Here is a 55,615-nt window from a genome sequence, read left to right on the forward strand (position 1 = left end):
CGTCGTCGATGTCTTTGGTGCGGCTCGGATAGGATTGCGCACCGCCAAAGCCGCGGAAATTCTGCAGCTTCTCTCTGGTCTGGTTGCCCATGACATACTGGATGCCATGGAAGACCGGCGAGGCATGCGGCTTTACCGCCACGCGGTCTTCCGGCCGCAGCACATGAAAATAGAGCGCCGTTAGGATCGAGGCGAGCGAAGCCGATGAGGCCTGATGCCCGCCAACCTTCACCTCGCCCTTCTCGCGCAGGTGATTGGCGTTGTGGATCATCCAGCAGGCGTGCCACAAGACCTGTCGCTCCAGGCTTTTGAGATGCGCCAAGCGTTCGGGCGTCAAAGCCGGTTCCGTCATGAATATCCTCCCTCATGCTCCCACCGACAGGCTAACTCGGAGATATCGGCAAATCTGACCTAAGTTGACGGATTTTTCGCGAGATGCGAAAGATCTAACCTCAAGGGTGGAATTCTTAGGTCAATCATGTCTCAGTCGAAGCCTTCACTGGATTCCGCCACTATCCGCATCCTCGATCTCCTTCAGCAGAACGCCGAACGGAGCATTTCGGAGCTGGCGGAAGCGACCGGCCTATCGGCCTCGCCCTGTTGGCGACGCGTCAATGATCTCAAGGAAAGCGGCGTCATCAAGGGGACGGTGGCGCTGGTCGACGCGCCTTCGCTTGGCCTGGCGGTCAACGTCTTCGTTCAGGTCTCGCTGAAGCAGCAGGATCGGCAGTCCCTCGACATCTTCAACGCGGCGATCCGCACCAAACCGGAAATCGTCGAGTGCTATCTGATGACCGGCGAGGCGGATTACATGTTGCGCGTCGTCGTCGAGGATCTTGCAAAATTCCAGGCGCTGGTAGTCGATTTTCTGACGCTCATTCCCGGTGTCGCCAATATCCGGTCCAGCTTTGCACTGAGCCAGATCAAGTACACGACGGCGCTACCAACCGAGCATCTCAAGGGCAAAGGCGCTTGATATCCACAACCTTTGACCGCGTTGCTGAGATATGCTCGGAGGCTCGTGGCCACATGAACCGTGGCTCGAAGGTCGTTTCGGCCCGAAGGAAGCCGTTCTTCACGAGCCCCGAGCACGGCTTGTTGCGAGCATGTTCACGCTCTGGGCCAAAAAGAACGCATGATGTATTGGGTGGAACCAAGGCGCACGCACCGCATGCCAGCGTCTTCCGACACTAGCGGAGCGGGTGTTGAATTAACGGCCAACTTCCCCCTCTGGCCAAAACAGCGAGCGACAAACGGGGTTGGCCTTTAAACCCCAAGCCTGGCCATGGCGATACGGCGAGACCGTTGCCCCACGGGCCGCGGCTCTGGGTGCCAGTTCGGGTGCAGGTGACGACGTGCTGGCCGCGGTCGGCCTGGATGATTGCCGACAGATTATGCACGTGTGATTTTGCTTTATTTTTGGGCAACTGTGCATTATACGACAGTTATGCGATGCCGTTCCTCCCAAGCGCATCGCCGGGTATCGCGTCCCGATATAGCCTGTCGCTGATGCATCGGCGTCAGGCTTTCTTTTCCAACAGAGGGCGCATTTCGAGGAAGCGCATCCGCGGAACGTTGCTCGCGCTTTCTATTGCAAAAACCGATCAACATAAGCAAAGTTCCGCTCGAATCGCAGACCTCAGCCTTGAATCTAGATCCTCGATCAGCCGCCCTGACATTCGTTCGGACATCGGAAGATCCGATGCTTGCAGGTCGATCACGGCATCCACTCGCGCCCATGATCCGCCGAGCACTGCTTGTGGAAGTCCACGACGATACCTGCGCCAAACGACCGCACCGTCTCGATGTCGGCGGCACCAGCTGTGGCATAACCTTCAGCGCGCCTTGCGGACAGCGCGGTTGATCAATACGCCATCGCTTTCACAGGCGGTCGACGTCGATGATCGCCTGCGCGAAGTCTTCCGGCGCTTCCTGCGGCAGGTTGTGGCCGATGCCACCAGTGATGTTGCGATGCTGATACTTGCCGGAAAACATGCCAGCATAAGCTTCAGGCTCGGGATGCGGCGCGGCATTCTGGTCGCCTTCGAGCGTAATCGTCGGGATCGTGATCAACGGGCTCTTGGCTAGTATTTCCTCGAATGCGTCGAAGCGGGATTCGCCTTCGACCAGCCCCAGCCGCCAGCGATAATTATGGACGGTGATAGCGACATGGTCCGGATTTTCGAACACCGTGGCCGAACGCGCGAAGATCGCGTCGTCGAATTGCCAGGTCGGCGAGGCGGTCTCCCAGATCAGACGAACGAAATCGCGCGTATTGGCCTGGTAGCCGAGCCGGCCGCGCTCAGTGGCGAAGTAGAATTGATACCACCAGGCCATCTCGGCCTTGGGCGGAAGAGGCTTCTTGTTCATCTCTTGGCTGCCGACGAGATAGCCAGCCCGTGATGCGGATTGTCGGCAGGGCGATCAACGGCATAGTTACAAAATCGGCCCTGAACACCTAGCCGCGAGCGGCGAGCATCTCAGTCGGGACGTCGATCGACGCGACAAGCCCCGTCTCTCGCCAATCACGGTCGATCGTCGCGTTCAGTGCGCTTGCCAACCCCCTTTCCAGGCGGCTGCCGAACCCCATGTGCTGTTCGCGCGCCGGCTTTGGCCCTCCCAGTTCGCGCCAGACAAGGTGCGTCCAGTCGTTCTCTTCCCGGATGCTCAAATCGAGATGACCGTTTGTCACCGAGAGCGCCCCATACTTTGCGGCATTGGTCGCAAGTTCGTGCAGCAACAACGCTATATGCGTCATCGCCTGGCCTCCCACAACACGATCTTGACCGCTGATCGTTATCCTCTCTTCTGCCGCATACGGTTCGAGGATCGTTCTGATCAGTGCGTGCAGCGAAATCGTCTGCGTGTTTCCGGTTCCGTTTTGCCAATCCGACATGGTGAGTTCATGGGCGCGGGAGAGCATCGATAGCCGCGCCTGGATCGTCGCAAGGAGGCTGTCGATATCGCTGGCCGACCGGCCGCTGATCGAGACGATCGCGGAAGCGAGTGCAAAGAGGTTTTTCACGCGATGCCGCATTTCGCCCATCAAGAGCTGCTGCTGCTCCTCGGCGACGCGTCTTTCAGTAATGTCTCTCGCGATTTTCGAGGCGCCGACGATCACGCCGTCCGCATTCCGAATCGGCGAGATGGTCAGCGAGATATCGACCAATGATCCGTCTTTGCGTCGCCGCAGTGTCTCGAAGTGTTCGACGCGCATGCCGCGTTGGATTTCGGCGATGATCGCCGGCTCCTCATCCAGTCGGTCCTGCGGAATCAAGATGGTGATCGACTTTCCGATGACCTCTTCGGCCCGATAGCCGAACAAGCGTGTCGCGCCGGGATTCCAGCTCTGGATAATGCCTCGCAGATCCTTGCTGACAATCGCATCGTCGGAGCCTTCGATTATTGCGGCCAGCCAATCGCGGAGATCGGGTCCATCCGCGACCGATGTGTCAGCAAAGTTGGAGGCATGGTTGTGAGACGTCGAGCGCACGCTGAACGGCCGGATCTGCGCGGCCCGTTCGCCTCCAGATTGTTCGTCGTCGCCCGGAATTTCCATGGCGCGTCCTCCTCAAGTACTCGATGCGGGACGCCGGCTGATGAAGGGAGCTTGCGTGCATCGTCCTCTCTATAGCAGTCGGCTAGGCTATTCTGCCAACAGGCGCCGAAACTTAACGCCGATTCACAGACCCAGACGCGGACAATTGCGACCGCGCCAACTTCCGGTCAGTTTTTCAGCCCTGCTTCATAGCGGCTCCAATGGGCGATGATGTCTTCGGCGAGCGCATTGCCGACGAGGAAGGCGTTCTGGGTTGCCGGGCCGAAGCCGCCGGACTTCGCCGCCAGCGACTCCGCCGTGCTCTGGCCGTCATGCGGACGGTCGAAGTTGGATGCCGTGCGCAATACGGCGATCCGGCCGAAATCCAGTCGCCCGGCATCCGCGGCGCGGCTGAGAGCGGTCAGGGTGGCGTTGTCCTCCATCTGGCTCGTGCAGTAATCCGCCTTTCCATCGGTGAGGACCTTTGCGTGCGCGGCGAGTTCCGTAGCAACGCCCGCGCCATGCCAATAGGTATCGGCCGAAATGGTCGTGCAGCTCGTTACGCCCGGCTTGGCCTTGGCGGCCGGCTGCGAATAGAGTGCGCGATAGGCGGTTGCGGTCTCGCCGTCGGCCAGCGTGACATTCCGGCTCGCCGCAAGCGCCGCCTCGAGCAGCGGCTTGTTCATTTCAAACACCTCGGTTCCGGCGCCCCAGGCCTGCTTTTCTCCAGGCACGCCTGCACCAAGCTCGACGACGGTCGACTTCCATTCTGCCGGCGCCTCGGACGTGGCCATGCGATGGAAAAGGCCGCCATCGATGACATAATCGGCCCAGGCAGCCGAGCCGAGCGTGCCCTTCGAAGGGTCGATTCCGGCTATTCCTGCGATGATGAAATAGGTCTTCGACAGATCTAATTTGTCCGAAAGCGCGACCGCTGCTGTGGACGCGGCCGCATTTGCAAAACCCATCGTGGTCGTCATGACGCAGAGATCCTCGTTGCAGACGACGTCGGGAGCGCTTTTCGGCAGCCCTGTCACCGCGATGCGCTTGCGCAATTGCAGATTTTCCAGCCAGGGCTTGGTTTCTTCCCCGAACATGGTGATCACCAAAACTTTGGGGGTGACGATTTCGGCATGCGCGACCATCGGGAATGCGAGTGTCAACGAAATCAGCGCAATTTTTCTCATCTGCCTTACCTTCTTCATGGCCGTTGCGATATCCCGGTACAGGACGCCCTGCCACCATAACGTAAACTCCGCAAGGCGGTGCATCTTCTTACAAAATTCGCCGCTACGGCAGATTCACGCAGGAAAGGATGGTCGGTTACGAAAGGGCGTCCCTGCCTTTCTCGAATATGAAAAACGTCCCCGAACTGCTCTGGTCCTGCGTCAGGACGCATTTCGAGCGGAGCCCCTTCGATAGAAGGCCTGAATTCCTCCATCGGCAGGGCCTTGGCGTAGATGTCGTTTGGCAGTGATCCGTTAGATTGCCTTCGTTGCGGCAGCTTTTGGCGGTTAATTTGAGATCGCATGCCCACGCATCATTGGACATTTGAGGGTTTAAGCATCTGTAAACATGCGGGTTTAGCGGGGGGTCATCTCCGAAGATATGACGCTGCTGCCATTGTGGAAAATCTCAAATTAGGTGCCAGCTCACGAGCCAAAATCTCAAATTAACTGCTTAATCTCAAATAAGGTGGCGCGCTATGTTGTTGAAAATATTAGAGGCACAGTCTCGCGATTAAATAGTGTCCTGCTTGGCAACGAGGTGTATTTGCTCGAGGCCAAGTGGCAAGGGTCGCCCATGTAAGGGCGGAATTCTGCCTATGTTGATGTTTTGGACTTTGAAGATCGCATAATGTATCGACTGGACCTTATTACCACGGGGCATCCGGCCATAGGACCGATGTCTTCAAGCGTGGCCCTCTTCAATCCTCGGAAGGAACCACGCGAGAAGCCCCGCAAGCGGGAGGAAGGAGCAGACGTAGTAAACCGTTCCGACACCATAGCTGTCGGCCAATATTCCGAGAAGCGCTGCGGCTATACCGCCAAGGCCGAAATTCAGACCGTAGAACAGCCCACCAATGAGTCCTATCCGGTGCGGCAGCAACTCGATTGCGTAGATCAGGATGGAGGCGAAGGCGCTCGCCATGATCAGGTTGATCATCGCCGTCAGCACGCCGGTCCAGAGGAGGTCGACGTGTGGCAGGATCAGCGTCAGCGGAAGCGGCCCCAGAACCGAAATCCAGATGATACGATAACGCCCGATGCGATCACCGACGATGCCGCCGATCAGCGCGCCCGCGGCCGAAGCCAGTAGGAAGATGAACAGCATCATCTGTGCGGAGGGGATCGAGAGGCCGAACTTCTCAATGAGATAGAAGGTGTAGAATGAGCGGAAGCTCTCGCCATAGGCGTTCTTAGTAAACATCAGCAGCGTCAGGACCCCCAGGGCTACCCCGATCGTCGCTGGCGCGTGACGAACGGCGCCGCCCGCCTTCTTGCCGTCTGCCCGCAACGCCATGAATGCGGCGCCGATCTCCCGCTGCTTGCTACCGATCCATACAAGAAGTGCCATGGCCATCAATGCGAGAACGGCAAACCAGGCGAGGCTCGGCTGTCCCCAGGGAACGATGATCAGCGCAGCGAAGACCGGGCCGAGCGCGCCGCCCGCCTGACCGCCGACCTGAAACAGTCCCTGCGCCAACCCCTGGCGCCCGCCGGCGGCATAGCGCGCCATGCGCGTCGCTTCCGGGTGAAAGATGGACGATCCAATGCCGATCAGCGCAACTGAAACTAGAATCACCGCGTAGCTATGGGCGAAGGCAAGGCTAACCAAGCCAGAGAGTGTAAACATCATCCCCACGACCGGTGAATAGGGCGCGGGATGTTTGTCCGTCACCATGCCGATTACCGGTTGCAGCAGCGACCCGGCAATCTGGAAGGTCATGGTGATCAAGCCGATCTGCACGAAATCCAGCGCATAGGCGTCCTTCAGGATCGGATAGGCCGCCGGAATCAGTGACTGCATCAGGTCATTGAGGAGATGGGTGAGACCCAGAATGACCAGCACAGCGAGATGCGTCTTGGGACGCGTCATGGTGGGAATGGCGACAGTCATGATTGTTGTTCTTGGCCCTTGGGAAATTTGGGGAGGCGGCTTGCAGCGGCATCCGACCGTCATCGGTAGAACGCGGCGCGCCGCGATGGGAGCTTATGCATCGCCCGAGGGGCGGGCAACCGTTTATTCGCGCTACGAGGGCAATAGGAGGCAATCCTATCCCGATGGATGTCGCGCGCCAATGTCGTGAGGAAGCGGGAGCCGACATCGGCGGTCTCGTCGATCACGCGCTGGATTACATCGGAAGACCAGGTGACCTCGACATCGAGATGCAGCGTCGGGTGGCGCCGCGAGAGCTCCACGATCAGCGAAGGCAGGAAGGAGAGCCCGACGCTCTCGACGGTCCCCGTCTTCAAGCCCCTGAGAATGTCGAGCTCGGACACCGCCGCTTCGAGAGGTGATGCGACGCGACGGACTGCCGGTGAAGAATTTCGCCGGCGGACGTCAGTTTGAGGCGATGACCCTCGCGTTGAAGCAGCGCCATGCCCAAGCGATCCCCGATCTGCCGCGATACGCACGACGACGCGACATTGAGCCTGCGGGCGCATTGGCCGCGGTTCGAATCCCTTCAAAGCGAGGGATAGGAGACGTCCGTGCTGCCGGCTTCCGGTCGTCGAGTGATCTGAACGACCGAGCAGCGGCCCTTTGCGGACATGATTGGTCCATGGTAGGCCCCTTTCGTCGCCTCACGGGCCTGAGAGGATTGGAAATTGGAACAAGCGCTTGTAATTATCGACATGCAGATGCTGATGCAGCATCGTCTCGATGCAGGGCGCGATCACGTCCACGGTGATGCTCCGGCCAAGATCGCCGCCTTAGCTGCTGAATTCCGCAGGGCTGGACAAAGGGTGATCCACGTTCGCCACAGCGACCCTGATCCAACATCCCCGATGCACCTTGGTTCACCCGCTCAACAGGTGATGCCCTGCGCAGAAGCGCTCGACGACGAACCGATTTTCGTCAAGACGACTTCTTCGCCATTTGCTTCCACCGGGATGGAAAAATATCTCCGCGACAATGGCATCGGCACCCTCGTCGTGACGGGCGCAGTTGCAGGTTTTTGCATCAATACCACAGTTCGAGTTGGATCGGACCTCGGCTTTAGGATGATCGTCGTCCGTGATGCCGTCATGGGCTTTGATATGCCGGACGAGCAGCTATCCGCGCGTGCGATTTTCGATGTAACGATAGCCCATCTCAAATCCGACTTTGCGGAAATCATCGATAGCGATGCGATCGTGGCGGCCAGCTAGTCTTACAACCAGCACTTTAAAAGGCTGCGACGCCCTCGATGCAAGTTGTAACGTCGCCACCGACCCAAATCTGATCTTCGACCAACTCCACATGAACACGTCCTTCCCGTCCAAGGACGGTACCTTGGCTGGCAATGTATGATGAGGAAGCGATGCCGTTACCAATCAACCATTGAGCAATGCCTGCATTTAAGCTGCCGGTTACCGGGTCTTCAAAACCGGCCGCGGTAAAGGCACGCACCTCGAAATCCGCTTCCCGCCCATCCTTTGTTGGATCCCAGGGGGCAACGACACCGACCCGCAATCCGGAAAGGATGGCGAAATCCGGACGAAGCGCGAGGACGTCAGCCCTGGAGCGCAGTTGGACAGCGAGCCAGCCAGGGCCATTGTCCACCCAGTTGGCGTCGACGATGTCATCGGATGTCAACCGCAAGCCTTTGAGTACTAGCTTCAGTGTGTCGATTTCCACCGGGCCTGATCGGCGCAGTTCGGGGGCTTCGAAGGAAAGTCGTCCATTGTTGCGCCGAATGTGGACTAGTCCCACCTCGCACTCCTGGACAATCTCGCTACTCTTTGGCTTTCCACCAGAAGACAGCCATGTGTGGCAGCTCCCCAAAGTGGGGTGGCCCGCGAAGGGCAACTCAGCAACAGGTGTAAAGATGCGAACGCGGTAGTCGGCATCTGCCGAGTTCGGCTGTAGAAGGAAAGTCGTTTCGCTAAGGTTCGTCCACCGCGCGAAAGCAGCCATCTCCGATGCGGTTAAAGAATCTGCTCCAATGACAACCGCCAGCGCATTGCCTAGCAAAACTTTGGAGGAAAAGACATCAACCTGCTGGAATGAAAATTTTGTGTGTCTCATTGTGATGTCCTGATGCTCTCAATGTATGCGCCGCAGCGTTTCGGTGCAAATTGGTTCACCGCCCGGTTTGGACCGCATTTGTCCCTATACCAAAGCTTGAGTAATCTGGAGAGCAGGCCAGATTGAGGTGCCATTATGTTAGGCATGAAATTGCCCTGTACGTGGCCCGTGTCAAGCTCGACGCGAACGCCAACCACTACGCGTGAAACATACCAAACACATCTTGTGGCAGATTGTCTCGGCTGTAGGATTGTAGGACTTGCCTCGGCGACCACTATTGGCGCGCAGGAGACATGACGCCGCCGCGGAGCTATGTCCGCTTTCGGGCGCGCGCGATGACGACCTCTACGACCGACATGAGGGCGCGCTAAGCAGACGCCGTTCGCATTCCGCGGTACGCGTAGAGGATTGAAAGGTTACTCAGGCGCGACCTCAAGGCGCTGTTTCAGAAGCCAATCCCAAAGCTCGGGATCATTTAAGGCGGCCCGTTCGACGCCCGAGTGGTCCACGCCCTCCAGAACACTCAAACGAGCATTACGCTTTAGACCCACGAGGCGCTCGTACAGCACGACCGAATCCGACAAAGGGATGACTTCATCGTTCGTGCCGTGGAACACCCAGAAAGCTGCCTTTTCATTTGTCCTGCTAAGGTAGTGGCGATTACCGCCACCAGCGATCGGAACGACAGCGGCGAATGTTTCGGGAAACTGTTCTGCCATGGCCCAAGTACCGAACCCCCCGCGGCTGAACCCCATGACATAGACACGCGTGCGATCTACGCGATACTTCGAGATAACCTCATCGAGTGCCGCCTCCACTTTCTCGATCGGATAAAGCAGTTCTTCACTCGGATTCTGAGGCGAAAACACTAGGAAGGGGAATGTCTTTCCATCCTCAATCAGTTTCGGAATGCCACTCGATTTGACTTTCTCGATATCGGTCCCGCCCTGATCGCCGCCGTGTAGCCACACAACAAGCGGATACGCGTTGCTGGACGAAGCATAGTCGTCGGGCGTGTACATCAGATAGTTGAGATCATTCTGTATGCTGGCGCTCGATCTGGCTGCCAACTGCTCGGCATGCGCCACGCCTGCACTACACATTCCGATTACGGCCGTGAAAGCCAGTGCCATGATGTTCCGCGTCATTCGACCACCTCCTTCATGATGTTGAGCCTGTCGGCAATCAAATGGAACCGACGAACCAGAACTCAAGCCTTCCCACTCGGAGGATGGAAGTCGGTTCTGGGAAGCGTTCTCGCGGAAAGCCCCGGCAAACTCAGAAGCGCAACGGTAGGAGTGTGTCCGATGCCGAAATTCGTAACGATTGGATATGGAGGCGAAGCCGAATTCGAGCGCCTTGGTAAAAGCCCCGCGAAAATCCAGTCTGCCAAGCGTCCTCCAACGTGTTCTCGTCAGGCGCCTTCCGGACGCGACCAGATCGCATAATGTATCGACCGGAACTGGTCACCGGTCCTGCGGAGCGCCTAGCCTTGGACTTTCCCATCACGAGGACCGCCCGTTGCAGGTCGGCGGCGATGACACGCTGATCGGCGGACCGGGTAGCGACCTCTATGCTTTCAGAATCAGGGGCGGTCACGACAACAATTTGGAATCCCGACCTAGCACAGACGAAAACACACTCAAGTTCGGGGCGCGCGCGGACGAAACAACCATTGCAGACACTTTGACGCATTCACTTTGTGCTGCTCCGCCGCTCGATATCAGCGGTCACTGCGGCCGCCTCCCTACTGATCTCCCTGAGCAGGCCGGTGACCGGATTGTGGAAACCCACGAGATAAAGGCCGAGCTCGGCGGCTTGGCGAGTGACGCCGCTCTTGCCGGGCCGCAATGCCGCCGGCAGGAACTTCTCGAAACCCGGCCGGAAGCCGGTGGCGAGGATGACGCTGTCGAACTCCGCGTGCCTGCCGGAAACGAAAATGGCACCGCGCTCGGTGAAACGCTTGATGTCTGGTGCCACCTTGATGTCGCCGGATTTGATCGCTCTCACCGTGCCGACATCGATGACCGGGATGCGTCCGGCGTTGACCTGCTCAAAAATGCCCTGCTTCGGCCTGGCGATGCCGTATTTTTCGAGCTTACCCAGCGCGAGGTCGAGGATGATGGGGAACAACCTGTCGTTCACCGCTTGCGGCAGCGGTTGGGTTGCGATGGCGATGATCTGGATCGGCACGCCGAACAGCTGGCGCGGCACGATGTGGATGCCGTTTCGTACCGACAGCGTCGGGCGGGCGCCGTACTCGGCAAGGTCGAGCGCAATCTCGGCGCCGGTGTTACCCATGCCGACAACCAGAACCGACTGGCCGGCGAAGGGCGCGGCCTCGGTGTAATCAGCGCTGTGCAGCCGCCTGCCCTTGAAAGCCTCGATCTCGGGCAGGCTGGGAACGAAGGGCTCAGCATTGCTGCCGCTCGCGATCACAACGTGGCGCGCGGAGAAGGTGTCCCTTTCGGTCTCGACCAGGTAGCCGCCGTCCTCGCGGCGGATGGAGTTGACTTTTTCGCCGAAGCGCGGTCGGAGCTCGAAACGCTCGGCATAGTCGTCGAGATAGGCGACCAGCTTTTCGCGCGGCAGGTAGCGCGGATAGTCTTTCGGGAATGGCACGTGCGGCAGCGAGGAGGACGCCTTCACCGTATGCAGGTGCAGCCGCCGGTAATGGCGCCGCCAGGCAGGCGCGATCTCATGCGCCTTTTCAAGGATTAAGAAATCGAGCCCCGCCCGTCTTAGGCAGGCGCCGACCGCGAGGCCAGCCGGCCCGGCGCCGACAATGACGACATTGGTATCCACTCGATGCTCGCTCCCAGGATGGAGGCTATTTCGACATGGGCTCGATGACAAGTGGACGGGCGCGCCACCTTAACTCGACCGGTCTGCGCCGCCCGGCCAGCGGGTTTCCATGCTTTCGCCGAAGTTTTTTTCAGCGCGGCGACGGCCGCCTCGTAAATTGCCGCCGCTTTTAAGCGGCACTGATTTCCTGCGCGGCATAGCGGAGGACTATGACCGACGGCTCCTTGAGAGGTGGCGTCGCGACCAGCATCGTTATGCCGCTTGGGTACAGCATCGACAAAGCCTATGTGAATGCGCGCAAGCACTTCGAGATCACCGACGAACGGCTTGGTTGGCTTGTCGAGCGGACGGGACATCTTCTTCGTCCCGTCGAGACGATCGGTCGGGATACAATGACCGGGCTGGCTCGAGCAGCGGGCGCCACCTGAGCCCTCGCCTTGTTCGGGGATAGATGGGAGGGTCGCTGGTTCGAATGCGCTACACCGTCATTACTTGAAGTGGCAGAGGAGTCTTCTGCTCGAAGCTCACCCTGGATCGAGCAGGCTCGCGAATTCCTTATCGCGATAATAGGCGAGTTTGCCAGTTCCCGAGCTGCAGAACGAGCAACAGCTGCGGCGCGCCGGTTCGATTCCCTGCAAGGCGGTGGGACGAGCAATCACCGGACGTGCATCTGGGCTATTGCGGAGAGCCACTCGGAAGGCCGGCGCGCGCAAGGTCAGCCGCGGCCTCATCGAGAATGGAAGGATCGCGGAAGTTCCAGGTCTGCCGCCAGGACTCGATCGTCGCAGTCGGCGCCGACTTGAGCATCTTCGCGACGGCAGCTCTGGCGTCTGCGTCGCGCCCAAGACGCATATAAGCGATGGCCAGTTGCAACGGAGCGTCGGCAAATTCCGTAGCCTTCAGCGCTTCTACGGCTTCTTCGTTTTTGCCCAGCACGATGTAAATGAAACCTCGCACATAGTTAAAGAACCAAGACAAGCCAGGGTCCCGCGCGGCCGCAGCGTCGGTCAGCTCCAGCGCTTTTTCGGTTTGACCGGCTTGTAGGAAGATGCTTCCGGCGTCGGTTAGGGTGAAGGCGTTATAGGGTGCCGCCGCGAGGGCCCTATTCATTGCGGCAACAGCTCCATCGTGATCCCGTTTGAGCGTCAGGAGCCAAGCGTTGAGCCAGTTTGCCAGTCTCGTTACCTGCGGGCTAAGGTTTTTGTCTGCGAGGACCTGGTTGACCAATCGCCCGGCCTCTTGAAGGTCAGCCTGCGGGTCCGGACTGTAGAGCAGCGCAACTTTTAACCAGTGAGACCATCCTAGCTCCACAGTCAGTAAGGGGGAGCCGGGGAACGCCTGCAGCCCCTGTCGACAGATCTCACCTGATCGCTCGATCCCTTCCTTCGTATAAAGGTTCAATTGGCTTTCCGCGCGCAGATAGTAGTCGTATTCAGCGAGGTTGGTACTGTCCTTGCCCCAAGCCTGACTGTAATCAGCTTTGCGAATGGCTCCGAATTCACCCGTCATCGCCCCCACGATCTTTCCGGTTAACTCGTCCTGAAGCGCCCACGGGTCGGTTCCGGCCTTGTCGAAGCGATCTGCCCAGACATGGTCCCCCGTGTTGGCGTTGACCAATTGGGCAACAATGCGAACCCTATTGCCTTCCTTGCGCACGCTGCCCTCGACGACATAGCCAACGCCCAGCTCTTTGCCGATCTGGCGGATATCGCCTTCCTTGCCTTGGTAAGCAAATGACGAGGTTCGCGATATGACCGCAATGTCAGAAAAGCGCGAAAGGATGGCGATGACGTCGTTCGCCAGGCCTTCTCCCAAGTACCCTAGACTCTTGTCGGCGCTCAGATCTTTGAAGGGGAGTACGGCAACAGACGGGATTGTGGAGGATCCACCACGAGAGGACATCGATAGCGGATTATACAAAACCACCCATATGGCCACCACGGCCGCCCCGATGGCTGCCGGAACTCCAAGTGCCCACTGTCGCCGGCCGAGCCTGCGCTTGTATAAAATGCGTCGGCGTGGTGGGGCGTCGAGGCGCACGTGATAGACGTCGATGGGCTCTTCGATGTTCTTAACCTTCTGCCGCCCCGCGGAGTCGAAGCCAAACGCGAGCTTTTTCTCGACCTCCTTCGCCACTTTGCCTGAAACACAGATTCCGCCGGCAAGCGCGAGTTGCTCCAGCCTGGCCGCGACGTTCACGCCTTCGCCGTACCGGTCCTCGCCGTCAACGATTACTTCTCCGATATTAATGCCGATCCGGACTTCAAACCTCTCCTCCTCGGCGACGGCAGCATTTCGCTCTGCCATTCCGCGCTGGAGAGACACTGCACACTCGACAGCGTCGACAACGCTACCAAACTCCGCGAGTAGGCCATCGCCCATGAGTTTGAAGACCCGCCCATGATGCCTCGCAATCTCTGGCTCAAAGAGCTCAGTACGTCGCGTTCGAAGGCGCTCAAAGGTCGCCGCTTCGTCTTGCTCCATGAGTGCGGAATATCCGACCACGTCGGCGGCCAGGATTGCAGATAACCTGCGCTCCATGTCTTACCCCCCAACATGAATTCTCCGCCAAAGATTGTACATGACTCTGCGGTATATTTCACGGTCTACTAACAAAAGATCTCGGGCACCTTCGCGAGCCATACGGTGACTCTCGGCAGGGAGTTGTTACGTGCGCAAAGGATCGCATAATATATCGACCGGAACCATGACCCGGAGACTAAGTGCCCCGTTCGCTCGACTTGGATTAAATTCGCGCTAACGAACGCCAATGGCAAGTGTGCTGTGCTTGCGGAGCTGTCAAGGTTGCAATCAGTGCTTCGGTTTGCGACCTGAGCGCATAGCCGGGGGACGCGACGAGTTAGGGTCCACCTCAGCGAATAGATCGGAAACCTTGACCTCAAGGACATTCGCCAGAGCTTCCAAAGCAGAGACGGTCACGTTCTCCAAACCGCGTTCAATACGCCCGACATATGAACGATCAATGCTTGCCTCTAGAGCAAGCCTCTCTTGCGACAAGCCCTTGGCGACACGCCACCTGCGCAGATTCCATCCAATGGTTTGCCTGATGTCCATAGCCCACGAGCACTGCTTCGAACACGGAGTGCTCGTTCGTCCGGTGGCAAACACGATCGTGCTGTCGCCGCCGCTCACCATCGGTGAACATGAGGTCGAGACGATCTTCGCGACCATTGAGGCCGCGCTGAAGGCGGACTGAAACTGCGATCGCCATTGATGGACGGCGGCTCCCAGAGGCGGTGGCCCGGTCGCCGTGCCGGCGATCGCAAAGGCCGGCGGTGTTCAAGCAAGAGAAAGGCCGCGCCCGTAGACCGGTAGCTAACCACGATGGCGATATTGCGATATTGTAAGGGTCGCCTCTGCTGTGGAGACGGTTGAAGTCCATTCGCGCGGGTTTGGTGGGCGACCGGCGAGACCCTATGCTGCTTCGGTTTCGGCTTCGTAGTGCGCGAGGATTTCCGCGCCGGTGGCGATCCAGACGTCGTCACGCGCGGCGACCTCGCTGAGGAAATCCCGCAGAATCCGCCACCGCATCGGCCGGCCGGAAACCTGCGGATGCAGGACAAGCGTGGTCACGCCGCCCCACTCGTGGGTTCCGACAAACTCCTCGCGCCAGATGGGTAGGATAGCGTCCCTCCCGAAGAGCGGGCGCGCATCCAGCCGACCGGTAATGCCGAAATTCCAGTCGTCGAAGGCGTAGTTGACCGGAATTTCCACCGGCCCCGGGCGGCCGTCCGCCAGACGGTGACGATAGGGGCGGATATCATCGCGGAAGGATGAGGAATAGCGCAGGCCCCGTTCGCAAAGATAGGCGAGAAGCTCGGGAAAATTCTCGCCGGATGGCGCGCGATAGCCGACGGGTGTGACGCCGAGCCGGGATTTCAGCGCTTCGAGGCCGCGGTCGATCTCCTCTTTTGCTTCGTCCAGCTTGTTGCGATCCGGGCATTTGTGCAGGTAGCCGTGATGGGCGATCTCGTGCCCGGCAGCGACAATCGGTTCACACGCGGTTGTATGGGCCTCGGCCGTCCAGCCCGGAACGAAGAAGGTCGCCTTGAGGCGCAGCATATCCAGCAGTTCGAGGATCTTTGTGATTCCGACCCGGGCGTCGTATCCGCCGAGTGAGGTCGTCACCATCCGGTCGACATTGGCGTGGTTGTTGCCGATCCAGGCAGTCTCGGCATCGACGTCGAAACCGATAAAAAGGGCGCTCTTCTTGCCGTACGGCCAGTCAAAAACGGGGGCTGGTGACGCCGGGTTGAGTGGGCGAGGGCTGAGATCGTAGGTCATGAAACTTCCTTCTCAAATGAAGACCGGCGCTTCGGGTTCGTCTGCGACCAGCAGGTCAGAAAGGCCCCGGCAGTCCGCGTGTTCCTCCAGCACGCCCACGAAATCGGCGAGGTCCGCGATACGAGCCGCAGGCAATGCCATCGACGCGAGGCTGTCGAATTTGGCACGGATGGCGGCGTCGCTCATCGGCCGCTCGCTGGAGCCGGTGGCGCGGGGCACCATCGCCGTCCTGCTTTCGCCATCAGCGAAGATGACGGTCACCTCCGGCTCGGCCATCTGCGGCATCTGCGCATCGGGATGAAAGCGGAAGCGGCCGAGAACATCGGCGATGCGCGGGTCTCCACGGGCGGCGGCGGAATACTGTTCGAGGTCGACGCGGCCAAAGACCAGGAGCGCCGCTAGCGCATAGCCGAGGCTCATTTGTGCGCCCGCCAGTGTTTTCAGCCGCGCCCGGCCGCACATGTCCATCAGGAAGGAGCTGAGGCGGACGTCAACCCGCGCGATGTCGGCGGCAGTGCGGCCGGTCTCGGCAAGGATGTCGCCGACAGCGTCGATGGCGGAATGCGCGCCGCGGCAAGCAGCGTAGGGCTTGAGCGAGGCCCGTTCAATCTTCCAGTTCGTGCCCAGCCCGGCGGAGAGTTCGGCGGCATGCCCGGCATCCCGGACATAGGTGCGGAAGAAACCGCCCCAAACATCGTCGAACACCTGCGAGGGACCGGAAAAGCCGGCGCCGGCGAGATCGGCGGCGAGAAGTCCGCCTTCAGCCGCCCGGCCGGCGTGGACCTTCTTTGCTTGGCTGCCATCATGATTGAAGGCCCACAGGCCAGAGGAAAAGCTGGTGGCCAGCGTCAGGGCGTGGCGAAAGAGGGTGCTGTCATAGCCGCGCAGCCGGGCGACCGCTGCCGCAGCCGCGAGCGTGCCGCAGGTGCCGGTGGAGTGCCAACCGGCAGCATTGTGCACGCCGTAGCCGCCGGATGCATCCAGCACGCGGCGGCCGACCTCGTAACCCGCCGTCAGCGCGCAAATGAGATCGCCGCCGGAAATCGGGGCCTCGCAGGACGGAAGAGCTGCCAGTAGCGCGGGCAGAACGACGGCGCCTGTATGATCGCAGCCGCCGGAATCGTCGAGTTCGAAGACATGGGTGGCCACCCCGTTGGCAAGGGCCGCGTCGCGCGGTCCGGTTCGCTGTGGCGAGGCCAGTAGCGGTGTTGTTCCCCCTGGTGCGACGAGCGCACGTACCTTGCGGAATTCGATGGAGCGAGTGCCAGCGAGTGCTGCGCCGAGCGTATCCAGAAAGTGGGATTTGGTACGGGCGGCGATCCGGGCCGGTAGATCGGCAGGCGCAAGTCGGGCGCAGAAATCGGCAAGCGCCTCGACATGCGTCAACGCTTGCACGCCGCCTCGGGCTACATCGGGCATCATGATATCCTCGTTCGGGCAGGCGAGGGGAGCGGCCCGGCATACTCGCCGGGCCGTCCCGCGATTATTTTGCGGCTTCGCCGTTGATCATCACGCCGTCGAGCGTGCTGGCGGCGAGACCATATTTTTCGAAGATCGCCTTGTATTCGCCGGAGGCCATGAGGGCTTTCAGGGCGCCGGCAATCGCGTCGCGCAGCTCGGGCGTCTGCTTGGAGAAGCCGATGCCCTGATAGACTTCCGTAAAGGGCTCGCCGACGATGGCGTAGGTGTCCTTTTCAAGCTGCAGCAGGTAGGGCAGGGTTTCCGAGCCCTGGACCGCGCCGTCAAGGCGGCCCTGCTTCAACTGGGCGCGGGCATCGGCCGAGCCTTCGGTGCCGACGATAACAAGCGCCGGCTTGCCGTTGGCTTCGCAATTGGCGGCGCTCCACTTCTTGGCCTCATCCGGGAAGGAGGTGCGACGGCTCATGCCCACGGTCTTGCCACAGAAGTCGGTGAGTTCCTTGAATTCATCCTTGCGTTTGGCCGAGGTATAAAACTGCGCGCCGGAGCTCATATAGTCGACGAAGTCCATGGTCTCGCGTCGTTTGGGCAAGTCGCTCATGCCGCTCAAAACTAGGTCGGCGCGACCGGTGTTCAGCGAAGACACCATTTGCTCGAAGCCGATCTCGGACCATTCGATCTCGGTGCCGAGCTGCTTGGCCAGCGCCTTGCCAAGCTCGATGTCGACGCCCATCAGTTCGTTCGTCGCCGGGTCGCGATATTCCATCGGCGGATAATTCGGCGTGTTCGCCACCACAAGCTTGCCCGCGGATTTTTGTTTCTCCGGCAGATCCTGTGCGTGGGCGGTAAAGGCGAGCAGGCACGCCGAGGCGGCCAGAATTGCTTTTTTCATCGTAGTTCCCATCCTGTCGGTTTTTTACGGTTATCGTTGCACAGCCTTGAGAAAATCGGCGGTGCGGGGGTTGTCGGGTTGGGTCAGGACCCGCGCCGAAGGGCCGTGCTCAATCAGCCGCCCGCCGTCCATGAAGGCGACGGTGTTGCTGACGTTGCGGGCAAAGCCCATTTCGTGGGTGACGACGATCATCGTCATGCCGGAGGCGGCGAGATCGTTCATCACATCGAGCACCTCGGCCACCAGTTCGGGGTCGAGTGCGGAGGTCGGCTCGTCGAACAGGATGAGCGAGGGACGCATGCCCATCGCTCGGGCGATGGCGACGCGCTGCTGCTGGCCGCCAGAAAGCTCCGAGGGATAGTTGCCGGCCTTGTCGGCAAGGCCGACGCGTTTCAGGAGTTCCATCGCGTGTTCGCGGGCGGCCTTCGAGCTTTCGCCCAAAACCTGTACCGGCCCTTCGATCACGTTTTCCAACGAAGTCTTGTGCGGGAACAGGTTGAAGCGCTGGAAAACCATGCCGATGCCCCGGCGCTGGCGGGCGATTTCCACGTCGCTCAGCTCATAGAGCCTGTTGCCGTCGCGGCGATAGCCGATCAGCTCGCCATTGGCCCAGATCGCGCCGGAGTCGATGCGTTCCAGAAGGTTGATGCAGCGCAGGAACGTGCTCTTGCCGGAACCCGAGGGGCCGATGATGCAGCTCACCTCGCCCTTACGCACTTCCAGACCCACCTCATTGAGCGCCTTGAATGTGCCGAAGCTCTTGCAGACGTCAACGGCCTTGACCAGGATTTCACTTGTCATGTGCGCCCCCTTCAGATCGTCGTGCGGCCGCGGGTGCCGCGGGCGTAGTAGCGTTCGATCCGGGATTGGATCAGGGAGAGGACGGTGACGATCGCGAGATACCAGAAGCTTGCGACCATCAGCAGCTCCAGCACGCGGGTATTGGCGTAGTAGATCACCTGCGCATTGTGCAGGATCTCCGAATACTGGATCACCGAGGCGAGCGAGGTGAGCTTGACCATGCTGATCACCTCGTTACCAACAGGCGGAACCATGACGCGCATGGCTTGCGGCAGCACGATGCGGCGCAGCGTCTGCATTCCCGTCATGCCGATCGTCCGAGCGGCTTCGTACTGGCCGGCGTCCACGGACAGGAGGCCGCTTCGCACGACTTCCGAGGTATAGGCGCCCTGCTGGATGCCCAGGCCGAGCATGGCGGCGACGAAGGGCGTCATCACCTCGACGGTGTTGAATTCGAACAGGCCCGGAATGCCCATCGTCGGGAAGATCAGCGCGAGGTTGAACCAGAGCAGCAGCTGCAGTAGCGCCGGCGCGCCACGGAAGATCCAGACATAGACGAGCGCGATGTATTCGAGCACCGGATTGCCGGAAATGCGCATGATCGCGATGAGGACGCCGAGTGCGATGCCGAGCGACATCGCCGCGACTGTCATCAGCAGTGTGTTCCAGATGCCCTGGATGATCACGGGGGCGAACAGGAATTGGCCGACGACCGGCCATTCGATCTGGCCGACGACGAAGGCGCGGATCAGGAGCGCCACCATGAGCAGCACGATGGCGGCGAAGACCTTGCGCCCCACATGCCTGCGCGGGACGAGTTCAAGATGGGCGATGTCATGGGCATCGCGGCTGGATTGGGGAAGGGGCGTGTCGGTCATGCTTCCTCTCCCGTTAAGGGGACAAGGGCAACACCCGAGAGATCCTGTTCGGCCCAGGCACGCTGCTCTTTGCAGGTGTCGGCAAAGACCGCGATCTGCTCGCGCACGCGGGCGGGGGCGGTTCCCCCCTGCCCGAAACGTTCGGCGAGCGCCCGGGCTGGGTCGATCACCTTAAGCACATCCGGGGTCAATGCTTCGTCGATGTTCGGCAGGTCGGCCTCGGTCAGTCCGTCAAGCTCCATGCCCCGCTCTTCGCAGTAACGTACGGCGGCGCCGGAGATCTCATGGGCATGCGAGAAAGGAATGCCCTGCCGCACCAGCCAGTCCGCCACCTCGGTTGCCAACGTGAAGCCGCGTGGCGCGTCGGCTGCCATGCGTTCGGTGTCGAAGGTCAACGTCGCGACCATGCCGGCGAAGGCAGGCAGGATCAGGTCGAGAAGATCGATCGTCTCAAAAAGCGCGCGCTTGTCCTCGGCGAGATCGCGGTTGTACGCAAGCGGCATCGCCTTGAGAGTGGCGAGCATGCCCGCAAGATTGCCAATCATGGTGCCCGACATGCCACGCGTCAGCTCGGCGATGTCGGGATTCTTCTTCTGCGGCATGATCGACGAGCCGGTCGAGTAGGAATCGTGCAGCTTCACCCAGGCGAACTGGCGCGAAGCCCAGATGCAAATCTCCTCCGACAGACGCGAGAGGTTCACGCCCAGCATCGCGGTCACGAACAAGAATTCCGAGACCACGTCGCGGCTCGCGACGGCATCAATGGAATTCTCGCAGGGACGGGCGTAGCCGAGATCGCGCGAAGAGCTTTCGGTATCGCGGGCGAAAGCCGAGCCGGCCAGGGCGGCGGCGCCGAGCGGCGAACGGTCGAAGCGGCGGTCCCAGTCGATGAAGCGCTCGATGTCGCGGCTGAGCGACTGTGCGTGCGCCATCAGGTGATGGCCAAGCGATATCGGCTGAGCGGGCTGAAGGTGGGTGAAGCCCGGCATGACCGTCTCGATATGCTCATTCGCCTGGGTGGCGAGTGCGTCCTGCACCGCAAGGACCAGCTTCACCAGTCGCCGCGCCGTGCGGCGAAGGTATAGCCGGGTGTTGTTGGCGGTCTGGTCGTTGCGCGAGCGGCCGGCACGCAGCTTGCCGCCGAGGGCACCCAGCCGCTCGATCAGCAGGCGCTCGTGGAAGGTGTGAAGATCCTCATCCGAGGCTTTCGGCTTTTCGCGGCCGGCCGCGACATCGGCCGCGATCGTATCGAGCGTTTGCAGCATCCGCGGCAGTTCGTCCTCGCTCAGTACGCCAGCGCGCGCAAGTTCGCGCGCATGGGCGCGAGACCCGGCGATGTCTTCGGGGGACAGGCGGAAAAAACTTGGATTGCTTCGCGAGAGCGCCGCGAGTTCCGGAGAGGGACCGCTGGAAAATCGGCCTCCCCAAAGCGATGTCGCTTGTTCTGTCATGACAGTCTCCCATCTCGGTAATTATGTTCCCGAGTTGAGGTTGCCTTTTAGGGACCGCTTGCACAAACGCGAAAAAGCGATACCGTTATGACGAAACCGACTAGCCCCTTGCCAGAGAATGCCCTTGGTTCATACCTCCGTACCACTGCCTTCGATGACTGCCCTTCGCGTGATGCTTGCGATTGCGGAGCGAGGCTCGACGACGGCGGCTGCGGAAAGCATCAACCTGTCGCAAAGCGCCGTGAGCAAGCAGTTGCTGACCCTCGAAAACCTTCTCGGCGCGCAGATGTTCACGCGAAAGCCGTCGGGCATGGTGCCGACAGACCTCGGCCGCATCTATTTGGAACAAGCGCAGGTGGCGATCAAGGCGATGGAGGAGGCCGCCTTCCGCGCCGCGAGCCTGCAGCCCGATTCCCATACGCTTCGGCTGAAGGTGTTGCCCATCCTCGGCGACCGCTGGCTCTTGCCGCGCTTTTCCGACTTCAATCAGAAACACCCGGATATCGACGTTCAGTACACCACCTTCGCGACCGACAACCCGGCGGCTCAGCCGGACGCAGTGTTCCGCTTCGGCCGTGGGCCATTCGCGAACGAACACTCGGTCTACCTCTTCGGCGAGGATGTCCGGCTCGTTTGTGCACCCGCTTATCTCGCGCGGCTCGGCTCCTGTGAAACCCTCGAGGATGCGGCGCGCGGTGTCATCATCGAGCATCCGAGCACTCCGCTGCGCTGGATCGACCTGGTGGCGGAACATGGGAAACCGGACCTCGAGCCACAGGGCGTCATGCGCTTCGACTATTATACGCTCGTCCTGCGCGCCGCGATCTCCGGCCAGGGCATGGCCCTCGTTCCACCACAGCTCGTCGAGGAGGAACTGAGGGCCGGAAGCCTCGTCAATCCCGGGGGGATTGGCTACGCATCCAAGGTCGCCTACTGGTTCACCACCCCAACGGACCGCAAGCCTTCATCGGCGCTCAAGGCGTTCCAACGTTGGCTGATGACACAGGTGGAATAGGGGAGCGGGCGATGGAAAAGGTGACGATACGGCAAGCAGCCCCGGCCGACGCGGATGCAATCGCGCATTTGCACGTGAGGGTATGGCGGCAAACCTATCGTGGTCTTGCCCCACCGGAGGTTTACGCTCTGCTCGATGAAACCCGTCGCCGCAGCACCTGGCGCGAAAAGCTCACGGCGAACGATCCCGACCAGATCGTGCTTCTCGCCGAATTGGAGGGAAGGCCGGTCGCGATCGGCGCCGCCGGCGCGCCCTCAGCCGGGATCTTTGGCGATCTCGGCGAGATCAAAAACCTGTACGTCGATCCGGATGTCAAACGCCAAGGCATCGGCCGCCTATTGCTCTCAAGGCTTGCTTTGCATTTGCGGGAGAGAGGATTTCCCGGAGTTGGGCTGGGCGTGGTCGACGGCAACGAACCTGCGATCGCTTTCTACGACGCGCTCGGCGGCAAGCGGGCCGGGGAATACACGGATGCCGGTCCGATCTGGCGCTCGCGAAATATCGTCTTTGTGTGGGCTGACAGTTTGGCGCTCTGAAGGTCTCTGGAAGTCAACAGTTCGATTCCTTTCAAGGCAACGGATGTGTCTCGGATTCCGGTCTAAAGCGGACCTTCAGCCTCACAACATCAACCGCCAACCTATTCCTAGCGCGGCTGACAAGGCATGTTCATCCAAAAATCCGGCGTCTAATCCTAGCCGGGAGGCGGTGCGGTTCTATCTGATCATGCAGGTGCCTAAGAGACCGAAGGACCACCACTGATCGTATCAGACCGACCAGCCAGTTCGACGAAGCCCCAGCAGGGAGTTTTCGATGCCTCTGTTCATTGTGCACCATCGGCACTCACCCGAAACCTGTCCCGCGCGCGATCCGGCCAAGGGCGCGATGCTGTTGAATCATTTGAGCCGGCCGAGCGCTGCCCGCCACGGTGTGCTGATCAAGGGGGAAGCTGTTGCGCAGGGCTCACATTCATTGTTCTTCATTGCCGAGGCAGCGGATGAGACCGTGCTTCAGGCTTTTTTGACGCCTCTCCGTCAAGCCGGCGAGGTCGAAGTGACGGCAGCGATGACCTGCGCTGCGATGGTTTCGAGCGGCGGCTGTGATGGGCGCCCGGTGGACGTGTCTGCAGAGGTGCTCAACCCCGCAGATGCGTGCCAGGATGCCATCGAGGCTGGCCTTCTCATTCACAGCGTTAATCCGTTGAATGGCGAGACCTCGGTGCCGGACCTTGCAGGCGGTGCCGTGATGCCGAACGGTCGGTTCTACTTGCGTAACCACTTCGATATTCCGAACCTTGGCGGTGACAACTACCGGCTGTCGATCGGCGGGCTGGTCGAACGGCCACTGAAACTGTGCATGAGGGAGCTTCACAACCTTCATGCGGAGAGCCTCGTGGTGACACTGGAATGCGCCGGCAACGGCCGCAGCCTATTCGATCCTGCCGTACCCGGCGAAGCCTGGGGACTGGGCGCCGTCAGCACCGCCGAGTGGACCGGGGTTCGCCTGATGGAAGTGCTTGAGCGCGCGGGCCTGCGACCCGGGGCGACGGAACTCACCTTCCGCGGTGCCGACAGCGGGGTCGTCGACGGGCACGTCGCGCCGGTTCGTTTCGAACGTGGCTTAAGCTTGGACCAAATCGGTGAAACGGATGCGCTTCTTGCCTACGAGATGAACGGCGAGCCACTGTCACCGCCCCATGGCTATCCATTGCGGCTGATCGTGCCCGGTTGGTATGCGGTGGCGTCCGTCAAGTGGCTGACCGAGATCGTCGTTACCGACAAGCCCTGTGAAGCGTACTATCAGGCGGAGAAGTACTGGTACCATTGGGTGCGCAACGGGCATGACGAGCGCGCGCCGGTGAAGCTGATGAATGTGCGAGCGCTGGTATCTTCGCCTGATGAGGGGGAGAACCTGCCGCGCGGCGAGACCGCGATCCGGGGTGTCGCATGGTCGGGCGCCGGCAGCATCTCCAGGGTCGATGTATGCCTGAACGACGGACCTTGGTGCGAGGCACGGCTCGTTGGCGAACGACGACGGGCTGCGTGGCAATGGTGGGAGTTGATCACGCGACTTGAGGAGACGGGGCCACTCTCCGTGCGGGCGCGCGCCACCGACACGGCGGGCCGGACACAACCCGAACACGCCGTGTGGAACCGGCTGGGCTACGGCAACAACTCGATCCACACTGTAACAGCACGGGTAATCTGAAGCGGGAAAGCAGGCATTTCAAACCGGCGTCGTTACATGTGCGGTGCAAAGGCTGGTGAGGGCCAGTTTTCGCAATCGGGAAGACAAGCCGCTTGCCCCCTGACGCCGGGTCGACACGAATGGAGCAAGTCGGCCTGTAGGTCATTCCGAACTAGCACGGACGGATAATTGCTGCGTTCATGAGGTCGCCTGTGCGTAACGGACTCCTTTACGCGAAACCGGATCGCCGTCCTCGCGCGCCTTTGCCGCTGCCTCCTCGCGATCGCGACCAGTTCGATTGGTCCCCAGCGAATCGAGCATCTCGCGGCCGCTTTGCACGCCAACCATCGCTTCTCGCAGCGGAGGTTCGGTCCGCTGTACTCTCTCAGCGAGATTACTCGCTCCCCAGCTACGACGCCACGGGCGCTATCCTGACTTTCCAGATCGCGTTGAAATAATAGGCTAGCCGCGTACGTCGACAAGTGATGAGCGCCGAGGCGTTGGGATGCGGGCAAGCCGAGCGTGATCGGCCTACCTGAACGGGCAGTGGCTATCACCGCCGTAGAGACACACATTAGGCTTTACAGGAGATCACCCATGACTGAACCTAGTTTCCTCGCTCAATTATCTTCCACGATCGTCGAAGCCGCCGCTGCGGTGGCGCCGAGCATTGTTGAAATTGCCTCAACCCGTTCGCTCGCCACCGGATTCGTCTGGCGCGAAGGCCTCATCATCACCGCAGATGAAGCTCTTTCCGACGAAGGTCAGATCCTCATCGAATTCTCGGATGGCACGCAACACCCAGCCAGCCTGGTGGGGCGCGATCCGTCGACTGACATTGCGCTGCTTCGAGTCGAGGGAGCCCCCGCGCCGTCGGCTGTGCTCGACCAAGTGGTGCCTCGACCTGGTGCACTCGTCGTGGTCGCCGCGGCCGCCGAGAGCGCGCCACTTGTTTCATTCGGCAGCGCGATCGCGGTTGGTCCTGCGTGGCGATCGATGCGCGGCGGGAAAATCGATGCACGTATCGAGCTCGACGTGAGATTGCGACGTCGCGCGGAGGGGGGCTTGGCGATCAGCGCGGAGGGCAATGTCTTTGGAATGGCGGTGCGCGGCCCCCGGGGCCGAACCTTCGTCATCCCCTCTGCAACCGTTGAACGCGCGGCGGCTCTCCTCCTGGCGCATGGCGAAGTCCCGCGTGGCTATCTCGGCCTCGGGCTCCATCAGGTCGCCGTTACCGGTGGCGGCCAGGGGGCGATGGTCATGAGTGTTGACCCCGACGGACCCGGTGCTATTGGTGGGGTCCTGCAAGGAGACATCATCGTCCACTGGAACGGTGAGGCCGTTCCTTCGGTCAATGCGCTCGTGCGGACCCTTGATCATCAATCGATTGGCAGATCGGTCTCCTTGGGGATCAGGCGTGCGGGCGCTGATGTCGAGGCGGCGGTCACTATCGCGACCCGACCCCGCCGATGAGTGACACGGGCCCTGTTACGATCGCGGTGCGCATCGACGATCCGGTGCTTGCGGAGCGGTTGAGCGAGCTGCTTACGTCTGTCGATTGGGTGCGTCTGGCGCCGGAAGGGGAGATGTCCGAGCTGGTCCTCTCCACGGCGCGGGCCGCCACGGAGGAGGCGGGTCTGACTTCCCGCGAACGCGAAGTCGTGGCGCTTCTCGCAGAAGGCCTTTCGAATAAGGAGATTGCTCGCAAACTCGGCATCTCTGTCGATACAGCGAAATTTCATGTCGGCCGCATCATCGACAAGCTTGATGCCACCGGCCGCACCGATGCGGTCGCCCACGCCGCGCGGCGCGGCGTGATTCATCTGTGAAGGCGCTTTTATTTTGCTCGATACACTTCCAATTGACAGTCATTCTGATGACGGGTCATCCGCTGACCATCCCATAGATGCCTCTTCGCGCGCTGTTGTGCGTGTCGCGGAAGCCGTAGGCCATCCGTGGTGCGTGTCGGAAATCGACGCGGAGCGGGCTCGCCGTTGCGTGTGACAAGTCAATGATGCTGTGCATTTGCAAGTTTTTTCAGTCGTTAACTAACAAGTATTTTCTGCGAAAACATTAAATTTCGCAATAAAATCATATTTCTAGATATGTTCCCATACTCATTAATGCAGAAGGATCGTCACCCATGGGCCGAGTCTCCGAGGCCTATTCGCGCGCCAACACATCGTATCTGGCAGCGGAGGTTCGGTCCGCTGCCAGAGATGTTTCAACCAGTGGTCTGCTTATTTTGCCGGGGGCCTGTAGGAAGATGCGATTTTGCCCGCCTTCTCTTGCGCAGCCTTGAATTCCGCGCCCGTGTAGGCTCGCACGGTTTTGACATTCGAGACGGCTCCCGATGCGCCAACGACGAGAAGTGCAGGGACCAGGTCAGCGCCATCGTCGAATTCCGTGATGGCCATCCAATCGGTTTCGCCGGTCGTGACGTAGAAGGAATGCAGTTTCCCGCCCGCTGCTTCCATGATGCCACGGGCCGCCTTTTCTCGGTTCGATGGACTATCAATCATTCCCTTCGCTGACGTGGCTGTATAGCACCCTGTGGTTATGAACAGTGGCATAGTACATCCTCCCTTGCTGATTGGGCAGATCGGGTGATCTACCGTACTCAATATCTCAAAAAACTTGGCGTTAGACGAGCGTCGAACTGCGGAGCTCTGAATTGTGGCCGCCCCATCTTGGCGCAGTTCTTGGGCGCGTTGCCGTTTCTGACCCTGATCGGACTATTACCGGTCCGCGCACGCCTGTCTGAAAGACGCGGATGAGCGATATCTTCCGGCCGGGTCACCATCGCAGCGACGATGGCTACTGCCATCTCGAACTACTGCTGTCGCCGAGTTGCCTGCATTCTCTGGACCGCTGGGCGTCAAAGTCGATACTTCGGCGCGGTCATGCTTGCTATCAGGTCGAAACTGAACTAAGTTTACAGGACTAAGTTCGAGGCAGGGCCATGCACACTGTAAATATTCACGAGGCGAAAACTCATTTGTCCCGGCTCATTGAGAAGGCAGCGAAAGGCGAGTCCTTTATAATTGCCAAATCGGGTAAACCGTTGGTGAAGGTCGTCGCGGTCGAGGCCCCTGCCGCCGATGAAGCTCGTCGCGTCGGATTCATGGCGGGGCAGTTTTCCGTACCGGAAGACTTCGATCGGATGGGTGGCGAAGATATCGAGAAACTGTTTGGCGGCGAATGATGAAACTCCTGCTGGATACGCATCTTCTGCTTTGGGCTGCGGGAGAGCCTGGGAAACTGCCGCCCGCCGTTCTGGCTGAAATCGAAAATACCGACAATGTTTTGCTATTTAGCGCGGTGAGTCTCTGGGAGGTGGCCATCAAGCGCGGGCTTGGCCGCGCCGATTTTACCGTGGATCCTCGCCTACTTCGCCGCGGTCTCATCGATAACGGCTACCAAGAGCTCCCAATCACCAGCGAACACGCAGTAGCGGTGGATGGACTGCCAGCGATCCATAGGGACCCTTTTGATCGGATTTTAGTCGCTCAATCGATCGTGGAGGGTGTCACCCTGTTGACTGTCGATGAACTGGTCGGGCGGTATCCAGCACCCATTCGCTGTATGCAAAAGTAGCTCGAAATCCCCTGCGCACTCATTCGGAGCGCGCCGGTGCTGACGAATTCCGGCGTTTCCCTCGGTTGCGCCGAGGCGGGCGCTTCCTTTGCGATTGCACCGAGCTGGACGCGCGGCACGACTTGCTCCCGCGACGTTGCAGCACCCAGACGTTCTGCTTGTTTGGTAACGATCTTCCCAAAGGCTTAAGGTTTAATTGCGTGTGCTCGAGGAGCGTGGGGGCGCTGATGCGCTTCGTCAAAACTTCGCTCAAGAAATCGCATAATGTATCGACCGGAACTCTGCTTGGCAGATTAGGGCTTGCGTCCCCGCGGCAGGTTGGAGGGCGCTTCCTCGCCGACTTTTGGCTCGACGAACAATTCGAAGACCTTGCATTCGAGCGCCGGCGCGATCTTGCCCAATGAATCCACGCCGAGATTGACCTGTTTGCGCTCGAGTTGAGAAATCGACACCCGTTCCAACTGCGCTTCGAGCGCAAGGCGTTCCTGTGAGAGGCCGCGCTTGACCCTCAATTTCCGAAAAAAGATCACGCGGTGTCATGATCGCACATGACCATTGCAGCGGGCCTCGGGATCGGCTTTGCGCCGGAATGGATGAAGGATCTGCCGAACCGCAACTTCGAGCTCAAGCCCGTGCGCGGCGTCGATCTCAAGATCGGGCTTGGTCTTGCCTGAAACAAGGAGGATCCAACGGCGTCTCGCGGCGACGTCATCGACATTGCCCGGTCGTTGGCGCGGCCGGCCAGGTAAGGGGCAGATGCCGACGGTCGGACGCAAGTTGGCCGTATCTCGGTAGCTCAATTGCCACTTGCTGCATTTTGTCTCGCGGTATCAGAGCGCCTGCGATCTCTCGGCACTTGCTTGAACTGCGGGTATGTCGTTCGCAACGACAGGCATTCCTGCTTTGGCCCCTCCATGAAAAGCTTTTCTCCAGTTCAGTTAGGCAGCCGCACAGTGCACTTGCGAAGGATGACCTTCGAAAGTCCGGCTATGGAGGAGAGGGCGTATCAATGGACGATATCAAATTCACAACCGGTTTGACGGAAGCTCACGGAGCGCGCGTTGCATTTCGCGGAACGCCATTTGTCGAACGGACGGCTCCGCTGAACCAAAACGCACTTTGGATGCGCTGGGACCGCAACATGGTCGTCGATGCCTATTCCGACATGGTCGCAGAGCTCTCGGCAATTCGCACTGCTGTTGCCATGGGAGACATGTCGCCCTTGTCGAAGTATGTGATCGCAGGTCCCGACGCCGAAGCGATGATGGACAAGTTGATCCCGCGCGACATCAAGAAACTCCAGGTCGGGCAGATCTACTATGCGCCCTGGTGCGATGAAAACGGCCATGTCGTTGGCGACGGTCTCGTCTTTCGAATGGACGAGAATACGTTTCGCGTGTCGGCCGACCCGGGCTTTACCTGGTGGAGGCAGCACGCCGAGGGCCTCGACGTCGAGGTTACGGACATCACCGACACCTATGGCATTCTGACGCTACAGGGGCCGCGTTCGCGCGAGGTGCTCGAGGCAGTGACCGAGGCGGGTTTTCAGGAGCTCCCCTTCTCCCGGCTTGCGGTCGTGAGCATTGCGGGAAGGCAAGTCGAAATCCTGCGCCAGGGTTTTACCGGCGAGCATGGCTACGAGTTGTGGGTGAAGGCCGATGACGCGCCGATCGTCTGGGATGCGGTAGAAGCGGCCGGCCGCCCCTTCGGTATTCGTCCGGCGGGCGCCTGGGCACTCGACGTCGCACGATTGGAGGCGGGCCTCCTGATCGTCGGCTACGACTATACCAGTGCCGGGCCGGATCACGGAGGCGCCGGCATTCAGGCCGCAGGCAAATTCCGCGCTTCCCCCTTTGACCTCGGTCTTGGCCGGCTCGTTGATTTCAAGAAACCCGATTTTCTTGGCAGGGCCGCCTTGGAGCGAATGTCGAGAGATGGCGAACATCGCCAGCTCGTGGGGTTGGAAATCGACTGGAAGCAGATCGCCGGCAGTGGGCTGGAAAGCAAGGAACCTGGAAACCTGCGGCGTGTGCGATGGTACCCAGTCCCTGTCTTCGATGGCTCCGTTGAAATCGGTCACGCGAGCAGTGTCGGGTGGTCGCCCACCCTTCGCAAGCTGATCGGCTTCGGTCATCTGCAGCAGGCGTTCGGGGAGGTCGGGACGCAGGTGACGCTGCGTTGGGAGGATGACGGCACAACGCGCGACGTTGCTGCCCGGGTCGTGGCTCTTCCGTTCCACTCCTTGCGACGCGCCGCAAGCAACTGAGTACCCTGTTGCCCGGCTGCTGAAGCGGTCGGGCTCCCTCCATCGATGCTCCGCAGACCATGGTCGCTGCTCTCGCTGCGGCCAACGGATCTGCCCTGCTTGAAAATCCGGGTGAGGCGATGACCAATCCAGCTGAAGCATGCACTGATACACGGGTTCATCCGGGCGACGGCGCCAATACGACCATATCGATCGAACTCGCGCCGGAGCAGGTTCGCAATTTCGCACCGCAAGCCGATACGCTTCCCTTGGGCTCAAGGGTGTTTCTGACGCATCTTGCCGGCAAGCCGGAAGCACTTCAGGTCGAGGCGGCGGCGCGCATTACTGAGTTGGGCTATGTTGCGGTGCCGCATCTGGCAGCCCGCAATTTCAAGACGGAAAGGGACTACGTCAATCTCGTTGAGGCCCATAGCCGCAATGGGATCGACGAGGTCCTGTTCCTTGGCGGCAACCCGGCGCTTTTCCCCGGGCCGCTCGGCGAATCTGCCGAACTGCTCGCTCATCCGGTGCTGTCGGATAGTTCGATACGAACCGCCTTTGTCGCCGGTTATCCGGAAGGACATCCAAACATTCCCGAGGTTCGGCTCAAGGATGCGCTTAAGCGCAAGCTTGAGATTTGCGCACGTCGGTCGCTCGAACCTCGCGTCGTTTCGCAGTTCGCATTCGACGGAGCGATGATCGGCGCCTGGGCAAAGCGATTGCACGACGATTTTCCTGAGGTTCCCGTTCACGTTGGGCTGGCCGGAGTCACGAGTTTGACGAAGCTCATCCGCTTTGCCGCGATGTGCGGTGTGGGGCCGTCGATAGCTGCTCTAAGGCGTTCGGCGAGCGGTCTTCTCAACATCGTCGCGGACCGCAATCCGGCCGATGTGATCGATGCGGTTTCGTCGGCCTACCCTGATCCGGTAACGCCACTGCACCTTCATTTCTTTCCCTTTGGTGGTTGGGAGAAGACGCTTACCTGGCTCGGGGATTATCGGGAGGCCAGGCAGTTGCGGGCCGGCGTGCGATGACCAGCCTGACGCAGCCCTTCGTTCTCACTCTGACTTGTGATGACCGGGCAGGGATCGTGGCTGCAGTAACCTCGCAGCTTCACGTCCTCGGCACCAACATCGTTGAAAGCAACCAGTATTGGGACCGCGCCACCAACCGCTTCTTCATGCGGATCGCGTTCACACCATCGGGCGAGACGTCGGCTGATCGGATCGAACGCGGTCTGGCGCCAGTCCTTGGACAGTTTGAGATGCAGGGGCGGCTGATCGACTGTCGAAAGGCGCCGAAAATTGTCATCATGGTCTCGCGGTTTGACCATGCGTTCCTGCACCTGCTTTACCAGATCCGTGTCGGCTGGCTCGATGCCGAGGTCGTGGCGGTGATTTCCAATCACGACGACAGTCGCGAGACGGCCGCGTGGGCGGGCATCCCCTACCATTTATTGCCGATCAACCGGGAAAACAAAAAACAGCAAGAGGACCGCATCTTCGCGATCGTTCAAGAAACGGAAGCCGACCTGGTGGTTCTGGCGCGCTACATGCAGGTCTTTTCCGACGATATCGCCGGTCGATTGTTCGGAAAGGTCATCAACATTCATCATTCATTTCTGCCCAGCTTCAAGGGTGCTCGTCCCTATCACCAGGCCCACGAGCACGGCGTCAAGCTGATCGGCGCGACGGCACACTATGTCACTGCCGACCTCGATGAGGGACCTATCATCGAGCAGGAAACCGAACGCGTATCACATGCGATGAGTGTCGAGGATTTCGTCGCAGCTGGCCGAGACATCGAAAGCCGCGTTCTGGCGCGCGCTGTCAAACGGCACCTTGAGGCACGCGTCATGCTCAACGGCCGAAAGACTGTCGTCTTCGCCTAAGGCGACAGCTGTGCGGCCTTGCAATTTGATTGAGAAGCGATGCACGGGCGGCTGCGGGCCGTCGTGCCTCAAATCATGGGAGGACCATGCAATGCGAAATGGAACATCACATCTCTTCGTGCCCGGACCGACAAATATCCCGGATGTGGTACGTCGAGCCATGAACGTGCCCATGCAGGATATGCGGGCGCCGGACTTTCCCGACCTGGTTCTGCCGCTGTTCGCCGATCTCAAGCGGGTTTTCCGAACTGACACTGGGTCGATTTTCCTGTTCCCGGGTTCTGGAACCGGAGCATGGGAGGCGGCGATATCGAACACCCTCAACCGTGGTGATCGGGTGCTGATGTCTCGTTTCGGCCAGTTTTCCCATCTTTGGGCAGACATGGCTAGCCGTCTCGGGCTCGATGTTGAATGCCTCGACGTCGAATGGGGCGAGGGTGTTCCCGTCGAAGAGTACCGTCGGCGCTTGGACGCCGACAAGAACCGTCGGATCAAGGCGGTATTTGTCACGCACAACGAGACGGCGACGGGCGTGACTTCGGACGTGGCCGCCGTGCGGGCCGCACTCGACGATACCGGCCACAAAGCTCTGCTGTTCGTTGATGGGGTCAGCTCGATAGCATCCATCGAATTCCGGATGGACGACTGGGGTGTCGATCTCGCCGTTACCGGCTCGCAGAAGGGCCTGATGCTGCCGGCAGGCCTCGGTATCCTCGCCGTCAGCTCAAAGGCGCTTGAGGCGCACGCGAGTTCGACGATCGAACGCTGCTATTTCAGCTTCGAGGATATGAAAGCGCCGTCAGCCACCGGCTACTTCCCCTATACGCCGCCGACACAGCTACTTCTTGGCCTCAGAGCATCGCTGGATCTGATTTTAGCGGAAGGATTGGACGCAGTCATTGCTCGGCATCACCGCCTTGCGGAAGGCGTTCGCCGCGGTGTTCATGCCTGGGGTTTGACCCTCTGTGCCACAGAGAAGAAGTGGTGGTCCGACACGGTCTCCGCCATCGTGGTCCCTGAGGACATCGACGCCAGGCAGGTTATCGCGAACGGCTATTCCAAGTACCGCACCTCATTCGGTGCCGGGCTCAGCAAGGTGGCGGGCCGGGTTTTCAGGATCGGCCACCTCGGCGACCTGAACGAGGTGATGTGTCTGTCAGCGCTTGCGGCGGCCGAGATGTCTCTGCGTGATGCTGGAGCAAAAGTCGAAGCCGGGTCCGGCGTTGCGGCGGCGCAGGAATGGTATCGCTCGCAAATCGGACTTGCCGCTCGCAACCTTCAGGAACGTGCGGCATGAGGAGGGACAGGATTGTGAAACCGAAGGTCATCGTAACTCGGCGCTGGCCGACGGAAGTTGAAGACCGGTTGACTGCAGAATTCGATGCGCGGCTGAACGAAACCGATCAGCCTTTGGATCGGCGTGAATTGCGCGCCGCGCTTGAAGAAGCCGATGCGGTCCTGCCAACCGTAACCGATAAGATCAGCGCCGACATTCTCGAGGGGGGTATTCGAGCAAAGATTCTCGGTAACTTCGGCGTTGGCTTCAATCATATCGATGTAGCGGCGGCAACAAGGGCCGGACTCGTTGTCACAAACACGCCAGGCGTGCTGACGGATGCGACCGCCGATCTGGCGATGACCCTCCTTTTGATGTGCGCGAGACGCGCAGGGGAAGGGGAGAGGGAACTGCGGGCTGGCAAATGGACAGGTTGGCGTCCCACGCATCTTTGCGGATCCCACGTCACCGGAAAGACCGTCGGCATCATTGGAATGGGGCGGATCGGGCAGGCTATGGCACGGCGGTGCCACTTTGGCTTCGGTATGGACGTCGTCTTCTTTGACAGCCATCCGATTACCGGTCTTGACGTGCCCGCGCGCCAATTGCCGAGCGTTGACGACGTGCTTGCGGTCGCCGACTTTGTTTCGCTTCATTGCCCCGGTGGAGGCGAAAACTATCACCTCATCGACGATGATCGGCTCGCCTGCATGAAATGGTCAGCTTTCCTTATCAATACAGCCAGGGGTGACGTCGTGGACGAACATGCTCTGGTCCGCGCGCTGGAAACTCGGAGGATAGCGGGCGCAGGCCTGGACGTCTTCGAAGGCGAGCCGCGTGTTCCCGGTCGTCTGGCCGAGCGGCAGGACGTGGTTTTGTTGCCGCATCTGGGGAGTGCGACGAAGGAGACCCGCATCGCCATGGGCATGCGCGTCATCGAGAATCTGAAGGCGTTTTTCAGCGGCCGTTCGCCGCCTGATGCGGTCTGCTGATCCTTCACATCCCGTTGCAGTTCAATCGGCGGGCAGACGATGCTGTCGTCGTGCTCGTCCGACAGGAGAAAAATCGATGCCTGGTTTATTCGAAAGACAGCTCAAGCATGATTCGGTCATTGCCGGAGCGATCGCGCGCGAAATGGGGCGGCAACGATCCGAGATCGAACTGATCGCGTCGGAGAACATCGTGTCGCCAGCGGTTCTTGCCGCGCAAGGCTCCGTCATGACCAACAAATATGCCGAGGGCTATCCGGGGCACCGCTATTATGGTGGATGCCAGTATGTCGATCTCGTCGAAGCCGCTGCGATAGAACGCGCTGGAATGCTGTTTGACGCATCGTTCGTCAACGTGCAGCCGCACTCCGGTGCGCAGGCCAACGGCGCCGTCATGCTCGCCCTGTTAAAGCCGGGCGACACCTTCATGGGCCTGTCGCTTGCCGCCGGGGGCCATCTTACCCATGGGGCTCGGCCGACCATGTCAGGGAAGTGGTTCAACGCCGTCCAATATGGCGTTCGGAAGAGCGATTGCCTCATTGATTATGAGGAGCTCGAAGAAAAGGCCATAGCGACGCGGCCGAAGCTGATCATTACCGGCGGGTCGGCCTATCCGCGTCTGATCGACTTCAAGCGAATTCGGGCGATCGCAGATTCTGTCGGGGCGGCCATGATGGTCGATATGGCGCATTTTGCCGGTCTGGTCGCTGGAGGGGTCCATCCTAACCCGCTTGAAATCGCCGACATCGTCACCACGACAACGCACAAGACGCTACGCGGCCCTCGCGGCGGTATGATCCTGACCAACAATCAGGACGTAGCGAAAAAGGTGAACTCAGCGGTGTTTCCGGGATTGCAGGGTGGTCCGCTGATGCATGTCATAGCGGCAAAGGCGGTGGCGTTGGGCGAAGCGCTTGAAGACAACTTCAGGCAATACGCTCGCCAGATGGTGGTCAATGCCCGGGCCCTTGCCTCAGCGCTGACCGAACGAGGATACGATATCGTTTCGGGGGGGACCGATACGCATTTGATCCTGGTTGACCTGCGCAGCAAAGGGGTTTCCGGCAAGGATGCGGAAGAAGCTTTGGGGCGTGCGGGGCTGACCTGCAACAAGAACGGCATCCCCTTCGATCCAGCGCCCCCGGCTGTAACTTCCGGCATCCGGGTCGGCACGCCAGCGGCCACCAGCCGCGGTTTCCGCGAAGCGGAGTTCAACGAAGTTGGCGCGTTGATCGCGGACGTCCTCGACGCCCTTGGCACCGAGCAAAGTTCCGAACAGGAGCGACGCGCGAGAATGTCGGTCCACGATCTTTGCGCGGCCTTCCCGATCTACTCGGCGGGGCATTAAAACAGAGCGTGGCTCCGATCAGGAATCGGATGCTCACGGTGTTCGATGCTTGATCACGCACGGGATAACCACGAGTATCAGAAGTGTTCGCTAACCCAACGCTTGGCGAACACTGCCGTCAGGTGCTTTGAAAGGCTTCGATGCGACTGCCGCCCATAGATCTCAGTCGGGAAAACACGTTCGGAGAGATCTCCTACGAAAGCGGAGGGCAGTATGGCCCCATCCGGGGGGATTACCTTGCCTTCATCATCGTGCATCTCGGATCGCTCAAGATCGAGGCCGATGAAACAGTGCTGCAGCTGGAGGCGGGCCAGTGTGCGCTATCCCTGACAAGGGACCGCTATTTGACGACCATCGCTCCCGAGACGCTAACTCACATCAGCTGGTGCGATGGCCGACCACAAAATGCTGCTTGGCTCTACAAGGAGCGCCACAAATATGCGCCCTTCATTAACGCCTCGACGCAGGTCCAGACATTAATGCAACTGGGTGTCGATCTCGGGATCGGGGACCGCGATGGTCGTGGTGGCTTGCGCGAAGCTCTGACGAACACTCTCCTCAACGCCTATATTTACGAGGCGGAAGTTGTTGCGGAGGAAAGGCCTATCCCGCAGACGATCCTGCAGGCGCGCCGCTTTCTTGATGAAAACTTCGCCGCAGACGTTTCCATCGAGCGCGTCGCGCAACAGGTTCGTGTAAGCCCACAGTATCTTGTGTCCGCCTTCAAGAAGCACTTGGGCATGACGCCGGCTCGGTATCTCTGGCGCTGTCGGCTGGACTATGGCGCGCACCTCTTGCAACGCAGCGGCTTGTCCGTGAGCGAGATTGCCTACCAGGTCGGCTACAAGAATCCCTATCATTTTTCGCGCCAGATCAAGCTGGCCTTCGACTGCTCCCCGACCGAGCTCCGCGAGAAAATGCTGAACGGCTGAGCCTCCAGCGCGTTCAGTGCCCGACATCCCCAGCGATCCGACGACAGGCGAACTAGCGGTATTAAATCGCCAAGCGCAGGCATGGTCGTCTTCCTTAACCTCATGCATCAATTTTCCAGAGCACCTCCATCTCAAGGGGCGGGTGCGCGGTTCGCTAGCAGCAAACACCCATGGGATTGCGATATGGAAAACCTCAGTCACATCGACCCGATTGCACGCGACGAATGGCATGTCGTCGCCTCACTCGAGGAACTTCCGTCCACCGGCATGTTTTCTACTGTCCTTCTCGGTCAGAGGATATTGATCGGCCGGCATGTCGATCGGTTGGGTGCATGGCGTGAGCCGCAAGCCGCTGCCGAGCCGAGCGGCGCTCAGACGTCCGGTACGGAGCTGCCAACCATTCAGCGGTTCGGTTACCTCTGGGCCACCTTGGGCGACCCGCCGCGCGATCTGTTCGAAATACCAGAGTTCGACGAGCCGGATCGCAGCCGCATCGTTCAGGGCGTCACACGCGTCGGTGTCTCGGCGCCGCGCGCGGTCGAGAACTTCCTGGACATGGGGCATTTCCCGTTCGTTCACACAGGAATCCTGGGGGAGGAACCCCATACGGAGGTCAAGCCTTACAAGGTCGACGTCTATTCCGACCCACCCGAAATTCTGGTCACCGGTTGCGAGTTCTACCAACCGCAGGCCAATGCCGGTTCGGAGACGGGCGCAGATACCGAATACGTCTACAGAATACCCCATCCGTTTTGTGCCGTTCTTTACAAGACGGGATCGACGCGTCCGGACCGGCGCGATGTTATCGCGCTCTTCGGCCAGCCCGTCGGCGAGGACCAGGTGCTCGTGCATATCGTTATCTGTCTGCTTGACGAAGTCACGGATCTGGCCGCGATGCGCAGCTTTCACCAGACCATTCTCGGGCAAGACAAGCCCATTCTTGAAAATCAGGTGCCCAAGCGCTTGCCACTGGACTCGCGCTCGGAGGTTCCGATCCGCGCCGACGCCGCCTCTGCAGCCTATCGTCGATGGCTTCGTGAAAGGGGCCTTCGACCACTTTGATGATTGGCGAAAGTAGACAGATGAAAACCGTTTCGGTCTCGAAGGCGCACGGCGGCGTGCAAGGGGTCTATCAACATTCATCGAGCGTTTGCGCGTGCGAAATGACCTTTGCAGTTTTTGAGCCACCGCAAGCGGCATTAAGTCCACGACCTGTTTTGTGGTTTCTGTCGGGTTTGACGTGCACCCATGCAAATGTGATGGATAAGGGCGAATACCGAAGGATGGCCGCAGAACTTGGGCTTGTCGTGGTATGCCCTGATACAAGCCCTCGGGGCGAGGTTGATGACGTGCCCGACAATTGGCGGATCGGCAAGGGCGCGGGCTTTTACGTTGATGCCACCGAAGAGCCATTTTCCAAGAACTACCGGATGTATTCGTATCTCATCGACGAATTGCCGGCGCTCGTTGAGACATATTTCCCGGCCGATATGAGCCGACAGGCGATCATGGGGCATTCGATGGGCGGACATGGCGCACTCATCATGGCACTGAAGAATCCTGGGCGGTTCAAAAGCTGCTCCGCTTTTGCGCCCATCGTGGAACCCTCGACAGCGGAGTGGTCCAAACCCGCGCTTTCACTCTATCTTGGAGCGGATGAAGGCAAATGGAATTACTATGACGCGACGCGCCTCGTGGAAGGCGGCAAGCGCTTTCCCGAGTTTCTCATCGATCAGGGAGCCTCGGATCAATTCCTGGACGAAGGTCTTAGGCCATGGCTGTTCGAGGACGCCTGCGACAGAGCTGGTATTCCGCTCACCTTGCGCGTGCACGAGGGCTACGACCACTCATACAATTTCATCTCAACCTTCATGGACGACCACCTTCGCTGGCATGCCAATCGCCTGACGTTATCCGGGTCGTCGACTGTGGGGGCAGCGGCGTCGTTGCAGCACGTTCCCACCATATAGTCGCCAGGCCGAGCCGCGGGAAGCCCAACCCTTTCGGGGAGAGGTTAGCCGAACATAGCCTCGACCCCGTGTGGCGTTTGTTCCGATCCGCCGGCGAGTGTCCGGAGTTGGCTGTTCCCGTTATGTGCTTCGAAAGTCGCATAATGCATCGACTGGAAGGTGCCGTGCTGAGGCAGGCAGCTATGCAGCTCTATCGATTTTCGGGATCAACTCCAGTTCTGTGAAGATGGCACTGAGTGGCTTGCTCGTCTCCCAAGAGCTGGCAGAAAGGACAGTCTTCGCCAAAAGTTCCAGCTGTGAAAAGCCGCTAAGCAAGACCAGTCATGGTAAAGCCGGAATGCTTAGCCGATTTGCTTCGGATTGGCGTTCAGCACTTGTTGGAGACCAGCAGCTTTTGCCTTGGGATCACCTTCAGAGACCTTCACCGTTGGATGGGCGAATTCGATTCCGTTTTCGTCGAACGCTCTTTTAATGAGCGGATAGGCCCGTTTGCGCACCGTGCTTTGGGAGCCTGGTTTCGTCGTCGTTTTGAGCTTGAGTTGAATGCCGTAAGTCCCGAATTCACCAACAGCATTCATCTTCAGAGGTTCGATGATCATCGGCGCGAGCTCGGGATCCTCCGTCATTTGCTGGCCGATCCGGTTGATCAGCTTTCGCGCCTTTTCAAGATCCGTGTCATAGGTGACCGTGACGAGAAGTTTGTCGATCGCATAGTCGCGACTGCCGTTCTCCACCGCACCCAATGCACTGAAAGGAATTGTGAACACAGGGCCGTTTTGATGCCGCAGACGAACGGAACGCAGGCTGAACGATTCTACAGTCCCGCTGTAATTGCCCGACTGGATGTATTCGCCCACACGAAAAGCGTCGTCCAGGAGATAGAAGATCCCACTGATGATATCCTTCACCAGGGTCTGCGCTCCGAAGCCAACTGCCAAACCGACGACTCCGGCGCTCGCAATCAGCGGCCCGATTTCGATTCCGAGCGTAGACAAGGTCATCAACACAGCAAGGGTCGCGCATATCACCATGGCGAAATTCCGCGCGACCGGTAGCAGCGTTCGCAACCTCGTTTGCTTCGCACTCACCTCGGCGCCGCTTGAACCGGCCTTATCAACCCGCGCAATCTTTGCGTCTATTGCAAGGCGTGTGAATTGCCACAGCGCGTCAAAAGCAAAAAGGATGGCGAGAACAATCACACATGCGCGCGTCAACCTTAGGATCGCATCATCGCTTGTCGCCAAATGCGGGAAGCCGATCCCCCACACCCTTGCAAGGATCCAAAATGCGAGGCCGATCAGGAATGCCCGTGCCAGCGTGTCAATCATCACCATGGAAGTGGATGAAATTTGGTCGTCTGCCTGACCTTGCTCATTCGCAAAAAGATATGCCGTCAGCGTACGGACGAAGCGAAGCGCAATCGGGGTCGACAAACCAATTGCAAGCGACCAGAAGAGATGCGTCGCACCGGCAACCCATATCAACCACAGGCCGACGACAAGGAATGTTGCGGCCCATCGGCCTAAGGTGCTGCTCTTTATCGTTTTAGGACCGCGTGCGGCTTCGAGCGATGGCGTTTGCCAGATAACGGTGATGCCGATCACCACCAAACCGAGCCCCATGACGTAAGAGATCAGCTCCGTAGCCAAGGGGTCCATGCCACTCAGCCGTGATGTTTCAGCGATTGCAGTACCAAATAAGAACCACCCAGCCGCTGTGAGCGGCCAGAACGGATTGCAATTGCGCGAAGCCCTATCATGGGCGGCGAGTGTCAACGGGCGTTCTCGTTGCTCCTCTCTCACCGAGAAAAGCACTTGTAAAACCCCACGCAGGAGCATCCATGCCGTGACCGCTGTCAAAAGGGTCAAAAGGATCGGATCAGCCAGTGGAGTCCGTTCGTAGAAGAGGAGGGGACTGAAACAGGCGATGCAGAATGCGATGATTCCGGCCACCTCTTGCACGAGGGAGCGTCCCATCAGGCTGCGGCGATGAGGCCCAAGCGCTTCACCTTCCGCTACATCGGCCGGATAGTCGGTGCTGAGGCGGCTCTTGACGAGAGACAAGGCTGCAAGTCCCAAACCCACCAGCACGCCCGCCGTGGCAAAGATTGTGATAAAGCCCGCGCCGTCGCTCGCTGACCGCAGTCGCTGTGTTGCCTTCTCCACCTCGGTATTCATGCGTGGCGCAACTTGCCAAAGCTCGTTGAGATGCACTTGTATCGCCTTTAGACGTTCCGAAAAGGCTTTTCCGAAGGAACCATCGGATGGCAGGTCCTTGCGGCTTTCGGAGGCGCCACTGGCTTGTTGTCGGGCGCGGAGCCAATCCTGAACGTCACTTTTCCCGAGTAGGTCCAGAAACTCTTCGACGTTGGATGTTAACCCGGCGGTGTGATTGGTTTCCGCCAAGGCGGACTGCGGGATTGCGAAAAGGAGCAGGGCGATCACAGTTGCTACGCGTATTAACACAGCGCGTTGTTCGACCGCCGTCCAAGAGCGGATCTTCGTTTGCACGGAAATTCGTCCCTTCAGAAAAGCCTTATCTTGTTCGGCTCTGATGCCTTTGGCGCGGTACTCCAAGCATTCGCAAATGTCTTCAAAAGCGAATCGTGAAACCGACGATCGGGCCCTGTTGCACGACATCGAAAATGAAGCCGTTGTCACGGTAATCAACGCCGAGCGCCCTGTAACCAATTGTTGCAGAAACCGTCTCGTTGATGTTGTACCCAACCCCTGCCATCACATCCCAGTCTATGTTGGCACCGCCACCACCGACAAGACCCCATCCAATCGCGTAGAAGTTTGGTGTGAAATTATAGGTGCCGCGCACCCCCGCGAGGCCATCGACCCATGTGGCGCTGTCGGTATAGCTGCGCCCACCGAGAATTCCGCCGTTGAAGGAAATCTCGGTCTCCACTGACCACACCCGCAGGCCGCCGACGACATCCAGGCGGCCCTCAGGTCCTTCAAGGACCGAGTAACCCACGCCGAAAAGGCCAGCGAATGTCTGAGTGTCGACGTCGACACTCGTCGCCAACAAACCATGTGGCGTGTTATCGTCGGCGGAAAGCTTGGTGTAGATCAGGTCGCCGAAAACGCTGAATCGTCCGTTCCGGGCCTCTCCCATGAGCATACCGCCAAAATCAAGGTTGTCGAAAATGTCACTAAAGCTCGCGTCCATGTTGACCGTAGGAAGACCAAACTGTGCGGTCTCGCCAGAAAGACCTGCTGCCCAGAAGTAAGGCGTGATCGAATAGGTCCATCGTTCCTCGATCGCAGGAACGTCGTCCGGTGCTCGATTAGCATTAAGGTCAGCTGCCATCAGCGGCCCGCACAAGAGCGCGCTCGCGACGATGGCGGCCGTAACAAGTCTCTTCATAAAATGCTCCGTTCTTTCAAGAAATCCATCAGCGGCAAGGGAAAGGATAGAAGCCGTAAGGCGTATGATCATTGGCCGCCGCAACCGACGCGCCGGCGTAGGGCTTCGCGAAAGGCTACGCGCCGCTTGGACTCTACGTCGGAGCGGCAGAGGCTTATCCATTGAGGGACACCGAAGCCCCGGCGCATCTTTTCATTGGTTGTCCCTCAATTCTGTCGCGCCACACGTTGATTTAGATTCCAGCCGTTGTTTTGACGTGCAGTCCTTAACCGCGATTTCCTGCTCAGAGCTCGACCGGCCCGCTAACCCACTGAGGTGGTGAGCGTAGTTTTCGCGAGAGGCTTGATCGACAACAGCAACCGGGGCGGTGAGGATCAGGCCCGCGGCGCTGCCTGCTGCTGCCGCAACCCCCGTCGTTCCAGCGATGAGGTGATCCCCAAGGCCCATCTTGCTGTCGGTCAACGTCTGGCCCTCGGAAATCCGGGCGCCGATTAATTGGACCACTTGTGGCGATTCTGCGAACTTGCCATGGTGCATGCTGTCTCCGGCCTTCACCTTGGTCAGATCAATGACGGTGATATCGTGGTCCGCTAACTCCTGCTTGTAAGGGGCCCGCTCCGGATCGATCGATCCCAGTCGGGGAATGTCACCCCAGACCCTGCGCGAGAAAGCCAGTGCCTTGTCGTCCTGCGACACGAAGAGGGTGAACCGCGGGTGCTGATTGCCCATGTCCTCGATCTGCGAGCGGAACACATCCACGTCGACGTCGGGGGCCGCGAGCATCACGTTTTTGAACTTTGCCGGCAGGCGTCCGTTACGGATTGCCATTTGGCGAAGCGCTTCCAACGTGAGCCAGTTTCCCATCGAATGAGCAAGGATCGAGACATCCTTCACCTCTTCGTCCGCAGCCAGATATTGGAACAGTGATTCCAGCGCGTTGCGGGTATAGTTGGTGCTTTCACGGTCATAGCCGTAAGCCAAGAGGCTGCCCCGCGATGGCCAGGTCACAAGAACGGGCGCACTCTTGACGCCGGAATCATGGACGATCTGGGCAAAGCGGTAGACGGAGTCTTCGAAGCGATTGTTGAACCCGTGAATGAACACAAGCACGCTTTGGTCGGGACTCTTCCTGACCGAAGCGTTCAGCCAGGCCTTAGCTTCAGTCTTTGTCAATTCGTCCGCTTTCAGAGTTGCGAAGTCGGTGGCCGGATTGGGAGGCAGCTTCTTTGGCCACGCGACATCGCCAACCTTTCGGATAGGAGGGATAGATACGGTGATGTCCGCAAACGCTGGCGCACGCGCGCGCTCGCCCGTGAACATTTCTCCGGGTACTTCCGAGCGGTCACGCGTGGTTGTGATCAGCATTTCGACGCGGCTTGCATCGGCGGACGTCTCGGCGACGGGCGTCAGCACACCCTTCGGATGGCCGCCGCATCCGGAAACGGAGATGAGCGTAAGGCAAAGGATCATCCGGCGCAGACAGCTTGAGAATGAAGCGACGCGCTCAGTGCTGGTGTTTGTGTTGATCAAAACGCTTCCAACTTTCCCCTGAGATTTCGGGCCCTAGCAGTAATAGACGCCAACGGCGCAGCGCCGCACGGTTCGCCGAGCGACGCCCGCGACGCTGACAGGTGTCAGCGGCCGACCGACACGAGCCTCGGCGGGCTTCGGAAAAGCGTAGGGCCTAAGGATCGCTGCCTGCTCAGCGGCATCGATCGCGGGAAGCAAAAGCGCAGCAATAAACAGAACGGTCTTCAGTCTCCCGTGCGCGGTCATTTGTCGTCTCCCGTGGCCAGGTGATCGGGTAGTTCGTCTATGTCGGCAAAATCCGTCAGGTCGACCTTCCTGGCGTCGGTCTTGTTGACGAAGCTATAGTCTTCCGCCACGACATCGACGCCCGTCTTCCAGTCCGAAATTTGGATGCTGTATTGCGGACCTTGGTCGACCTGGCTGGCGGTAATCACGTAGCGGCAGGGATGGGGGTTTTCTCCCTGCGCGATCCAAATCTGCCAGTCGACGTCTTTCGCCCGGAAAGCGAGGTGGTCGCATTCGACACCCCCGATCACCCCACTGCCGAGGTCCTTTACGTCGGTTACGCCCTCCATCAGCTTGTCATAGGCGTCGGGCAGGAGCAGGTCCGCACCGGGCACCGGCTTGCCGAGCTTGTCGCGCATTGCATCGACCAGATGCTCGACCGTGCCCGGGAGATCCACCTGGGTGTAAAGGTTTATATCCTTTCCGACCAGCGTCACCGTCTTGCCGTCGAAAACCATTTCAACATTGGCGAAGCCGCCAAACCGCGTGGCGCGCAGCTTGTCGGGTCGCCCCAACTCGATCTTGCCGGAACTCGCGAGCAGCAATTTCTGATGGTCCTTGGTGACGACTTCCAGGTTTGAATCGTAGGCGAAGGATATCGCCTTTTGTGAAGCGAGATAGTCTGACATCGCCTTGAGGAGGCTTTTGGCCTCAGCTTCTGCCGCCAGCGTTTCTGCTTGCGGTATCAGCCCCAATAGTAAACAGAACGCTGCGGTTGAAAGGGCATTATTCGTATTCCAGCGGATCATCGGCCTATGCCTCTTGGTGCTTGGCAAGCGTCAGCCGCCGGCTGGCGTCTGATATCGACAAACTGTAGACACCGCGGAGAACGAACACCCGTAACGTCTGGTAGGCTCTGTGCGGGCAGACTGTAGAATCTGTCCGCCGCCGAAGCCTCAGGGGATTTTGAATGCGGCGGTGGCCAATACCTTCGCTTCAACTTCCTCGGCGCTCGGCACGGGAAGGCCCGCCTTTCGAAGCGACGCGATCATCCGGAGGTTGTCCCTCGGCTCAATGTTGCGCTTCCTGTGTTCTTCGATGATGTTCGGGATGTAATCCGGGCGCATCTTCATGAAGATCTCTCCCTCGCGCCTCGCCTCATCCAACAATCCAGCGTCGGCGAAGATTGCGGCTGCGACCAGGTGAAACATCGGGAACTTTTGTAGATTCGTCTTGCGGATGAGGCTCACCGCTTTATCAGGATCGTTCAGCATATAGGCCGCGAGCGCTCGTGCTCCGTGGTAGTAGCTTGCGCCACCGGGGTTGAGCGTAAGAGCTCGGTCAAGGAGATCCGCGCCACGCTGCCACTGGCCACAGATTGCGAGCCGCGTTCCGAACTCGCCCAACAGCTCCGTGTCGTTCGGGTTTAATGCCAGCGCCTCCTCGCCGGCCTGAAGCGCCTCGGTGAGTTGTTGGTTGAAGAAAAGCGCGATCATCAGGGATTGAAGCGCCCGGGTATTTCCTGGTTCCAGTTCGATCGCCCGTCGGGCCGAGTGCAACGCCCGCTCAATTGGCGCCGGCTGGCCACTCCTGAGGTTAAAGCGGAAGCGATCCTCATCGAGGTATAAAATGGACGACATTGCCCATGCCGTCGCATAACTGGGGTAACGTGCCACGACGCTTTCAAGACAGTCTCGGGCGTTGAGATGGGTCTCCGGGCTCAGTTCCGCACGATACGCGTAGAAGCGCAGTGTGCAGGCGTAGACCCCGAGGTCATCTGGGGGCGGGCTTGCTGTGGCAGCCTGCGCGATGACGCCGTACGGCTGGGCTACAGCGGCCGCAACCTTGCTCGCGACGTCGGATTGGATGGCGAAAAGTTCCCGGCTTGTTAGGTCATCGTCGTAGGTCTGGGACCACAGGATTGCGCCGTCGGATGTGTCTAATAGGCGCGCCGTCACTCGGACCTTAGGACCAGACACCCTGACGGCGCCTGCAAGCAGATAGCGAGCACCGAGCCCACCACGAATTTCGGAAGCCTCAACCTGTGGGGAGAGAGACTTCGACGTCTCGCGGCCGAAGACCATGATCTCCTTGAACCGTGGCAGGGCGGTGAGCAGTTCCTCTGTCAGCCCTGATGTGTAAAGTTGAGCCTGCGGGCCGTCGCCGAGATTGGCAAAAGGTGCGATCACCAACGTCGGCTCGTCAGGCGAGATTGCGGTTCCGCTCCGCTTCGCAGCCTCAACTATGCGCTCGCTTCCCCAGTATGTCAGCGCCGCAAGTGCGATGACGCCGAAAAGGCCGAGCATTAGCCACCCACGACGCGGCCATGAGTGATCGAGCTGTTTGCCCTCCTCCTCGACAGAGGCAAAGATGGGGGCCGCTGAGATCGGAGCGTTCCAGGTGAACGAAGGCGCGTAGCGTCCTTTTGGAATATCTATCCTGACGGGATCGTCCTGTCCGGCCACGAGATAGTAGCGCTCGAGCGCACGTCTCAGCCGTCCGGCCTCGATGCGGACGACCGGGTCATCCTGGGTGAAGTCTTCGCTCCGCTTGAATACCTCAACCGCGATTGTGTAGCCTTTTAGGCGCAGCGCTCGCCCCGCAAGGGCCTCCTCGACAACGAAACTGAGAAAGGCCGGGCCGCGGCCTCCTTTTGGAAACTCGGCACTCGAAATGATGCGTGCAAGTTGGTCACGAATATCTGCTGGACTTGGCACAGATCCTGACGATTCCGCCATCTCCTCCGATCCGTGTGCCACCAATGTGTCCATCAATCGCCCCCTACCCACTCAGCTGCGACAATCACTGATTTAGTTGCCGTCCCTTTATGTAACCTACGCTGTCACGTTTTGCTCGTCCAGAAATCATATCGGACCACCACCTCGATTTTTGTGCCCCCTAGAGTTTGCCACACCAGTGGTAAGCGTTGGTTTCGAAGCATCTCTGGGCGGATTCGCAGGAAAAATTTGAAGGAGTTTCGCGGATGCCACGGTCAGTGACGGGCGCGCGGCCGTGCCGTGCAAGAAAACATCTCAGGGGTCTCTTCCCCAGCTCGGTTGCGGCTCACGGAATCGTAACGATGCCTGGGCATGCGATGATGACAAATGCTCGTTGGTGACCTTCGCGGCGCCGATCCACGTTCCGGCGGTCGATGGAACCTCACACTCCCGCTGCGACGAACGCTCCGCCGGGGACATGGAGATGGCAAACAGCCGCCGAGACGGGATGTCGGCAGCGCTCGCCATCGTGCAGTCTCCGCGCCTGCGAATTGCCCGCGTAACCGTAGCAGGGGCGTTGCATACTGTAAGCTACTTCCCTTTTGGCGACCGCATTGCGCATGTCAACGCTGGCTAACGCCTCGGCTATCGGCCGGGCAGCCGAGTTTAATGTTGTTTTCGATCGGACTTGCCATGACGAACAGACGTGCAGTTTTCGCAGGAACGATAGTTCTCACTGTTCTTGCCCTCGCCACCGTCGCTCGGGCAGACACCATCAGCTATGCCGATGCTGTGAGCTTGCTCGCCAACGATTGCGGATCGGACATCCGGAAATATTGCAAGGGGCTCAACCTTGGCAGCGGCCGCATCCAGTCCTGTCTCGAGCAGAACGAGGGCAAAGTCTCGCCGGCGTGTACCGTGACACTGGCGAACGTGATCACCTCGATACGTCAACGCCAGGCGGCGCAGTCGTCCTTTGCGACGATTTGCAAACACGACATCGCCCAGTACTGCAAAAGCGTCAAGGGCGAGGGCAATGTTCTCTCCTGTCTGAACAAGGCGACGCGCGTGAACGAAGGACAATGCGGCCAAGCCATCATCGACGCAGGGTGGCGTTGAGACCTTCTTGAGAACGAAAGGTGAGCCAATGAAGCGAATCCAATTTAAGGCGTTGCTGACGATCGGGCTGATGCTGTCCGCTGGCGAGGGGGTGGCGCAGCAAATCAGTGACATGCAACTTGTACGTACCCTCGGGAGGGTGGAAAACGCGGCGCCCGCAATTGACGTCGCGCTTCTGGTGGAGGAGGCAACGGCAAGTGCGGGTAAAGGTGTCGCCAACCTTCCGAACTGGCAGAAACTCTCCAAGCTGTCGCAATTGATCCTAGATATCGAATTCGAGAACGACTCCGTCGCCATCGAGCCAAAATCTTACCGCACGGTCGGCCTGATCGCCGATGCGCTGCACCACCCCAACCTGCGGCGCTACAAGTTTCTCGTGGTCGGTCACACGAGTTCGACCGGCGACGCCCAACACAATCTCAAGCTTAGCGCGCAGCGCGCCAATGCCATAACCGAGGCGCTTTCGACCACGTTTGCGATCGCACCAGACCGTTTGTATTCGATTGGCGTGGGCGAGGAGTGGCCGCTCGATGCAGCCAACCTGAAAGCGCCGGAAAACCGGCGGGTCCAATTGATCAACCTCGGTCTCGTCCAATAGCCCGTGTCCAGTGGTGCTTCAACTTTTGATTGCGCGCGGATTGTCCGCACAGTTGCATTCGTTACAAATTGTTTTTTGGAGGGCAAGTAATGCATATCACGCGCCGTGAATTAACGGTGGCCGGTCTTGGACTGATGGCCGCTGGTTCTGTGGGTTCGTCGGCGAACGCCGCCGACGGTTTGGTGGCAGATCTGCCGGAAGGGCTCGATGAGTTCGCGCTCGCAGTCGAAGCGTACATTTACGCCTACCCTCTCGTGACGATGGAAATGACCCGGCGCGTGATTACCAACGTCGCCGAGGTCGAAGGAACCCGAGGTCCGATGGGGCACGTCATCAAGTTGCGCCAGTATCCGGATGCCAAATTCCGCGACGTGACGGCGCCCAATGCCGATACGCTCTATACGACGGCATTCTTCGATGTGGGTGAGGAACCTTGGGTGGTCAGCTTGCCCGACCTCAAAGATCGTTATGCTCTGTTTCCGATGCTGGACGGCTGGACGACGGTGTTCGACGTTCCCGGAAAGCGGACGACCGGTACGGGGGCGCAGACCTTCGTGGTGACCGGTCCTGGGTGGGAAGGCAAGGTACCGGAGGGCATGACCCAGTACAAGTCTCCGACGAGCATCGTCTGGCTGCTTGGACGCATCTATTGCACCGGGACGCCGGAGGACTACGCGGAGGTTCATAAGCTCCAGGATGAGGTCAAACTCTATCCCTTGAGCGCATGGGGCAAGGAGTGGACCGCCCCCAAGGGCAAGGTCGATCCGGCCATCGATATGGAGACTGCCGTTCGCGAGCAAGTCAACAGCATGAACGCCATCGAGTACTTCACCCTGTTCGCCGAGCTCCTGAAACGAAACCCGCCGACCGACGCGGATGCGCCGATGGTCGCCAAGCTCGCCGAACTCGGCATCGTTCCCGGCCAGGACTTCGACAAGGCCAAGTTCGATCCGGCCTTTGTGAAGCGCGTCCCTGAGCTCGGCTTCGCCCGCATCATGACGCATTTCAAATTCAGCGACGGCGACGTGCAGGACATCGACGGCTGGGGCTTCACGACGAAGACTGGCATTTATGGCACCAACTATATCCAGCGCGCCCTCATCACCGCGATCGGTCTGGGAGCAAACCGGCCGCAGGATGCGATCTATCCGACATCGCAGAAATCCGGCGGCGGTGTGATCAAGCGGGCATATAACGGGTCCGAAAAGTACGTTCTGACATTCAAGAAGGGACTTACGCCACCGGTTTCGGGGTTCTGGTCCTTGACCATGTATGACGCGGACTACTTCTTTGTCGACAATCCGCTTAATCGCTACTCCATCAGTGCACGGGAGCCGCTCAAGGCAAATCCGGACGGCTCGATCGACCTGTTGATCCAGCATGAATCGCCCGGACCGGACAAGGAATCCAATTGGCTGCCGGCGCCCAAAGGCAAGTTTATCCTCATGATGCGCCTCTACTGGCCCAATGAGAGCAATCCTTCCATCATCGACGGCTCATGGACGATACCGCCCGTGAAGAAGGTGAGCTGATTGCACCCTGGGACTGGGGCGGCCTCTCGCCGCCTCGTTCACGGCCGTCACCCCGCGCGCGATGGATTCGGCTTTGTCGCAAGCCAGGTCTCACCGAACGCCGTCGCATTCCGCTCGGTCCTTTCAGCAAGCCGGGTGTCGGCGGCTATCACGTCGTCGACGCTCGGCGCGGACCGGGATTTGACAAGAAGAGGGTTTGAGGCAGCCGAAGTGTGCCCGATCGAACTACCGAGCAGATTCGGCATACCAATGGCAGCTGCAAGACGGGAAGGCCTAACTGCGCTGACAGCCCGTGTTATTTCCAGCCCCCCGGGTTCATGCGAAAGGAGTCTCTGCATGACACATGCGGAGTTCGTTGTACACGTTCGTGAAAGCTATGCTTGTCTTTTTGATCCAAATACGAGCGAGGAGACGTGGTCCCTTTTCCTGATTGCCAATACCGGCTGGAACGGATTGATTGAGGAATATCTACGGCGTGTCGAAGTATTCCTCAGCAATCAAGGGCTGCTTTCCAAGGTCTACGTTCGGCAAATAGAGGAAAAGTGGGGTGGTCTTCGCTGCTACCTCAGTCCGACGGATGACTTCCGCCTGTCGGCAGAACTGGCGGCTGCGCTTAGCGGGATCTATCATGAGATCGCAGACCGTTCCTACCATACTTGTGACGTCTGCGGTGGGCCCGGTCGACTGATTTCAAACAATAGCCGTTATGTTACCCGGTGCAACGACCACATCGCTGACCGCAGGTTCACGATGGACTGTCGCGAGACAGGAAGAGGCCTAAAGCACAAATACGTTGCGAGCGCGGAGGATAATTCAGGAGAAAGAATTGGAAACCGCTGACAACGCACTTGACGGCAATAGCGATGCGGCGACGCCGTTGTCCTGGGAAGCCAACCTTGTTGACGGTTTCGAAGGCGACAGCTTCTCGCCTTTGGGGGGGCTCTACTATCGTGACAATGTCGAGCAACGTGCCGGATCAGTCGAATTCCAGCGAAATGTCACCTTTGGCAGTGCCGGCGCGTTGAAGCTAAGCGTCCGACCGCTTTTTGAGGGCGAAGACGATCGAAGCGAGCGAGCGGAGGTGTGGGAACGCACGACGCTGCGCGTACCATATGACAAGGCGGTCTGGTACGGCTTTTCCGTCAGGTTTGCCGATCCCATCCCGCAAGGGGACCACCGCCATCTGATCGCCCAATGGAAGCGCGAGATCGGTCCGGAGGCGAGGGGTGACTTTAGCCCGTTCCTGGCGCTTCGTCTCGTTCGCGGCCGACTGTTTGCGACCGTTGAGACCAGTTTTCCGGTGATCCCTCGGCGCTCTTCTTTGTCGACCGGCACATCGGCCCTCACGCCGGTTTTTCTGCGGCCGGAAAAGCGCCAGATGCGTGCGCTGGTTGCCACCGACCCTGGCTGGAAGCCACAGGACGGGCGCCTGTTCACGGCCCACACGGATCGCATCACCGTCATCCACAGGGGTAATGAGCTGCCGACGCCGCATAGTGGCTGGATTGACTTTGCAGTGATGACCCAGCCGGGACCGGATGGCACAGGGCATATCGAACTCTTCGCCAACGACCGCTGGATCGTGACGGTCCGAGGCCATATCGGGCATGACGAACATGGGCTGGGCTCTCGGCAGTATTTCAAGTTCGGCCCCTACCGCTCGGCATCTCAGGGCGAATGGACGCTCTACTTCGACAACTTTCGCCGCTCCACACGCAGTGAAGATGTTCTCGGACCGGCTGGACTTGCGGCGCTACGCTCAGCAGGCTCGTAGATCCCGGGAGGCGCAACACAAGGATGTCATGCCGCTGGAAATTTCCTCAAAGTGCCGAAGTAAAATTCCCCAGTTATGCCGACGTGGGTAGCAGGAATGCGTGACCATTTTTCGGTGGCCGTCCCCGTGATCTTGGTGGTGGCAAGAAAGGGGGTGGAGTGATGAGGGGTTTGGAACGCACGTGCTCTGGCATCAGTTCCGCATGTTGTCGCAGGCGATAGCTTGATCCTTCGATCTGAATGCGACGGCGTTGTAAAGGATTCTGTCAAGCAGCGCGGTGGCGACGACGCGATCGCCAAAAGACGTCGCCCCACTCTGCGAAGCCGCGGTTGGAGGTGAGGATCACAGCGCCGCGTTCGTAGCGACCGTTGACGAACTGGGGAAGAGGTTACCGCTGCCCGCGACGACAGGCTGATAAGCCCGCCAGGGTTTTGATGGTTGCGAGCCTGCCCATCCGCAATGCCCTTCTTGATACGGCTGTTCTCGCGCAGCGTCAGTTCTTCGATAGCAGAACGTCGATGGCCTCCAGCTCTGACAGTTCGCCATGACCCGACCTCTTCCTATTTTGCTCACGATTTGTGCTCAAAAGATCGCATAATGTATCGACTGGAATGTACGGTACCGGGCAGCTTCGCTCATGCTGCTCTACCGATTTCCGGGATCAACTCTGGTTCGCCTCCGACCAGCAGGGAAGCAGTGGTCGCAACCATTGACAGAAGCACCATGCCGACGGGTAGACCGGTCGTTAACTTCCTCTGTGGCGTTGCGTAAGTGTGTGGTTCGTACATTCGCAGATCCTCAATCCTCCAATCGGGCAACGACAGCAAAGCTTGTTCCTGCGGACTGCAAGGAGGCGCTCCGGCGCCGTTGCCCGCCCAAGGCAGTTAGGCGCTGTGCTGCTTGGGCTCAGAAGAAAACTAACGCGAGGGTAGAGGGCGACAACGAACCTAAGACCTTTGCGCTGGCCGTTTGAGACTGAAGTCCCATGGCGGAACCTTTTCCGCCGCCCTAGCTTTGAAAATACTCTCGATCGTCGACCCAATCGAGATGCCTCTAGGCCCCACCAGCCCTTAGTGTCCCCGCTAACTGTGGGGCCTACCGAGCGGATGCTCGCATATGATTCACCTCACCGGTCCTGCTTCCGCGGGACCGTTTTTTTATCCAGCATAATTAGCTTTCTGGGGAGTGAGTGCGGGTGGACAACCAAACTCGGAGCATGAAGGCTGCCCCTTCGCATCCAGGGGAAGGGGCAGCGGTCCGAGCGTTAGTCGATAACACGAACGATTTTGCGGGTGCCCGGGTCAACCAGGACCGTGCGGTTGTCTACCACCACATAGCGGTACTTGATATCCGGTGCATCGATCGTGTGCAGTTCTACCGTTTCGGGGAGTGCCGAGCCGACGTTGAGCTCCACTCCAGGAAGTTTGATGGAGGCAAGCGGCTTCTTCTTAACATATTCGCGAACGACCGTTTCCTGCTCTGGAGTAACAATGACCGTCTGAGCTAGGGCGAGGCTATACTACACCAGACGCACACCCGATCGAACGTCCGTTGGAGCGTATCAAGTTCGTCGGGGCTGAGTAGCTGGCCGGTAATCTCCTGGATCGAAACCTCGTGGTTGCCGTGCGGAAGCGAGTCCGCGTTCTCTTCCAGCGCCGCCAATTTATAGTAGCCGATCATGTGTTTCAGAACGCCGCTCTCCCGAACGCCCCCTTGGTAGCAATTGAGAATGCGTATTGCGATTGCCTCTGCGGCCTCACTATTCCGCGACAGGCCGAGCCCGCGCAGGACATCCACAAAGATCTGTTCGATTTGGTTGATTTCGTGAGGGAGGAGTACCTTTGAATGGGCTGTGGGAAACATCACGGCGATCCGAAGAATGGTTTCGGATGATCGTCGCCGGCGAACGAGGTCCACCGGATGAACCTGTTGCGGCAGGATTGCACAACACGGAGTCAGACAGACAGCGCGAGGATCATATGCCGGGTTTGTTTCCGGTTTGTGGGTCTGGGATCGCATAATGTATCGTCGGGAACGACATCCTTGTCGGGATGTTGGACGGGTGTTCCGAGGCTCCGCGCGGACGTACATGGTGTGGGCGATACGTTCCTCGATCGACACTGACTGTCGCCCCTGAGGGGCGCCGCATCAGACAGCACGAGCGCCCGTTATTCAAGACGACGGATGTTGAATGGTCGCCCCGACAAAGTAACCAGGCGGCGATGGGCGCGTCACGCAACTGTCACGCGCAAAGTACTTTAGAAACTGCTAAGACGTAGAAAGCGATGACCATGTTCGAGTACGAAAATGCGCCGATACCTTTTTCACATTCATCTTCTTGGGACGGTCAATCGCGACCACACCGGAGCGTTTCATGCTAGCGACAGCCAGGCGGTGGCGCGCGGGAGATCGGTTGCGGACGGGATCGCAGAAAACGACAGGCACCGGAGCGTAATCGTAACAGTTGAAAGGGCAGGTGGCCCGGTTTTGGCGCGTGTAACTGCGACGAAGGCCATGCCCCCTTGGCAGTCTGCAAGCTCGAAGTTCGAACACGCTTGGCGGGAACTGTCCGGCTTGGATTCCAGCCAACTCCGAGGGATTGCGCCCGCGTTTTCAGGGAGGAAGGAAGGTTTGGACGACGAGCCGGTCCTTAAAGACTATCTCGGCGAACGGGAGAAGGCGGACTATTGGCTGGCGATCGACGCTGACGACTTCGTACCGCAATACAATGCCGACTGCATGCATTCCGTACTTGGGTCATCGTCGGCCCGTCCTATTGGGGCCCGGAAGCGATCCGCCTTGGAGCGGTTACGATCCTTACAGGGAGTGTGACGAACGAGGCAAGTGTGCTCCCACTTGCCGTTTTACTTTTGGGTGTTGACGACGAGTTTGCAGCGATGCCGTCTTGCAAAACGTGCCCCAGCTGTTCAAGCGAACTCGTTGCTCTGATTGCTTGCGCGTCCCCGCAAGCACGGCCACGAAGAGTACGGCAAGCCCAATGTACAAGGCGACGTTCAGCCCGGTGCGCCCGTACATTCCACCCATCGTCGCCAGCATGATGATGCCCATCGGAGCTACCATCGTCAGCGCCATGTAGGCCGTATTGAGATTGTTCCGGAAATCCGCCCAGCCGTCGATCATCGAGAACATGACGAAGTACATCACGATCAGGCTGAGAACCATGTTGACCGTGAACATGATGTAGTTGTGCGTCGCCCCGTCATGATGCTGCATCGGCGGCCGCTCATTGTTCCGGCCATCCTCGAAACCGTGCGGCCGCTCGTAGGTACCATCACGGGCGTACGTCGCGGGACATCCACAACCAGACGATCCGCAAACGCCCGTTTCGGCGCGGAACTTTTGATCGGCAGACGGATTGTAGGCTCGAAGGGAACGCGCCCCATGCCTGCCTTCCGAGTTTCACTCCAGGTCATCTTAATCGGTGCACTCTGCCTTGGGATTCTCAGTCTGCACGGCACACTGGGCGCCACCGTTCATGTCGGACGCCATTGCCCCTCCGTCACGGAGCCTAACCATCACGCTTCCGACTTCGCCTCGCCGCCGGGCTGCTGCACAAAATCTCAGTGCTGTGCGGTTCTGGTGGATTGCGTGCGTGCGGCGAAGATCCACCCCCCGCATCTTCGCAGCCCGCTTGCAGTGCAGGCGAAGGCGTTCCTGCTCGTCCGGGTGCTTCATCCTCCGCCCAAGACCAGCACTCTCCCGATCTGAAACACACGTCCTTCCGAACATGGAGAGTACAATGAACAGCTTGCTTAAGCTCATAGTCGCCGGGACGGCCATACCAGCCATCCTTCTCGCAGCGACCGAAACGGCGTCGGCTCAGATGGCGATGCCGGACGCATGCAAATCGGCATCTTCGATGAGTGGCGACATGAAGATTGCGGGTTTCGGTAATTCGCGGACATGGATTCCATTAAATCCCGGACAGCGATTTCACTAAATCCGGGACAGCATTT

52 protein-coding genes and 5 pseudogenes (1 of these 57 cut by a window edge) are annotated in these 55,615 nt (G+C 59.5%); 27 read left to right on the forward strand and 30 right to left on the reverse strand.

Translation table 11 applies throughout. The features are described 5' to 3' along the window. Window positions 1-352: the 5' end (the start) of a thiamine pyrophosphate-binding protein gene (locus AC070A_RS27315; RefSeq protein ID WP_057248304.1), read on the reverse strand. It extends 2,051 nt beyond the left edge of the window; the window shows 352 of its 2,403 coding nt (coding positions 1-352); it begins with the start codon at window positions 350-352; the stop codon falls past the left edge of the window. Window positions 353-478: 126 nt separating this feature from the next. On the opposite strand from AC070A_RS27315, the gene AC070A_RS27320 reads away from it, so the two are divergent. Then, entirely contained in the window at window positions 479-976 is a 498-nt protein-coding gene (locus AC070A_RS27320; protein ID WP_057248303.1) for an Lrp/AsnC family transcriptional regulator, read from the forward strand. A 905-nt stretch (window positions 977-1,881) separates the two neighbouring features. Here AC070A_RS27320 and AC070A_RS27325 read toward each other — a convergent pair. The 6 genes and pseudogenes from AC070A_RS27325 to AC070A_RS27350 all read right to left on the reverse strand — a co-directional run. Beyond that, window positions 1,882-2,403 (reverse strand): annotated as a pseudogene (locus AC070A_RS27325) (alpha/beta fold hydrolase); the annotation flags it as partial. A gap of 55 nt (window positions 2,404-2,458) precedes the next feature. Further along, entirely contained in the window at window positions 2,459-3,559 is a 1,101-nt protein-coding gene (locus AC070A_RS27330; protein ID WP_113736897.1) for a PAS domain S-box protein, read from the reverse strand. 167 nt (window positions 3,560-3,726) lie between these two features. Further along, entirely contained in the window at window positions 3,727-4,725 is a 999-nt protein-coding gene (locus AC070A_RS27335; RefSeq protein ID WP_244495513.1) for a purine-nucleoside phosphorylase, read from the reverse strand. Between the two features lie 724 nt (window positions 4,726-5,449). Continuing rightward, window positions 5,450-6,658 (reverse strand): MFS transporter, encoded by a 1,209-nt coding sequence (locus AC070A_RS27340; protein WP_492383595.1) that lies wholly within the window; start codon window positions 6,656-6,658, stop codon window positions 5,450-5,452. A 59-nt stretch (window positions 6,659-6,717) separates the two neighbouring features. Next, window positions 6,718-7,041: a LysR substrate-binding domain-containing protein gene (locus tag AC070A_RS27345; protein ID WP_162770926.1), complete on the reverse strand. Its 324-nt coding sequence runs from the start codon at window positions 7,039-7,041 to the stop codon at window positions 6,718-6,720. Then, window positions 7,011-7,196 (reverse strand): annotated as a pseudogene (locus AC070A_RS27350) (hypothetical protein); the annotation flags it as partial. The gene AC070A_RS27345 and the pseudogene AC070A_RS27350, both read right to left, overlap by 31 nt. 172 nt (window positions 7,197-7,368) lie before the next feature. On the opposite strand from AC070A_RS27350, the gene AC070A_RS27355 reads away from it, so the two are divergent. Next, entirely contained in the window at window positions 7,369-7,911 is a 543-nt protein-coding gene (locus AC070A_RS27355) for an isochorismatase family protein (protein WP_057248299.1), read from the forward strand. 16 nt (window positions 7,912-7,927) lie between these two features. Here the strand turns inward: AC070A_RS27355 and AC070A_RS27360 are convergent, their stop codons facing one another. The 3 genes from AC070A_RS27360 to AC070A_RS27370 all read right to left on the reverse strand — a co-directional run bounded on the left by AC070A_RS27360 (window position 7,928) and on the right by AC070A_RS27370 (window position 11,575). Further along, window positions 7,928-8,770, reverse strand: coding sequence for a PhzF family phenazine biosynthesis protein (locus AC070A_RS27360; protein ID WP_057248298.1), 843 nt, complete (start codon window positions 8,768-8,770; stop codon window positions 7,928-7,930). 416 nt (window positions 8,771-9,186) lie between these two features. Further along, complete coding sequence (locus AC070A_RS27365; RefSeq protein WP_057248297.1) at window positions 9,187-9,918, reverse strand: carboxylesterase family protein; 732 nt, start codon at window positions 9,916-9,918, stop codon at window positions 9,187-9,189. Between the two features lie 547 nt (window positions 9,919-10,465). Then, window positions 10,466-11,575 (reverse strand): flavin-containing monooxygenase, encoded by a 1,110-nt coding sequence (locus tag AC070A_RS27370; RefSeq protein ID WP_113133268.1) that lies wholly within the window; start codon window positions 11,573-11,575, stop codon window positions 10,466-10,468. 209 nt (window positions 11,576-11,784) lie between these two features. Between AC070A_RS27370 and AC070A_RS27375 the strand changes: the two genes are divergently transcribed. Further along, on the forward strand, window positions 11,785-12,003 hold the full coding sequence (locus AC070A_RS27375) for a hypothetical protein (RefSeq protein ID WP_375293073.1): 219 nt from the start codon (window positions 11,785-11,787) through the stop codon (window positions 12,001-12,003). Between the two features lie 247 nt (window positions 12,004-12,250). Here the strand turns inward: AC070A_RS27375 and AC070A_RS27380 are convergent, their stop codons facing one another. Beyond that, the gene (locus AC070A_RS27380; RefSeq protein ID WP_112995291.1) at window positions 12,251-14,116 is read right to left on the reverse strand and encodes an adenylate/guanylate cyclase domain-containing protein; all 1,866 of its coding nucleotides are present in this window, start codon (window positions 14,114-14,116) and stop codon (window positions 12,251-12,253) included. Between the two features lie 270 nt (window positions 14,117-14,386). Then, on the reverse strand, window positions 14,387-14,650 hold the full coding sequence (locus AC070A_RS27385) for a helix-turn-helix domain-containing protein (protein WP_113736899.1): 264 nt from the start codon (window positions 14,648-14,650) through the stop codon (window positions 14,387-14,389). On the opposite strand from AC070A_RS27385, the gene AC070A_RS27390 reads away from it, so the two are divergent. Then, window positions 14,643-14,792 carry a hypothetical protein gene (locus AC070A_RS27390; RefSeq protein WP_162728046.1) on the forward strand — a complete coding sequence of 50 codons (150 nt, stop codon included), beginning with the start codon at window positions 14,643-14,645 and terminating at the stop codon, window positions 14,790-14,792. The two genes, AC070A_RS27385 and AC070A_RS27390, sit on opposite strands and share 8 nt — an antisense overlap. A 218-nt stretch (window positions 14,793-15,010) precedes the next feature. Here the strand turns inward: AC070A_RS27390 and AC070A_RS27395 are convergent, their stop codons facing one another. From AC070A_RS27395 to argH, 6 genes are all read right to left on the reverse strand, one after another. After that, on the reverse strand, window positions 15,011-15,880 hold the full coding sequence (locus tag AC070A_RS27395; protein ID WP_112995293.1) for a polysaccharide deacetylase family protein: 870 nt from the start codon (window positions 15,878-15,880) through the stop codon (window positions 15,011-15,013). Window positions 15,881-15,892: 12 nt separating this feature from the next. Further along, a complete protein-coding gene (locus AC070A_RS27400) occupies window positions 15,893-17,302 on the reverse strand; it encodes an MmgE/PrpD family protein (protein WP_113736900.1) in 1,410 nt (469 codons plus the stop codon). Between the two features lie 61 nt (window positions 17,303-17,363). Further along, window positions 17,364-18,191 (reverse strand): ABC transporter substrate-binding protein, encoded by an 828-nt coding sequence (locus AC070A_RS27405; RefSeq protein ID WP_162728047.1) that lies wholly within the window; start codon window positions 18,189-18,191, stop codon window positions 17,364-17,366. A 30-nt stretch (window positions 18,192-18,221) separates the two neighbouring features. Further along, on the reverse strand, window positions 18,222-18,992 hold the full coding sequence (locus AC070A_RS27410; protein WP_112995296.1) for an amino acid ABC transporter ATP-binding protein: 771 nt from the start codon (window positions 18,990-18,992) through the stop codon (window positions 18,222-18,224). Between the two features lie 11 nt (window positions 18,993-19,003). Beyond that, entirely contained in the window at window positions 19,004-19,870 is an 867-nt protein-coding gene (locus AC070A_RS27415; protein WP_113736901.1) for an amino acid ABC transporter permease, read from the reverse strand. Beyond that, on the reverse strand, window positions 19,867-21,321 hold the full coding sequence (argH, locus tag AC070A_RS27420; protein WP_113133262.1) for an argininosuccinate lyase: 1,455 nt from the start codon (window positions 21,319-21,321) through the stop codon (window positions 19,867-19,869). The genes AC070A_RS27415 and argH overlap by 4 nt, the downstream gene beginning before the upstream one ends. A gap of 154 nt (window positions 21,322-21,475) precedes the next feature. Here argH and AC070A_RS27425 point away from each other — a divergent pair, with 154 nt between their 5' ends. From AC070A_RS27425 to AC070A_RS27445, 5 genes are all read left to right on the forward strand, one after another. Beyond that, entirely contained in the window at window positions 21,476-22,336 is an 861-nt protein-coding gene (locus tag AC070A_RS27425) for a LysR substrate-binding domain-containing protein (protein ID WP_375374157.1), read from the forward strand. An 11-nt stretch (window positions 22,337-22,347) separates the two neighbouring features. Then, the gene (locus tag AC070A_RS27430; RefSeq protein ID WP_113133261.1) at window positions 22,348-22,872 is read left to right on the forward strand and encodes a GNAT family N-acetyltransferase; all 525 of its coding nucleotides are present in this window, start codon (window positions 22,348-22,350) and stop codon (window positions 22,870-22,872) included. A gap of 274 nt (window positions 22,873-23,146) precedes the next feature. Continuing rightward, the gene (locus AC070A_RS27435) at window positions 23,147-24,541 is read left to right on the forward strand and encodes a sulfite oxidase (protein ID WP_057248292.1); all 1,395 of its coding nucleotides are present in this window, start codon (window positions 23,147-23,149) and stop codon (window positions 24,539-24,541) included. Window positions 24,542-25,117: 576 nt separating this feature from the next. Further along, entirely contained in the window at window positions 25,118-25,993 is an 876-nt protein-coding gene (locus AC070A_RS27440; RefSeq protein ID WP_112995299.1) for a S1C family serine protease, read from the forward strand. After that, window positions 25,990-26,349 carry a LuxR C-terminal-related transcriptional regulator gene (locus AC070A_RS27445; RefSeq protein WP_112995300.1) on the forward strand — a complete coding sequence of 120 codons (360 nt, stop codon included), beginning with the start codon at window positions 25,990-25,992 and terminating at the stop codon, window positions 26,347-26,349. Before AC070A_RS27440 ends, AC070A_RS27445 begins: the two co-directional genes overlap by 4 nt. Before the next feature lie 411 nt (window positions 26,350-26,760). On the opposite strand, the gene AC070A_RS27450 is transcribed toward AC070A_RS27445, so the two are convergent. Beyond that, window positions 26,761-27,093 (reverse strand): GYD domain-containing protein, encoded by a 333-nt coding sequence (locus tag AC070A_RS27450; protein WP_112995301.1) that lies wholly within the window; start codon window positions 27,091-27,093, stop codon window positions 26,761-26,763. Window positions 27,094-27,482: 389 nt separating this feature from the next. On the opposite strand from AC070A_RS27450, the gene AC070A_RS27455 reads away from it, so the two are divergent. Beyond that, window positions 27,483-27,725, forward strand: coding sequence for a type II toxin-antitoxin system Phd/YefM family antitoxin (locus AC070A_RS27455; protein ID WP_113736902.1), 243 nt, complete (start codon window positions 27,483-27,485; stop codon window positions 27,723-27,725). After that, complete coding sequence (locus tag AC070A_RS27460; RefSeq protein WP_057248455.1) at window positions 27,725-28,117, forward strand: type II toxin-antitoxin system VapC family toxin; 393 nt, start codon at window positions 27,725-27,727, stop codon at window positions 28,115-28,117. The genes AC070A_RS27455 and AC070A_RS27460 overlap by 1 nt, the downstream gene beginning before the upstream one ends. 293 nt (window positions 28,118-28,410) lie before the next feature. On the opposite strand, the gene AC070A_RS27465 is transcribed toward AC070A_RS27460, so the two are convergent. Next, window positions 28,411-28,647, reverse strand: a complete 237-nt coding sequence (locus tag AC070A_RS27465) for a helix-turn-helix domain-containing protein (protein ID WP_113736903.1) — start codon at window positions 28,645-28,647, stop codon at window positions 28,411-28,413. A 24-nt stretch (window positions 28,648-28,671) separates the two neighbouring features. On the opposite strand from AC070A_RS27465, the pseudogene AC070A_RS27470 reads away from it, so the two are divergent. The 10 genes and pseudogenes from AC070A_RS27470 to fghA all read left to right on the forward strand — a co-directional run. Next, window positions 28,672-28,866 (forward strand): annotated as a pseudogene (locus tag AC070A_RS27470) (LysR family transcriptional regulator); the annotation flags it as partial. 260 nt (window positions 28,867-29,126) lie between these two features. Next, window positions 29,127-30,383: an aminomethyl transferase family protein gene (locus AC070A_RS27475; protein WP_113736904.1), complete on the forward strand. Its 1,257-nt coding sequence runs from the start codon at window positions 29,127-29,129 to the stop codon at window positions 30,381-30,383. Window positions 30,384-30,502: 119 nt separating this feature from the next. Beyond that, window positions 30,503-31,396 carry a methylenetetrahydrofolate reductase gene (locus AC070A_RS27480; RefSeq protein WP_244495511.1) on the forward strand — a complete coding sequence of 298 codons (894 nt, stop codon included), beginning with the start codon at window positions 30,503-30,505 and terminating at the stop codon, window positions 31,394-31,396. Beyond that, window positions 31,393-32,253, forward strand: coding sequence for a formyltetrahydrofolate deformylase (purU, locus tag AC070A_RS27485; protein WP_113132778.1), 861 nt, complete (start codon window positions 31,393-31,395; stop codon window positions 32,251-32,253). The genes AC070A_RS27480 and purU overlap by 4 nt, the downstream gene beginning before the upstream one ends. Before the next feature lie 91 nt (window positions 32,254-32,344). Then, window positions 32,345-33,550, forward strand: coding sequence for an aminotransferase class V-fold PLP-dependent enzyme (locus AC070A_RS27490; protein WP_113736905.1), 1,206 nt, complete (start codon window positions 32,345-32,347; stop codon window positions 33,548-33,550). Next, complete coding sequence (locus AC070A_RS27495; RefSeq protein WP_113736906.1) at window positions 33,547-34,521, forward strand: 2-hydroxyacid dehydrogenase; 975 nt, start codon at window positions 33,547-33,549, stop codon at window positions 34,519-34,521. The genes AC070A_RS27490 and AC070A_RS27495 overlap by 4 nt, the downstream gene beginning before the upstream one ends. 76 nt (window positions 34,522-34,597) lie before the next feature. After that, window positions 34,598-35,866: a serine hydroxymethyltransferase gene (glyA, locus tag AC070A_RS27500; protein WP_113736907.1), complete on the forward strand. Its 1,269-nt coding sequence runs from the start codon at window positions 34,598-34,600 to the stop codon at window positions 35,864-35,866. A 140-nt stretch (window positions 35,867-36,006) separates the two neighbouring features. Continuing rightward, a complete protein-coding gene (locus tag AC070A_RS27505) occupies window positions 36,007-36,798 on the forward strand; it encodes a helix-turn-helix transcriptional regulator (RefSeq protein ID WP_057248280.1) in 792 nt (263 codons plus the stop codon). A gap of 183 nt (window positions 36,799-36,981) precedes the next feature. Next, window positions 36,982-37,860: an aromatic ring-hydroxylating dioxygenase subunit alpha gene (locus tag AC070A_RS27510; protein WP_492383672.1), complete on the forward strand. Its 879-nt coding sequence runs from the start codon at window positions 36,982-36,984 to the stop codon at window positions 37,858-37,860. A gap of 20 nt (window positions 37,861-37,880) precedes the next feature. After that, on the forward strand, window positions 37,881-38,768 hold the full coding sequence (gene fghA / locus AC070A_RS27515; protein WP_057251629.1) for an S-formylglutathione hydrolase: 888 nt from the start codon (window positions 37,881-37,883) through the stop codon (window positions 38,766-38,768). 341 nt (window positions 38,769-39,109) lie between these two features. On the opposite strand, the gene AC070A_RS27520 is transcribed toward fghA, so the two are convergent. The 6 genes from AC070A_RS27520 to AC070A_RS27545 all read right to left on the reverse strand — a co-directional run bounded on the left by AC070A_RS27520 (window position 39,110) and on the right by AC070A_RS27545 (window position 46,669). Next, window positions 39,110-41,278, reverse strand: a complete 2,169-nt coding sequence (locus AC070A_RS27520) for a mechanosensitive ion channel family protein (protein ID WP_162770887.1) — start codon at window positions 41,276-41,278, stop codon at window positions 39,110-39,112. Window positions 41,279-41,360: 82 nt separating this feature from the next. After that, window positions 41,361-42,143 (reverse strand): hypothetical protein, encoded by a 783-nt coding sequence (locus AC070A_RS27525; protein ID WP_057251627.1) that lies wholly within the window; start codon window positions 42,141-42,143, stop codon window positions 41,361-41,363. A gap of 192 nt (window positions 42,144-42,335) precedes the next feature. Further along, complete coding sequence (locus AC070A_RS27530; RefSeq protein WP_112995304.1) at window positions 42,336-43,613, reverse strand: alpha/beta hydrolase; 1,278 nt, start codon at window positions 43,611-43,613, stop codon at window positions 42,336-42,338. Between the two features lie 93 nt (window positions 43,614-43,706). Further along, window positions 43,707-43,919 (reverse strand): hypothetical protein, encoded by a 213-nt coding sequence (locus tag AC070A_RS27535; protein ID WP_057251625.1) that lies wholly within the window; start codon window positions 43,917-43,919, stop codon window positions 43,707-43,709. Further along, the gene (locus AC070A_RS27540) at window positions 43,916-44,707 is read right to left on the reverse strand and encodes a DUF2092 domain-containing protein (protein WP_113736584.1); all 792 of its coding nucleotides are present in this window, start codon (window positions 44,705-44,707) and stop codon (window positions 43,916-43,918) included. The genes AC070A_RS27535 and AC070A_RS27540 overlap by 4 nt, the downstream gene beginning before the upstream one ends. Window positions 44,708-44,854: 147 nt before the next feature. Beyond that, window positions 44,855-46,669: an adenylate cyclase gene (locus tag AC070A_RS27545; RefSeq protein ID WP_113736585.1), complete on the reverse strand. Its 1,815-nt coding sequence runs from the start codon at window positions 46,667-46,669 to the stop codon at window positions 44,855-44,857. Window positions 46,670-47,308: 639 nt separating this feature from the next. On the opposite strand from AC070A_RS27545, the gene AC070A_RS27550 reads away from it, so the two are divergent. The 5 genes from AC070A_RS27550 (at window position 47,309) to AC070A_RS27570 (ending at window position 51,638) form a co-directional block, all read left to right on the forward strand. After that, window positions 47,309-47,734 (forward strand): cysteine rich repeat-containing protein, encoded by a 426-nt coding sequence (locus AC070A_RS27550; protein WP_057251632.1) that lies wholly within the window; start codon window positions 47,309-47,311, stop codon window positions 47,732-47,734. Between the two features lie 28 nt (window positions 47,735-47,762). After that, the gene (locus tag AC070A_RS27555; RefSeq protein ID WP_057251622.1) at window positions 47,763-48,332 is read left to right on the forward strand and encodes an OmpA family protein; all 570 of its coding nucleotides are present in this window, start codon (window positions 47,763-47,765) and stop codon (window positions 48,330-48,332) included. Window positions 48,333-48,421: 89 nt separating this feature from the next. Continuing rightward, on the forward strand, window positions 48,422-49,864 hold the full coding sequence (locus AC070A_RS27560) for a DUF1254 domain-containing protein (protein ID WP_057251621.1): 1,443 nt from the start codon (window positions 48,422-48,424) through the stop codon (window positions 49,862-49,864). A gap of 336 nt (window positions 49,865-50,200) precedes the next feature. Continuing rightward, a complete protein-coding gene (locus AC070A_RS27565; protein WP_162728050.1) occupies window positions 50,201-50,704 on the forward strand; it encodes a hypothetical protein in 504 nt (167 codons plus the stop codon). Next, a complete protein-coding gene (locus AC070A_RS27570) occupies window positions 50,691-51,638 on the forward strand; it encodes a polysaccharide lyase family 20 protein (RefSeq protein ID WP_375374163.1) in 948 nt (315 codons plus the stop codon). Before AC070A_RS27565 ends, AC070A_RS27570 begins: the two co-directional genes overlap by 14 nt. Window positions 51,639-51,711: 73 nt before the next feature. On the opposite strand, the pseudogene AC070A_RS27575 reads toward AC070A_RS27570, so the two are convergent. The 4 genes and pseudogenes from AC070A_RS27575 to AC070A_RS27590 form a co-directional block, all read right to left on the reverse strand. Further along, window positions 51,712-52,197: pseudogene (locus tag AC070A_RS27575) on the reverse strand (ATP-binding protein); the annotation flags it as partial. 705 nt (window positions 52,198-52,902) lie between these two features. Further along, a pseudogene (locus AC070A_RS27580) lies at window positions 52,903-53,142 on the reverse strand (DUF1236 domain-containing protein); the annotation flags it as partial. Next, window positions 53,142-53,501, reverse strand: a complete 360-nt coding sequence (locus AC070A_RS27585) for a hypothetical protein (RefSeq protein WP_113736587.1) — start codon at window positions 53,499-53,501, stop codon at window positions 53,142-53,144. The gene AC070A_RS27585 and the pseudogene AC070A_RS27580, both read right to left, overlap by 1 nt. A 954-nt stretch (window positions 53,502-54,455) precedes the next feature. Continuing rightward, window positions 54,456-54,872 (reverse strand): hypothetical protein, encoded by a 417-nt coding sequence (locus AC070A_RS27590; RefSeq protein ID WP_492383591.1) that lies wholly within the window; start codon window positions 54,870-54,872, stop codon window positions 54,456-54,458. A gap of 526 nt (window positions 54,873-55,398) precedes the next feature. On the opposite strand from AC070A_RS27590, the gene AC070A_RS27595 reads away from it, so the two are divergent. Next, window positions 55,399-55,599, forward strand: a complete 201-nt coding sequence (locus AC070A_RS27595; RefSeq protein WP_492383590.1) for a hypothetical protein — start codon at window positions 55,399-55,401, stop codon at window positions 55,597-55,599. Window positions 55,600-55,615 lie beyond the last annotated feature (16 nt).

Source organism: Ensifer sp. GW101-20A05 (assembly GCF_059424735.1).

Excerpts from the sequence above, each read along its gene's own strand:
- AC070A_RS27505 (WP_057248280.1), top strand. The coding sequence starts at position 36,007 with ATGCGACTGCCGCCCATAGATCTCAGTCGGGAAAACACGTTCGGAGAG.
- AC070A_RS27550 (WP_057251632.1), top strand. The coding sequence starts at position 47,309 with ATGACGAACAGACGTGCAGTTTTCGCAGGAACGATAGTTCTCACTGTT.
- AC070A_RS27415 (WP_113736901.1), bottom strand. The coding sequence starts at position 19,870 with ATGACCGACACGCCCCTTCCCCAATCCAGCCGCGATGCCCATGACATC.
- AC070A_RS27565 (WP_162728050.1), top strand. The coding sequence starts at position 50,201 with ATGACACATGCGGAGTTCGTTGTACACGTTCGTGAAAGCTATGCTTGT.
- AC070A_RS27460 (WP_057248455.1), top strand. The coding sequence starts at position 27,725 with ATGAAACTCCTGCTGGATACGCATCTTCTGCTTTGGGCTGCGGGAGAG.
- AC070A_RS27445 (WP_112995300.1), top strand. The coding sequence starts at position 25,990 with ATGAGTGACACGGGCCCTGTTACGATCGCGGTGCGCATCGACGATCCG.
- purU (WP_113132778.1), top strand. The coding sequence starts at position 31,393 with ATGACCAGCCTGACGCAGCCCTTCGTTCTCACTCTGACTTGTGATGAC.
- AC070A_RS27390 (WP_162728046.1), top strand. The coding sequence starts at position 14,643 with ATGTCCATAGCCCACGAGCACTGCTTCGAACACGGAGTGCTCGTTCGT.
- AC070A_RS27365 (WP_057248297.1), bottom strand. The coding sequence starts at position 9,918 with ATGACGCGGAACATCATGGCACTGGCTTTCACGGCCGTAATCGGAATG.
- AC070A_RS27430 (WP_113133261.1), top strand. The coding sequence starts at position 22,348 with ATGGAAAAGGTGACGATACGGCAAGCAGCCCCGGCCGACGCGGATGCA.
- glyA (WP_113736907.1), top strand. The coding sequence starts at position 34,598 with ATGCCTGGTTTATTCGAAAGACAGCTCAAGCATGATTCGGTCATTGCC.
- AC070A_RS27380 (WP_112995291.1), bottom strand. The coding sequence starts at position 14,116 with ATGGAGCGCAGGTTATCTGCAATCCTGGCCGCCGACGTGGTCGGATAT.
- AC070A_RS27530 (WP_112995304.1), bottom strand. The coding sequence starts at position 43,613 with ATGATCCTTTGCCTTACGCTCATCTCCGTTTCCGGATGCGGCGGCCAT.
- AC070A_RS27455 (WP_113736902.1), top strand. The coding sequence starts at position 27,483 with ATGCACACTGTAAATATTCACGAGGCGAAAACTCATTTGTCCCGGCTC.
- AC070A_RS27595 (WP_492383590.1), top strand. The coding sequence starts at position 55,399 with ATGAACAGCTTGCTTAAGCTCATAGTCGCCGGGACGGCCATACCAGCC.
- AC070A_RS27555 (WP_057251622.1), top strand. The coding sequence starts at position 47,763 with ATGAAGCGAATCCAATTTAAGGCGTTGCTGACGATCGGGCTGATGCTG.
- AC070A_RS27375 (WP_375293073.1), top strand. The coding sequence starts at position 11,785 with ATGACCGACGGCTCCTTGAGAGGTGGCGTCGCGACCAGCATCGTTATG.
- AC070A_RS27560 (WP_057251621.1), top strand. The coding sequence starts at position 48,422 with ATGCATATCACGCGCCGTGAATTAACGGTGGCCGGTCTTGGACTGATG.
- AC070A_RS27525 (WP_057251627.1), bottom strand. The coding sequence starts at position 42,143 with ATGAAGAGACTTGTTACGGCCGCCATCGTCGCGAGCGCGCTCTTGTGC.
- AC070A_RS27450 (WP_112995301.1), bottom strand. The coding sequence starts at position 27,093 with ATGCCACTGTTCATAACCACAGGGTGCTATACAGCCACGTCAGCGAAG.
- fghA (WP_057251629.1), top strand. The coding sequence starts at position 37,881 with ATGAAAACCGTTTCGGTCTCGAAGGCGCACGGCGGCGTGCAAGGGGTC.
- AC070A_RS27480 (WP_244495511.1), top strand. The coding sequence starts at position 30,503 with ATGACCAATCCAGCTGAAGCATGCACTGATACACGGGTTCATCCGGGC.
- AC070A_RS27475 (WP_113736904.1), top strand. The coding sequence starts at position 29,127 with ATGGACGATATCAAATTCACAACCGGTTTGACGGAAGCTCACGGAGCG.
- AC070A_RS27335 (WP_244495513.1), bottom strand. The coding sequence starts at position 4,725 with ATGAGAAAAATTGCGCTGATTTCGTTGACACTCGCATTCCCGATGGTC.
- AC070A_RS27585 (WP_113736587.1), bottom strand. The coding sequence starts at position 53,501 with ATGTTTCCCACAGCCCATTCAAAGGTACTCCTCCCTCACGAAATCAAC.
- AC070A_RS27330 (WP_113736897.1), bottom strand. The coding sequence starts at position 3,559 with ATGGAAATTCCGGGCGACGACGAACAATCTGGAGGCGAACGGGCCGCG.
- AC070A_RS27320 (WP_057248303.1), top strand. The coding sequence starts at position 479 with ATGTCTCAGTCGAAGCCTTCACTGGATTCCGCCACTATCCGCATCCTC.
- AC070A_RS27440 (WP_112995299.1), top strand. The coding sequence starts at position 25,118 with ATGACTGAACCTAGTTTCCTCGCTCAATTATCTTCCACGATCGTCGAA.
- AC070A_RS27410 (WP_112995296.1), bottom strand. The coding sequence starts at position 18,992 with ATGACAAGTGAAATCCTGGTCAAGGCCGTTGACGTCTGCAAGAGCTTC.
- AC070A_RS27535 (WP_057251625.1), bottom strand. The coding sequence starts at position 43,919 with ATGACCGCGCACGGGAGACTGAAGACCGTTCTGTTTATTGCTGCGCTT.
- argH (WP_113133262.1), bottom strand. The coding sequence starts at position 21,321 with ATGACAGAACAAGCGACATCGCTTTGGGGAGGCCGATTTTCCAGCGGT.
- AC070A_RS27400 (WP_113736900.1), bottom strand. The coding sequence starts at position 17,302 with ATGATGCCCGATGTAGCCCGAGGCGGCGTGCAAGCGTTGACGCATGTC.
- AC070A_RS27425 (WP_375374157.1), top strand. The coding sequence starts at position 21,476 with ATGACTGCCCTTCGCGTGATGCTTGCGATTGCGGAGCGAGGCTCGACG.
- AC070A_RS27590 (WP_492383591.1), bottom strand. The coding sequence starts at position 54,872 with ATGCAGCATCATGACGGGGCGACGCACAACTACATCATGTTCACGGTC.
- AC070A_RS27405 (WP_162728047.1), bottom strand. The coding sequence starts at position 18,191 with ATGAAAAAAGCAATTCTGGCCGCCTCGGCGTGCCTGCTCGCCTTTACC.
- AC070A_RS27385 (WP_113736899.1), bottom strand. The coding sequence starts at position 14,650 with ATGGACATCAGGCAAACCATTGGATGGAATCTGCGCAGGTGGCGTGTC.
- AC070A_RS27545 (WP_113736585.1), bottom strand. The coding sequence starts at position 46,669 with ATGGACACATTGGTGGCACACGGATCGGAGGAGATGGCGGAATCGTCA.
- AC070A_RS27490 (WP_113736905.1), top strand. The coding sequence starts at position 32,345 with ATGCGAAATGGAACATCACATCTCTTCGTGCCCGGACCGACAAATATC.
- AC070A_RS27435 (WP_057248292.1), top strand. The coding sequence starts at position 23,147 with ATGCCTCTGTTCATTGTGCACCATCGGCACTCACCCGAAACCTGTCCC.
- AC070A_RS27360 (WP_057248298.1), bottom strand. The coding sequence starts at position 8,770 with ATGAGACACACAAAATTTTCATTCCAGCAGGTTGATGTCTTTTCCTCC.
- AC070A_RS27510 (WP_492383672.1), top strand. The coding sequence starts at position 36,982 with ATGGAAAACCTCAGTCACATCGACCCGATTGCACGCGACGAATGGCAT.
- AC070A_RS27395 (WP_112995293.1), bottom strand. The coding sequence starts at position 15,880 with ATGACCTACGATCTCAGCCCTCGCCCACTCAACCCGGCGTCACCAGCC.
- AC070A_RS27495 (WP_113736906.1), top strand. The coding sequence starts at position 33,547 with ATGAGGAGGGACAGGATTGTGAAACCGAAGGTCATCGTAACTCGGCGC.
- AC070A_RS27540 (WP_113736584.1), bottom strand. The coding sequence starts at position 44,707 with ATGATCCGCTGGAATACGAATAATGCCCTTTCAACCGCAGCGTTCTGT.
- AC070A_RS27340 (WP_492383595.1), bottom strand. The coding sequence starts at position 6,658 with ATGACTGTCGCCATTCCCACCATGACGCGTCCCAAGACGCATCTCGCT.